The 55,443-nt window shown below is 63.9% G+C and carries 54 protein-coding genes and 1 pseudogene (1 of these 55 only partly in view); 26 read left to right on the top strand and 29 right to left on the bottom strand.

Features of this window, described 5'->3' with window-relative positions; genetic code table 11:
* From mtaB to CR492_RS06785, 3 genes are all read left to right on the top strand, one after another.
* A protein-coding gene (mtaB, locus tag CR492_RS06795) for a tRNA (N(6)-L-threonylcarbamoyladenosine(37)-C(2))-methylthiotransferase MtaB (protein ID WP_102842992.1) crosses the window boundary here: on the top strand, nucleotides 1–348 show its end. The gene continues 936 nt to the left of window position 1, outside the view; only the last 348 of its 1,284 coding nucleotides appear in the window; the start codon falls outside the window, past its left edge; it ends in the stop codon at nucleotides 346–348.
* A 105-nt stretch (nucleotides 349–453) separates the two neighbouring features.
* Nucleotides 454–597: a histidine kinase gene (locus CR492_RS06790; protein WP_102842991.1), complete on the top strand. Its 144-nt coding sequence runs from the start codon at nucleotides 454–456 to the stop codon at nucleotides 595–597.
* An 89-nt stretch (nucleotides 598–686) separates the two neighbouring features.
* Entirely contained in the window at nucleotides 687–1,631 is a 945-nt protein-coding gene (locus CR492_RS06785; RefSeq protein ID WP_102842990.1) for a site-specific tyrosine recombinase XerD, read from the top strand.
* Nucleotides 1,632–1,634: 3 nt separating this feature from the next.
* Here CR492_RS06785 and CR492_RS06780 read toward each other — a convergent pair whose 3' ends face one another.
* Nucleotides 1,635–3,035: a PLP-dependent aminotransferase family protein gene (locus CR492_RS06780; RefSeq protein WP_102842989.1), complete on the bottom strand. Its 1,401-nt coding sequence runs from the start codon at nucleotides 3,033–3,035 to the stop codon at nucleotides 1,635–1,637.
* A 103-nt stretch (nucleotides 3,036–3,138) separates the two neighbouring features.
* Between CR492_RS06780 and CR492_RS06775 the strand changes: the two genes are divergently transcribed.
* The gene (locus CR492_RS06775) at nucleotides 3,139–4,002 is read left to right on the top strand and encodes a DMT family transporter (RefSeq protein WP_102842988.1); all 864 of its coding nucleotides are present in this window, start codon (nucleotides 3,139–3,141) and stop codon (nucleotides 4,000–4,002) included.
* Nucleotides 4,003–4,006: 4 nt separating this feature from the next.
* Here the strand turns inward: CR492_RS06775 and CR492_RS06770 are convergent, their stop codons facing one another.
* The 6 genes from CR492_RS06770 to CR492_RS06745 form a co-directional block, all read right to left on the bottom strand.
* Nucleotides 4,007–4,846: a formate/nitrite transporter family protein gene (locus CR492_RS06770; RefSeq protein ID WP_102843076.1), complete on the bottom strand. Its 840-nt coding sequence runs from the start codon at nucleotides 4,844–4,846 to the stop codon at nucleotides 4,007–4,009.
* A gap of 224 nt (nucleotides 4,847–5,070) precedes the next feature.
* Nucleotides 5,071–5,499 (bottom strand): DUF3597 domain-containing protein, encoded by a 429-nt coding sequence (locus CR492_RS06765; protein WP_102842987.1) that lies wholly within the window; start codon nucleotides 5,497–5,499, stop codon nucleotides 5,071–5,073.
* A gap of 207 nt (nucleotides 5,500–5,706) precedes the next feature.
* Nucleotides 5,707–6,486 carry a glutamine amidotransferase gene (locus tag CR492_RS06760; protein WP_102842986.1) on the bottom strand — a complete coding sequence of 260 codons (780 nt, stop codon included), beginning with the start codon at nucleotides 6,484–6,486 and terminating at the stop codon, nucleotides 5,707–5,709.
* A gap of 25 nt (nucleotides 6,487–6,511) precedes the next feature.
* Nucleotides 6,512–7,312, bottom strand: coding sequence for an SDR family NAD(P)-dependent oxidoreductase (locus tag CR492_RS06755; RefSeq protein WP_102842985.1), 801 nt, complete (start codon nucleotides 7,310–7,312; stop codon nucleotides 6,512–6,514).
* Nucleotides 7,313–7,384: 72 nt separating this feature from the next.
* On the bottom strand, nucleotides 7,385–7,903 hold the full coding sequence (locus CR492_RS06750) for a TerB family tellurite resistance protein (protein ID WP_102842984.1): 519 nt from the start codon (nucleotides 7,901–7,903) through the stop codon (nucleotides 7,385–7,387).
* A gap of 40 nt (nucleotides 7,904–7,943) precedes the next feature.
* On the bottom strand, nucleotides 7,944–8,315 hold the full coding sequence (locus tag CR492_RS06745) for a hypothetical protein (protein WP_146030191.1): 372 nt from the start codon (nucleotides 8,313–8,315) through the stop codon (nucleotides 7,944–7,946).
* 214 nt (nucleotides 8,316–8,529) lie between these two features.
* On the opposite strand from CR492_RS06745, the gene pheT reads away from it, so the two are divergent.
* Complete coding sequence (pheT, locus tag CR492_RS06740) at nucleotides 8,530–10,962, top strand: phenylalanine--tRNA ligase subunit beta (RefSeq protein ID WP_102842982.1); 2,433 nt, start codon at nucleotides 8,530–8,532, stop codon at nucleotides 10,960–10,962.
* A gap of 4 nt (nucleotides 10,963–10,966) precedes the next feature.
* Nucleotides 10,967–11,395 carry a hypothetical protein gene (locus CR492_RS06735; protein ID WP_102842981.1) on the top strand — a complete coding sequence of 143 codons (429 nt, stop codon included), beginning with the start codon at nucleotides 10,967–10,969 and terminating at the stop codon, nucleotides 11,393–11,395.
* 91 nt (nucleotides 11,396–11,486) lie between these two features.
* On the opposite strand, the gene rplT is transcribed toward CR492_RS06735, so the two are convergent.
* From rplT to CR492_RS06705, 6 genes are all read right to left on the bottom strand, one after another.
* Nucleotides 11,487–11,846, bottom strand: a complete 360-nt coding sequence (rplT, locus tag CR492_RS06730) for a 50S ribosomal protein L20 (RefSeq protein WP_102842980.1) — start codon at nucleotides 11,844–11,846, stop codon at nucleotides 11,487–11,489.
* A 61-nt stretch (nucleotides 11,847–11,907) separates the two neighbouring features.
* Entirely contained in the window at nucleotides 11,908–12,108 is a 201-nt protein-coding gene (gene rpmI, locus CR492_RS06725; protein WP_012590850.1) for a 50S ribosomal protein L35, read from the bottom strand.
* A gap of 405 nt (nucleotides 12,109–12,513) precedes the next feature.
* Complete coding sequence (locus tag CR492_RS06720; protein WP_102842979.1) at nucleotides 12,514–12,840, bottom strand: SWIB/MDM2 domain-containing protein; 327 nt, start codon at nucleotides 12,838–12,840, stop codon at nucleotides 12,514–12,516.
* A 360-nt stretch (nucleotides 12,841–13,200) separates the two neighbouring features.
* A complete protein-coding gene (locus tag CR492_RS06715) occupies nucleotides 13,201–14,583 on the bottom strand; it encodes a glutamate--cysteine ligase (RefSeq protein WP_102843075.1) in 1,383 nt (460 codons plus the stop codon).
* 226 nt (nucleotides 14,584–14,809) lie between these two features.
* Entirely contained in the window at nucleotides 14,810–15,679 is an 870-nt protein-coding gene (locus CR492_RS06710) for a DUF937 domain-containing protein (protein ID WP_102842978.1), read from the bottom strand.
* Between the two features lie 36 nt (nucleotides 15,680–15,715).
* The gene (locus tag CR492_RS06705) at nucleotides 15,716–17,071 is read right to left on the bottom strand and encodes an MATE family efflux transporter (RefSeq protein ID WP_102842977.1); all 1,356 of its coding nucleotides are present in this window, start codon (nucleotides 17,069–17,071) and stop codon (nucleotides 15,716–15,718) included.
* Between the two features lie 300 nt (nucleotides 17,072–17,371).
* Between CR492_RS06705 and CR492_RS06695 the strand changes: the two genes are divergently transcribed.
* Complete coding sequence (locus tag CR492_RS06695; protein ID WP_102842975.1) at nucleotides 17,372–18,334, top strand: cation diffusion facilitator family transporter; 963 nt, start codon at nucleotides 17,372–17,374, stop codon at nucleotides 18,332–18,334.
* Nucleotides 18,335–18,433: 99 nt separating this feature from the next.
* Here the strand turns inward: CR492_RS06695 and CR492_RS06690 are convergent, their stop codons facing one another.
* The 3 genes from CR492_RS06690 to CR492_RS06680 all read right to left on the bottom strand — a co-directional run bounded on the left by CR492_RS06690 (nucleotide 18,434) and on the right by CR492_RS06680 (nucleotide 21,135).
* Nucleotides 18,434–18,712: a hypothetical protein gene (locus tag CR492_RS06690; protein WP_102842974.1), complete on the bottom strand. Its 279-nt coding sequence runs from the start codon at nucleotides 18,710–18,712 to the stop codon at nucleotides 18,434–18,436.
* Nucleotides 18,713–18,983: 271 nt separating this feature from the next.
* Nucleotides 18,984–19,973, bottom strand: a complete 990-nt coding sequence (locus CR492_RS06685) for an LLM class flavin-dependent oxidoreductase (protein ID WP_102842973.1) — start codon at nucleotides 19,971–19,973, stop codon at nucleotides 18,984–18,986.
* A gap of 124 nt (nucleotides 19,974–20,097) precedes the next feature.
* On the bottom strand, nucleotides 20,098–21,135 hold the full coding sequence (locus tag CR492_RS06680; protein ID WP_102842972.1) for a zinc-dependent alcohol dehydrogenase family protein: 1,038 nt from the start codon (nucleotides 21,133–21,135) through the stop codon (nucleotides 20,098–20,100).
* A 318-nt stretch (nucleotides 21,136–21,453) separates the two neighbouring features.
* Between CR492_RS06680 and CR492_RS06675 the strand changes: the two genes are divergently transcribed.
* The 5 genes from CR492_RS06675 (at nucleotide 21,454) to CR492_RS06655 (ending at nucleotide 27,333) form a co-directional block, all read left to right on the top strand.
* Nucleotides 21,454–23,346 (top strand): PAS domain-containing sensor histidine kinase, encoded by a 1,893-nt coding sequence (locus CR492_RS06675; protein ID WP_102842971.1) that lies wholly within the window; start codon nucleotides 21,454–21,456, stop codon nucleotides 23,344–23,346.
* On the top strand, nucleotides 23,339–23,956 hold the full coding sequence (fixJ, locus tag CR492_RS06670) for a response regulator FixJ (RefSeq protein ID WP_102842970.1): 618 nt from the start codon (nucleotides 23,339–23,341) through the stop codon (nucleotides 23,954–23,956). Before CR492_RS06675 ends, fixJ begins: the two co-directional genes overlap by 8 nt.
* A gap of 246 nt (nucleotides 23,957–24,202) precedes the next feature.
* Nucleotides 24,203–24,577, top strand: coding sequence for a response regulator transcription factor (locus tag CR492_RS06665; protein ID WP_180982456.1), 375 nt, complete (start codon nucleotides 24,203–24,205; stop codon nucleotides 24,575–24,577).
* A gap of 210 nt (nucleotides 24,578–24,787) precedes the next feature.
* Complete coding sequence (locus CR492_RS06660; protein WP_245411995.1) at nucleotides 24,788–25,417, top strand: helix-turn-helix domain-containing protein; 630 nt, start codon at nucleotides 24,788–24,790, stop codon at nucleotides 25,415–25,417.
* Between the two features lie 164 nt (nucleotides 25,418–25,581).
* The gene (locus CR492_RS06655) at nucleotides 25,582–27,333 is read left to right on the top strand and encodes an alpha/beta fold hydrolase (RefSeq protein ID WP_102842967.1); all 1,752 of its coding nucleotides are present in this window, start codon (nucleotides 25,582–25,584) and stop codon (nucleotides 27,331–27,333) included.
* A gap of 33 nt (nucleotides 27,334–27,366) precedes the next feature.
* Here the strand turns inward: CR492_RS06655 and adhP are convergent, their stop codons facing one another.
* From adhP to ppc, 3 genes are all read right to left on the bottom strand, one after another.
* A complete protein-coding gene (gene adhP, locus CR492_RS06650) occupies nucleotides 27,367–28,407 on the bottom strand; it encodes an alcohol dehydrogenase AdhP (protein ID WP_102842966.1) in 1,041 nt (346 codons plus the stop codon).
* A 79-nt stretch (nucleotides 28,408–28,486) separates the two neighbouring features.
* Complete coding sequence (gene ilvA / locus CR492_RS06645; RefSeq protein WP_102842965.1) at nucleotides 28,487–30,004, bottom strand: threonine ammonia-lyase, biosynthetic; 1,518 nt, start codon at nucleotides 30,002–30,004, stop codon at nucleotides 28,487–28,489.
* A gap of 61 nt (nucleotides 30,005–30,065) precedes the next feature.
* The gene (gene ppc, locus CR492_RS06640) at nucleotides 30,066–32,837 is read right to left on the bottom strand and encodes a phosphoenolpyruvate carboxylase (RefSeq protein ID WP_102842964.1); all 2,772 of its coding nucleotides are present in this window, start codon (nucleotides 32,835–32,837) and stop codon (nucleotides 30,066–30,068) included.
* 296 nt (nucleotides 32,838–33,133) lie between these two features.
* Here ppc and CR492_RS06635 point away from each other — a divergent pair, with 296 nt between their 5' ends.
* Nucleotides 33,134–35,071, top strand: a complete 1,938-nt coding sequence (locus tag CR492_RS06635) for an elongation factor G (protein WP_102842963.1) — start codon at nucleotides 33,134–33,136, stop codon at nucleotides 35,069–35,071.
* Nucleotides 35,072–35,184: 113 nt separating this feature from the next.
* Entirely contained in the window at nucleotides 35,185–35,574 is a 390-nt protein-coding gene (locus tag CR492_RS06630) for a tautomerase family protein (RefSeq protein WP_102842962.1), read from the top strand.
* A 150-nt stretch (nucleotides 35,575–35,724) separates the two neighbouring features.
* Here the strand turns inward: CR492_RS06630 and CR492_RS06625 are convergent, their stop codons facing one another.
* Nucleotides 35,725–35,964, bottom strand: coding sequence for a DUF2188 domain-containing protein (locus CR492_RS06625; protein WP_102843074.1), 240 nt, complete (start codon nucleotides 35,962–35,964; stop codon nucleotides 35,725–35,727).
* A gap of 248 nt (nucleotides 35,965–36,212) precedes the next feature.
* Here CR492_RS06625 and CR492_RS06620 point away from each other — a divergent pair, with 248 nt between their 5' ends.
* The 3 genes from CR492_RS06620 to CR492_RS06610 all read left to right on the top strand — a co-directional run bounded on the left by CR492_RS06620 (nucleotide 36,213) and on the right by CR492_RS06610 (nucleotide 39,767).
* Complete coding sequence (locus CR492_RS06620; RefSeq protein ID WP_102842961.1) at nucleotides 36,213–37,388, top strand: HlyD family secretion protein; 1,176 nt, start codon at nucleotides 36,213–36,215, stop codon at nucleotides 37,386–37,388.
* A complete protein-coding gene (locus tag CR492_RS06615) occupies nucleotides 37,385–38,953 on the top strand; it encodes an MFS transporter (RefSeq protein ID WP_102842960.1) in 1,569 nt (522 codons plus the stop codon). Before CR492_RS06620 ends, CR492_RS06615 begins: the two co-directional genes overlap by 4 nt.
* Nucleotides 38,954–39,047: 94 nt before the next feature.
* Complete coding sequence (locus CR492_RS06610) at nucleotides 39,048–39,767, top strand: 2OG-Fe dioxygenase family protein (protein WP_102843073.1); 720 nt, start codon at nucleotides 39,048–39,050, stop codon at nucleotides 39,765–39,767.
* Here the strand turns inward: CR492_RS06610 and CR492_RS06605 are convergent.
* A complete protein-coding gene (locus tag CR492_RS06605; protein WP_102842959.1) occupies nucleotides 39,751–40,164 on the bottom strand; it encodes a 2Fe-2S iron-sulfur cluster-binding protein in 414 nt (137 codons plus the stop codon). The two genes, CR492_RS06610 and CR492_RS06605, sit on opposite strands and share 17 nt — an antisense overlap.
* A 368-nt stretch (nucleotides 40,165–40,532) precedes the next feature.
* Here CR492_RS06605 and efeU point away from each other — a divergent pair, with 368 nt between their 5' ends.
* The 4 genes from efeU (at nucleotide 40,533) to efeO (CR492_RS06585) (ending at nucleotide 44,810) form a co-directional block, all read left to right on the top strand.
* Nucleotides 40,533–41,381, top strand: a complete 849-nt coding sequence (gene efeU / locus CR492_RS06600) for an iron uptake transporter permease EfeU (protein ID WP_102842958.1) — start codon at nucleotides 40,533–40,535, stop codon at nucleotides 41,379–41,381.
* Between the two features lie 45 nt (nucleotides 41,382–41,426).
* The gene (gene efeO, locus CR492_RS06595) at nucleotides 41,427–42,545 is read left to right on the top strand and encodes an iron uptake system protein EfeO (RefSeq protein ID WP_245411994.1); all 1,119 of its coding nucleotides are present in this window, start codon (nucleotides 41,427–41,429) and stop codon (nucleotides 42,543–42,545) included.
* Nucleotides 42,546–42,549: 4 nt separating this feature from the next.
* Entirely contained in the window at nucleotides 42,550–43,854 is a 1,305-nt protein-coding gene (gene efeB, locus CR492_RS06590) for an iron uptake transporter deferrochelatase/peroxidase subunit (RefSeq protein ID WP_102842956.1), read from the top strand.
* A 110-nt stretch (nucleotides 43,855–43,964) separates the two neighbouring features.
* Nucleotides 43,965–44,810: an iron uptake system protein EfeO gene (gene efeO / locus CR492_RS06585; protein ID WP_102842955.1), complete on the top strand. Its 846-nt coding sequence runs from the start codon at nucleotides 43,965–43,967 to the stop codon at nucleotides 44,808–44,810.
* A gap of 69 nt (nucleotides 44,811–44,879) precedes the next feature.
* On the opposite strand, the gene CR492_RS06580 is transcribed toward efeO (CR492_RS06585), so the two are convergent.
* Nucleotides 44,880–45,563, bottom strand: a complete 684-nt coding sequence (locus CR492_RS06580; protein WP_146030190.1) for a DUF1236 domain-containing protein — start codon at nucleotides 45,561–45,563, stop codon at nucleotides 44,880–44,882.
* 301 nt (nucleotides 45,564–45,864) lie between these two features.
* Between CR492_RS06580 and CR492_RS06575 the strand changes: the two genes are divergently transcribed.
* Nucleotides 45,865–46,278: a DUF1236 domain-containing protein gene (locus tag CR492_RS06575; protein WP_102842953.1), complete on the top strand. Its 414-nt coding sequence runs from the start codon at nucleotides 45,865–45,867 to the stop codon at nucleotides 46,276–46,278.
* A 61-nt stretch (nucleotides 46,279–46,339) separates the two neighbouring features.
* Here the strand turns inward: CR492_RS06575 and CR492_RS06570 are convergent, their stop codons facing one another.
* Entirely contained in the window at nucleotides 46,340–47,077 is a 738-nt protein-coding gene (locus CR492_RS06570; protein WP_102842952.1) for a type 1 glutamine amidotransferase, read from the bottom strand.
* A 259-nt stretch (nucleotides 47,078–47,336) separates the two neighbouring features.
* On the opposite strand from CR492_RS06570, the gene CR492_RS06565 reads away from it, so the two are divergent.
* The gene (locus CR492_RS06565; RefSeq protein WP_180982455.1) at nucleotides 47,337–48,299 is read left to right on the top strand and encodes a DUF5996 family protein; all 963 of its coding nucleotides are present in this window, start codon (nucleotides 47,337–47,339) and stop codon (nucleotides 48,297–48,299) included.
* A 73-nt stretch (nucleotides 48,300–48,372) separates the two neighbouring features.
* A complete protein-coding gene (locus CR492_RS06560) occupies nucleotides 48,373–49,743 on the top strand; it encodes an L-serine ammonia-lyase (RefSeq protein WP_102842951.1) in 1,371 nt (456 codons plus the stop codon).
* Between the two features lie 31 nt (nucleotides 49,744–49,774).
* On the opposite strand, the gene CR492_RS06555 is transcribed toward CR492_RS06560, so the two are convergent.
* On the bottom strand, nucleotides 49,775–50,830 hold the full coding sequence (locus CR492_RS06555; protein WP_146030189.1) for a hypothetical protein: 1,056 nt from the start codon (nucleotides 50,828–50,830) through the stop codon (nucleotides 49,775–49,777).
* A 186-nt stretch (nucleotides 50,831–51,016) separates the two neighbouring features.
* Nucleotides 51,017–52,009, bottom strand: coding sequence for an MBL fold metallo-hydrolase (locus CR492_RS06550; protein ID WP_102842949.1), 993 nt, complete (start codon nucleotides 52,007–52,009; stop codon nucleotides 51,017–51,019).
* A 94-nt stretch (nucleotides 52,010–52,103) separates the two neighbouring features.
* Here CR492_RS06550 and CR492_RS06545 point away from each other — a divergent pair, with 94 nt between their 5' ends.
* Nucleotides 52,104–52,730, top strand: coding sequence for a nitroreductase family protein (locus CR492_RS06545; protein ID WP_102842948.1), 627 nt, complete (start codon nucleotides 52,104–52,106; stop codon nucleotides 52,728–52,730).
* A 21-nt stretch (nucleotides 52,731–52,751) separates the two neighbouring features.
* Here CR492_RS06545 and CR492_RS06540 read toward each other — a convergent pair whose 3' ends face one another.
* On the bottom strand, nucleotides 52,752–53,288 hold the full coding sequence (locus CR492_RS06540) for a formaldehyde-activating enzyme (protein ID WP_102842947.1): 537 nt from the start codon (nucleotides 53,286–53,288) through the stop codon (nucleotides 52,752–52,754).
* A gap of 592 nt (nucleotides 53,289–53,880) precedes the next feature.
* Here CR492_RS06540 and CR492_RS06535 point away from each other — a divergent pair.
* A complete protein-coding gene (locus CR492_RS06535; RefSeq protein WP_012590813.1) occupies nucleotides 53,881–54,090 on the top strand; it encodes a cold-shock protein in 210 nt (69 codons plus the stop codon).
* A gap of 101 nt (nucleotides 54,091–54,191) precedes the next feature.
* On the opposite strand, the gene CR492_RS06530 is transcribed toward CR492_RS06535, so the two are convergent.
* From CR492_RS06530 to CR492_RS06520, 3 genes and pseudogenes are all read right to left on the bottom strand, one after another.
* Nucleotides 54,192–54,587: a cytidine deaminase gene (locus tag CR492_RS06530; protein ID WP_245411993.1), complete on the bottom strand. Its 396-nt coding sequence runs from the start codon at nucleotides 54,585–54,587 to the stop codon at nucleotides 54,192–54,194.
* A gap of 121 nt (nucleotides 54,588–54,708) precedes the next feature.
* A complete protein-coding gene (locus CR492_RS06525) occupies nucleotides 54,709–54,993 on the bottom strand; it encodes a KGG domain-containing protein (protein WP_102842946.1) in 285 nt (94 codons plus the stop codon).
* A gap of 322 nt (nucleotides 54,994–55,315) precedes the next feature.
* Nucleotides 55,316–55,443 (bottom strand): annotated as a pseudogene (locus CR492_RS06520) (IS5 family transposase); the annotation flags it as partial.

The raw sequence follows: 55,443 nt of genomic DNA, 5'->3' as shown, positions 1-55,443 counted from the left end.
TATCTGCATGTCTTTCCGTTTTCGCCCCGGCCCGGGACGCCGGCGGCGAAGATGCCCGCTGTCGCCCCGGCGCTCGTCAAGCAGCGCGCCGGCCGCCTGCGTCTGGCCGGCGAGACGGCGCTGGCGCGCCATCATGCGACAAAAATCGGAGCAACCGTGCGCGTGCTGACAGAGCGCGGCGGTTTTGGCCGCGCCGCGGATTTTACGCTGGTGAAGACGGAAGGCGCGGCGCCGGCGCAGATGCTCGATATCCGCATCGCGCGCGATGACGGCAAATCGGTGTCGGGCGCCGTTTTGCCCGGCGGGCGGCCGGCGCGCGCCGAGGGCGCCTTCGCCGCGCTCGTTTGATAATTGCGCGTCTTCTTGCTGCTTAAGCCCATATTTCACGCATGATTTTCATCCGAAACGTCTACAAGCTTTCGGCTTCATGCTTTGGCGTCGCCGGGGGTCGCATTGCCTAGTCTGTTTCGCTTTCTCATCGTGCTCGCGCTCATCGCAGGCGTCATTTTTGGCGGCATGCTGGCGCTGGTCGCTTTCATTCACCCGGAGCCGCGCGAGATCAGCCAGACCATTGCGCCGCAGCGCCTCAACAAATGACGCGGAGCTTTTGCTGCGCAATTATCTTTTCCTGAACCGATCCGGGGGCAAGCTCGCGCTGCTGAAGCGGCCATGAGGAGAGAGCGGGCATGCAGACTGGAAGCGTTTCCTCGCCCCTGATCGCGGCTTTCCTCGACATGGTCGCAGCCGAGCGGGGCGGCGCCAGGAACACGCTCGAAGCCTATGCGCGCGACCTTGCCGATTATGCCGGCCGGCTCAAAGCGGCCAAAAAATCGCCGATCGAAGCGACCGGCGACGATATCGGCGCCTATATCGCCTCTCTCGAAAAACGCGGCCTGAAGCCGGCCTCAAGCGCGCGGAAGCTCTCGGCGATCCGCCAGCTGCACCGCTTCCTTGTGGCCGAGGGCCATCGCCCCGACGATCCGGCGGCGATCATCGAAGGCCCGCGGCGCGGCCGCGGCCTGCCAAAAACGCTGTCGATCGCCGAAGTCGACCAGCTGCTGTCGGTCTCGAAAGAGGGCCTTGACGCTGCCGCACGCTCCCCCGGCGAGCAGTTGCGGGCGTTGCGCACGGCCTGCCTCATCGAACTTCTCTATGCGACCGGGTTGCGCGTCTCCGAGCTTGTCTCGCTGCCGAAATCGATCGCGCGCGGGAAGGATCCCCTGATCCCGATCCGCGGCAAGGGCGGACGCGACAGGTTGGCGCCGATCTCGACGAAGGCGCGTCAGGCGATCGTGGCCTATCGCGCCCTGTTGGACAGGCTCATGCCCGGGGCGGCCTCCGGCCCGTGGCTGTTTCCGGCCGACAGCGAGAGCGGTCATCTGACGCGCCAGGCTTTTGCCCGCGATCTCAAGACGGCGGCGGCGGCGGCGGGTCTCGCTGCGGCCCGCGTCAGCCCGCATGTGCTGCGCCACGCCTTCGCGAGCCATCTTTTGCAAAATGGCGCGGACCTTCGCGTCGTGCAGGAGCTGCTGGGACACGCCGATATTTCGACGACGCAGATCTATACCCATGTGCTCGACGAGCGGATGAAAGCCATGGTCCGCGACCTGCACCCGCTCGGCGATCCGTAAAACCTACCTCCCCATCGCCGCGGCGAGCGCCGCGTAAATGCGCGGGTCCGCCGATTGCGCCACATTGAAGCGCATAAAGTTGCCGGCCGATTGCGAGACGCTGAAGACATTGCCCGGCGCGAGCACGATGTTTTCGGCGAGCGCCCGCTGCGCGACGCCAGCCGCCTCAAGTCCGTCCGGCAGGCGGCACCAAAGAAACATGCCGGCCCGCGGCAGAATCCATGGCGTAACGCCAAGGGCGGCGAGGCGCGCGCTCGTCTCGCCCATCGCGCGGGAGAGGCGCTCGCGCAGGCTGTCGATATGCTTGCGATAGGTTCCGTCCTTGAGAACGCCAAGAACAAGCTCCGCCGAAAGGGCGCCGCCGGCGAAAGCGGTCGAGATTTTGAGATCGATCAGCCCCTCGATCCAGTCACGCCGCGCAGCAATGAAGCCGCAGCGTCCCGCCGCGGAGAGCGTTTTTGAGAAACTGCCGATATGAACGACGCGATTGAGGCCGTCGAAAGCGGCGAGGCGCGGCGCCGGCTCATGCTCGAAATCAGCGAAAATGTCGTCTTCCAGGATCGTCAGTCCCGACTGCTCCGCGAGCTTCAGCAGACGGTGCGCGGTTACGGGCGACAGCGTCGCGCCGGTTGGATTATGCAGCGCCGAATTGGTGAGGTAGAGGCGCGGCCGGTGCTCTGCCAGCGCTGCGGCGAACAGCGCGACGTCCGGACCTGTCGGCGTGAATGGGACGCTGACCACCTTCGCCCGGTGCGCCCGCAGCAGCGCGCGGAAGTTGAAATAGCAGGGGTCGTCGACCAGCACGGCGTCGCCCGGTTCGATCAGGAAGCGGCAGAGAAGATCAATCGCCTGCGTGCCCGATTCCGTCAGCATGATCTGGTCGGGCGCCGCCTCGACGCCATGCTCTGACATGCGACGGGACAGGAGCTGACGCAGCGGCAAGAGCCCCAGGGGAGGGGCATAATCGGCCAAAGCCGAATCATCCGCCCGGGCCAGCGCCCTCAGACCGCGGCGCATCGCGCCCTCAGGCATCCACGAGGGGGGAAGCCAGCCGCAGCCGGGCTTCAAGAACGAATCGTCCGTCTCGAGCGATTGCCGCGAAACCCATAAAGGGTCGATGGCGCGGTCGAGCCGCGGACTCAACTCCGAGAGCGACAAGGGCGCCGTCCGGCCGCCGACATAAAAGCCGGAGCCGCGCCGGGACTGGATCAGCCCTTCGGCGGCGAGCCGGTCATAGGCTTCGACCACGGTCGATTTGGACACGCCCGTCGTTTCGGCAAAGCGGCGGATCGAGGGCAGCTTCGCCCCGGGCGCGAGCATGCGTCCGGCGATCTTTTGCCGAACGGACTCCATCACCCGCGTCACCAGCCTTCGGTCACCCGCGAAATCGGCCTGATCGTCCATGTGTACTGCCGCCATCTCCATTACAGTTTGGCAAAAGTGTAATGGTCTGTCCCTGTAAAATCCAGAGGGCCCCGCGTAAATCTCGTCAGGTGGAGGCGAGACGATGGACAAGAGTTTACGCGGATGGGCCAATGGGTTCATCGGCGTTCTGATTTTCAGCGGGTCGCTGCCCGCGACGCGCGCGGCTGTCGCCGATTTCGATCCTCTGTTTCTGACCGCCGCGCGCGCGTCGATCGCGGGCCTTCTGGCGACCGCCCTCTTGCTCGCATTGCGGCAGAAGCGCCCTGAGCGTCGCGACATGGCCTCTCTTGGCATCGTGGCGCTCGGCGTCGTTGTCGGCTTCCCGCTTTTGTCGGCGCTGGCGCTCAAGCAGGTCACCTCGGCGCATTCCGTCGTGTTCGTCGGCCTGCTGCCTTTGGCGACGGCGATCTTCGCGGTGGCGCGCGGCGGCGAGCGCCCGCGGTGGGCGTTTTGGCTGTTTTCCTGTGCCGGCAGCGCTCTCATCGCCGGCTTTGCGCTGACGCAGGGCGGGGACGTGTCGCCGATCGGCGATCTGTTGATGCTCGCGGCCGTGGTTGCTGGCGGGCTTGGCTACGCCGAAGGCGCGACGCTGTCGCGGCGGCTCGGCGGCTGGCAGGTGATCTGCTGGGCGCTGGCCTTGTCGCTGCCCGTCACGGCGGCGCTCACGCTTTACATCGCGCCGCCCTCATTTTCGGAGGCGGGGCCGTCCGCCTGGATCGGCCTCTTCTATGTGTCCTTGTTCAGCATGCTGATCGGCTTCGCCTTCTGGTATCGGGGGCTGGCGCAGGGAGGCATTGCCGCTGTCGCGCAATTGCAATTGCTGCAGCCCTTCTTCGCTATGGCGCTGGCCGCGGCGCTTCTGCATGAAAGCGTGAGCTGGCCGATGATCGTCGTCACCGGCGCCGTCGGCCTCTGCGTCGCCGGCGCCAGACATTTCGCAAGATAGCGGGCTATTCCGCCGGCGCGGACAGCGGCGCATCCTTGCCGAGCGCGCGCACGGAGGCTCCGCCCGGACGGAATGTCAGGTACCAGGGTAAAGCGATGAACAACAGCCCGCCGGCAAGATTGCCAAGCGTGACAGGGATCTGGTTCCACAGCCACCAGTCGCTGAAGCTGACCTTCGCGCCGAGCATCATGCCGGCCGGGATCACGAACATATTGACGACGGCGTGCTCGAAGCCCTGTCCGAAGAAAATAAAGATCGGCAGCCACGCGCCGAACAATTTGCCGGCGGTCGAGGTCGACATCATCGACATGGTGACGCCAAGGCAGACCATCCAGTTGCACAGCATGCCTTTGACGAAGCTCGACAGCAGGCCGGCGGCGCCGAAGGGCTCATAGCCGACGGTTTTCAGAGTCGCGATGTCGATGATTTTCTGCGCGACGCCGGCCGGCGGGACGTTCCAGGCATTGGTCAGCGCAATGACGAGCAAGAAGGCGTAGAGGACGCTACCGATCAGATTACCGATAAAGCCCCAGGTCCAGTTGCGGCCAGCCTCCGCCCAGCTGCAGCCTCCGCTGAGCGCCGAAACGCCAAGAATGGCGAAATTGCCGGTGCAGAGTTCGAGCCCGAGGGCGACGATCATCACAAAGCCGACCGGAAAAACGATCGCGCCCGCGAAGGGCACTCCGGTCTGCACGGCGCCGGTAATTGCGAGGCTGGTTGCGATGCCGAGCAGGGCGCCCGCCATCATGCCGCGAATGAGCATATCGGGAATCGAGAGCCGGGCGCGCTGCGCTCCCGAGTCGGCCATGGCCCGAGCCATGTCGGCTGGTTTGACGTAATCCATTGCAAGCCTCCGGTTTGGGAGGAATTTTTGCAAGAGACGCGCCATCAGCGCTCTGACGCCTGCGCTGCAGGGAATTTCACGGCCATTTTTGGCAAGAAGTCTCGGCGAGGCCGGGCCGCCGCTCTACAGCCTGACACAGTGCAACAATTTCAATCAGGACTTGCGTCAAATTCTGGCGGCGAAGGCGGCGCGTCTCGTCGATGCGCCGCCCGAGATCGGAAGGGTCAGTGGACGAGATCGGCCGGCAGCTTGCCGCCGTTTTCGGCAAGCTTGGCGAGCACCTGCTTGATGAGCCACACATTCATCGTCGCGGTGTCGTCGGTGCTGCCCGAATAATGCAGTTCCGAGGCGAGCTCCTTACGGGCGGTGAGGCTGCTGTCGAGGTCGAGGGTTTTCAGAAGATCGACGATCGAATGGCGCCAGTCGAGTTTTTGCCCCTGTTTGGCGACGAGCCCGTCAAGAATCGATGCGACGTCGACGTCCTTGAGAGCGGTCGGCGCGGGCGCTGCTCCGCCCGCCGCGGGCGCAGCGGCGGTGGTCGTCGCGCCTGGAGTCGGCGCCGCCGGAGCTCCGCCCGCCGGCGGGGTCGCGGGGGCCGCCTCGGCCTTGGAGTGGCCAAATAATTTGGAGATGATATTGCCGAAGATGCTCATGATTCATTTTCCTTGGACGGTGTCGAAGCGGGAAAAGGAGAGCGAGGAGAAATGACAATCCCGGTCGCGCGCAGTTAGTTGAACGCGCGAGAAGCGCTGTCGGCTGCGGCGGCCGGCCGATTTTGACGGCGAAGCGGCTCGCTTTCGGCGCCGGAGTTCCCGACAGATGAGTGGTAGTAAGGGAAAGGGCCGCCGTCCAGTTTTGTTTTATGACATGGCGGCGGCGTCGGGTCCGGCCTGTCCGGGGACGAAAATCTGCGGCGGGCGCGCCGTCTGCGCGCCCTCGATCCAGCTGCGCAGGAAGGCCGTCGACCAGCGCGAGATGGCCCTGTCGTGCCGAAGCCAGCCCTCAAGATGGCGATGCAGTGGTCGCGCGCCGGGGAAATTCAGCCGTTCGCGCGAGCGCGCCGACCAGCGGCAGATCATCGGCAGGGTGACTTCCGGATGGAACTGGAAGCCGAACGCCTCCGGCCCATAACGGAAAGCCTGCGCTTCGAAATCCTGACCGCTCGCCAGGAGGGTTGCCCCGCTCGGCAGATCGAATCCCTCGCGGTGCCACTGATAGACCCTGTCCGGGAAGGGGCGGTCGCAAAGCTCATGGCCATGTTCGGTCGGATCGATCGGATAATAGCCGACCTCGACCCGCCCTTGGGGATGCGGGCAGACGCGATGGCCAAGATGGCGCGCCAGCATCTGCGCGCCGAGACAAATGCCGAGAAACGGCTTGCCCTCCTTCAGAGGCACGCCGATCCAGTCGATCTCGCGGCAGATCCAGTCTTCGTCGTCATTGGCGCTCATCGGGCCGCCGAAGACGACGACCCCGGCATGGTCGGCGAGCGTCTTGGGCAGCGGGTCGTCAAAGCGGGGGCGCCGGATGTCGAGACGGTAGCCGAGGTCGCACAGGATGCGGCCTATCCGGCCTGGGCTCGAACAGTGCTGATGCAGGATGACAAGCACCCGTGGGTCTGATTTCTCTGCTACGGCCATCGCTCACATAAAGGGATCGACTGAATTAACGGCGTTGATGCTGCATTTGCGAAATCAACGACAGGATCATGTGCTTTGGCGCGAAGGGCAAGGCCCATGCGCCCAATTTGTTGAATCCGCCCGGTATAATTTCCCGCCGCCCCGCCATAAGGCCCTTATAGCCGGCTTCAGCCACCTCGATCGAACTCGTCGCCGGCATCTTGTCGAGCCTGATCTCTGGGCCGAATTTGGCGCGGGCCTGAAAGCCGGTCGGCGTTACGCCGGGGCAAAGCGCCGACACGACCACGCCCTCACTGAGCAATTCCTGCGCCAGACCCAGGGAAAACGACAGGACATAGGCCTTTGAAGCGTAATAGATCGCCATGCCGGGGCCGCCCGGAAAATAGGAAACGACGGAAGCGACGTTGAGAATTTTTCCGCGCGCGGCGCGGATATCGGGCAGAAAGCGAATGGTAAGCTGCGTCAACACGCGAATATTAAGGTCGATAACGCCCAATTGTTCGGCTTCGCCAAGTTCGCCGACATCGCCGCTGAGCCCATAGCCGGCATTGTTGACGAGAACTTCTACGCGCGCGCCGCTTTCCTTCAGGGCGGCCTCGATGGCGTCCGCGGCCTGCGGGCCGGAAAGGTCGAGCGCCAGCCGGAGCGGCCGCCGCCCAGTCGCGCCCTCGATCTCATCGGCGAGCGCTGCAAGCTTGTCGTCGCTACGCGCGACAAGCATGAGATCATGGCCGTTGCGCGCGAAAACCCGCGCAAGGTCGGCGCCGATGCCGCCGGAGGCGCCTGTGATCAGCGCCACGCGCCGGCCGTCCACAGATGCTTGCATCCATTCGCCCTTCGTCGGCGCGCTCTCAGCGCTGCCTGGGCAAAGGCTACATCGAAGTTGGTAAACGGGGAATTAACTATTCCGCGACTTGGCTGGGTCGCTATTGGCCGGATCGGAGTCGCCGGACTTCCCGGCAGCCGTCTCTGCGGCGACTTGCTGGCGCAAAAGCACGCGATCGCGCGAGGAGACCCCCAGTAATTCGGCGACGCGCCAGATGGTATTATCCTCGAATTCGTGAATTTCGCCGTCGGCGCAAGCGATCTCCCACATCATTTCGACGATGCGCCGGCGTCCGTCCTCATCGAGCGCGCGTTTGAGGACGCTGGTGAACTGATAGAAGTCGACGGCGTCGCGATCGCTTTCCTCGGCGCGGTGGATCAATTCCAGGGTCGCCGCCGCATCGAGGCCGAAACGCTGCGCCAGCGTGTCCCGCAGCCTTTGTCGCTCGGCGGCGTCGGTTTCGCCATCAGCCGCGGCGACATGCACCAGCAGCGCTGCGGCGGCGAGACGATAATCATCGTCGCCATAGGATCGGCCAGCCGCGCCGCCGCCGCCAAGCTCGGTGAGAAAGGCCTTCAGTGCATCGAGCAAGTTTTGCTCCGCTCATGCGCCGCCAGGCGCGCAAAATGAATCAGCGTAGCAGCAGGCAGCCGCGATAGCCTTCCGGCTGGTGATAGGCGCCGTAGGACGCCTCGACCCACGCGCGGCATTGCCGGCTCGTCGGAAAGCACACATGCTCGTCGCGCCAATCGACGATGGTTCGTCCCTGCGCGTCGATATAGGGCTTGCCGCCCGAAAAATGCCCATAATAGACCGAGGGCCAGGGCAGGGTTTCGGCCGTCGCCAGGGTCGGAACCCAGAAGGGCTGGCCGATCGAGCAAGCGACGCCGCCTTGCGGCTCTGCGAAATCCGCCGCCGCAGCCGGCGAGGCGAGGCCGGCCGAAGCTGCGAGGGCGCATAGGGCGAGCGCCGCGCGCAACCTGCCAGTAAATGCCCCGATCATGATGGACGCCTTTCCGTTGCGCGTCAGCCGTAGCCCGTAAAATTGCTCCGAGCTTTGCCCGGAACATGGCGCGATCGCAAGCTTTTCGCGAGTCAGCGCGGCAAGCCAGGCCGTGGCGACCGAAGAAAATTTCCCCTTGTTGCAGAAAGACACTAGATGAAGGCTTGAACGGAGCCCACCGCGCCGCGAGCCGGCGCCGCCATCTGGATCTGCAATGAAATTCACGCTTTCCTGGCTCAAGGATCATCTTGAGACCGACGCCTCCCTGACCGAGATCGTCGACGCCTTGACCCGCATCGGGCTTGAGGTCGAGCATGTCGAGGATCCCGCCGCCGCGCTGCATGATTTCAAGATCGCCCGAATCGTCGAAGCGAAGCCGCATCCGAACGCCGACCGGCTGCAGGTCTGCCTCGTCGAGACCGGTGGCGAGGGGCTCGTGCAGGTCGTCTGCGGCGCGCCGAACGCCAGAGCCGGCTTGAAGACGGTGTTCGCGCCTCCGGGCGCCGTCATTCCGGCAAAGCAGATCACCCTGAGCAAAGGCGTCATCCGTGGCGTCGAATCAAATGGCATGCTCTGCTCGGGCGCCGAGCTTGGCCTCAGCGGCGATCATGACGGCATTCTCGAATTGCCGGAGGCGGCGCCGGTCGGACTCCAGTTCGCGCCCTGGGCCGGCCTTGCCGATCCGGTGATCGAGTTCAACCTTCTGCCGAACCGGCCTGACGCGATGGGGGTCGAGGGCGTGGCGCGCGATCTCGCCGCCGCTGGTCTTGGCCGCTTCAAAGGGCGGAAAATCACGCCGGTTCCAGCAAGCCTTTCTGTGGCCTTCGCCGCGCGCATCGATCTCGCGGCCGGCGATTCCCATCTCGCCCCAGCCTTCGCCCTGCGCCTCATCCGCGGCGTCCGCAACGGCGAAAGCCCGGACTGGCTGCGCAAACGGCTGACGGCGATCGGGCTGCGGCCGATCAACGCCCTTGTCGACATCACCAATTATCTGAGTTTCGACCGCGCCCGGCCACTCCATGTGTTCGACGCAGCCAAGGTCAAGGGCGATCTCGTCGTGCGCCGCGCGCGCGCCGGCGAGAGCCTCAACGCGCTCGACGGGCGCGTCTATGCGCTTGACGAGGAGATGATCGTGATCGCCGACGATCGCGGACCGCAATCGCTGGCCGGAATCATGGGCGGCGCGGACACCGGCTGCGACGAAGCGACGACCGAGGTCCTGATCGAGGCGGCGCTCTGGCATCCGGCCAATATCGCCCGCACCGGCCGCCGGCTCGGGATCAATTCGGATGCGCGCTACCGCTTCGAGCGCAGCGTCGATCCGGCTTTCCTTCTGCCGGGGCTGGAGCTCGCCACGGCCCTGACGCTCGAATTCTGCGGCGGCGCGGCCTCGGACATTGCCCTTGCCGGCAAGATACCGGAGCGCGACCATCGCATCGTGTTTTTCCAGGGCGAGGTCACGCGGCTGACCGGGCTCGATCTGCCGCCGTCGGAAATCACCGGCATTCTGGAGCATCTTGGCTTCGAACTCGTCTATTCGCCGGGCAATAGCGATCGATTTGTCGTCAAGGTCCCGTCGTTTCGTCCCGACATCGAGGGGCCGGCCGACCTCGTCGAGGAGGTGATCCGCATTGCCGGCCTCGACCGGGTGGCCTCGCGCCCCTTCGCGCGGGAAAGCGCCGGCGCGCCCGCGCCGAAGCTGACGCCGCTGCAGCGGCGGGTGCGGACGGCAAAGCGCGCGCTCGCGGCGGCGGGGCTAGTCGAGGCCGTCACCTGGTCGTTCATTTCCCACGCGCGCGCCGAGGCGTTCGGCGGCGGCGCGGCCGAATTGTCGCTGGCCAATCCGATCGCCGCCGAACTCTCCGACATGCGCCCGAGCCTTTTGCCTGGTCTGATCGCGTCCGCGCAGCGCAACGCCGATCGCGGCCATGGCGACGTCGCCCTGTTCGAGGTTGGGCAGATCTTTTTCGGCGAGGAAGAAGGCGATCAGAAAATCGCAGCCGCGGCGCTGCGGCAAGGTTTGGCCAAGACTTCGGGAGCCGGCCGCAACTGGCTGACCGGCGCGCAGCCGGCCGATGTTTTCGACGTCAAGGCGGACGCGCTGGCGCTGCTCACCGCCCTCGGCGTCCCCACGAGCGGGTTGCAAATTGTCCCCGGCGGGCCGGATTGGCTACATCCGGGTCGCTCCGCGACGCTGCAATTCGGGCCGAAGACGAAAATAGGCTATTTCGGCGAAATTCATCCGCGCGCTCTCGCCGCGATGGGCGCCGACGGGCCTTTGGTCTGCTTTGAAGTCGTTTTGAATGACATACCGGTGACAAAATCTAAGCCGACAAAGACCAAGCCGAGGCTTGAACTCTTCGAGCTTATGCCTTTGCAGCGCGATTTCGCCTTCGTCGTCGACCGGTCCGTCCTTGCGGGCGAACTCGTCAAGGCCGCGCTTGCGGCGGACAAGGCGCTGATCGTCAAGGCCGAGGTTTTCGACGTCTATGAGGGACCGGGGGTCGCCGAGGGCAAGAAATCCGTCGCGATCTCGGTGACCCTGCAACCGCGCGACAGAACGCTGACCGAGTCGGACATCGACGCCGTCGCGGCAAAGATCGTCGCCGAGGCGTCGCAGCGGGCAGGCGCGAGCTTGAGAGGATGAGAAGGTGAAGCGTCTAGCGACGATAGCATTTGCGGCCCTGATCGGGGCTTTCGGCCTCGCCGGGTCAACCGCCGCACGGGCGGAATCGATCGCCGATTGCGAGAAGATTCAAGCCGCCGACGCCTATAATCAATGCCTCGCCCGGTTCGGGCCGACCCCGCGCAGCCATATTTCGTCGGCGAAGGACTTTGGCGGCGACGGCGATCCCTCCGCGACAGCGGATGTGAAGGACCCAGACACTGCCGAGTCCGTCGCCCCGCGGCAATCGCGGCACGCCTCGCGCGGGCGCTCTCACGCTCACTCCGCCTCGCGGCATTCCGGTCATCGCCACTACGGCCATTACCGGCACGGCCACGGCAGTGCGCAGGCGGCCAACAGAGGCGGGCAGAAACGGCTGGCGTTCAACGTCGTCTCCGGCCGCCACGCGCGCTGAAGCGGCGGCGGCGCTTCATGGATTGAATCACGAAAAAGGGGCCTTGCGGGGCCCCTTTTGCTAACAATCCCTGTCCGCTCCGCCCTTTGGGTCAGGCGGGCAGCGCCGACTTGGCCTTCTCGACGATCGCCTTGAACGCCTCGGGCTGGGTGATGGCGAGGTCGGACAAAACCTTGCGGTCGACCTCGACCCCGGCCTTGGCGAGCCCGTCGATGAAGCGCGAATAGGTGAGGCCCAATTCACGCACGGCGGCGTTGAGGCGCTGGATCCAGAGCGCGCGAAACACGCGCTTCTTGGCGCGGCGGTCGCGCGTCGCATATTGCATGGAGCGATCGACGGCCGCCTTGGCGGCGCGGATCGTATTCTTGCGGCGGCCGTAAAAGCCTTTTGCCGCTTCGAGGGTTTTCTTGTGCTTGGCGTGTGAAGTTACACCGCGTTTGACTCGCGCCATGGATGATCTCCGGGCTGGCTAATTCTAGGGTTCAAAAGGACCTGTATGAGGACGGCCGGGTTCAGCCGTTCGGCAGAAAATATTTGATGATATTGTCGCCGTCGCTTTTGAACATCACGGATGTGCCGCGCAGATTACGGATCTGCTTGTTGGTCCGCTTGATCATGCCATGCCGTTTGCCGGCCTGCGCATAAAGCACTTTGCCGGTGCCGGTGATCTTGAAGCGCTTCTTTGCGCCTGACTTCGTCTTCAGTTTGGGCATTTTGCTCGTCTCCGCGGGCATTGCAGCCCTTATTTGATTGATGGAGTGGGCGAGGCCCACTCTCGTTCGTTTCCGAACGAGCGAACGAACCGCCACGGCAGCCCTGGTAGCCGGTCGGTTCGAAAGGCCGCTTTATAAAGAAAGCCGCGGCGAAAGCAATGGGCGCCCCGCCAAATCTGCGGCGGCGGGAAGCCGGTCATACGACCGCCGCCCGCCTCCGCCACAGTTATCGTAAGAGGAGCGATACGCCAGGAGCAGGCCAAATCCTGCGCCGGACCCGCTGCGGCGCGAAATCGCCGGCCTGTTCATCAGCAAGCGAGACAACATGCCCCACTCGCCGGTATTCAGCGTTCGGCGATGAGGGTCTGAAAAGACGCGAGAGCGCGTCAGGCCGGCGGAGCGGGCTTACTTGAGATGCTGCGCGAGATATTTGTTCATCTCGAACATCGTCACCTTGTCGCGGCCGAACACAGCCTTGAGCTTGTCGTCGGCGAGGATCTCGCGCTTGTTCGCTTCATTCTGAAGCTTGTGCTTCTTGATATATTCCCAGACCTTGCTGACCACTTCGGTGCGCGGCAGCGGCGCCGATCCCACCACCTCGGCCAGTTCCTTCGAGGGCTGCAGCGGCTTGGCGAAAGCGCTGCCCGAAGCGGCCTTGGGGGCGCTCTTTGCGGCGCTCTTGGCCGGGGCGGCGCTTTTTGCCGGAGCGGCTTTCTTGCTTGAACTCGTCATTCCGTCGACCTTCCATCAATAGCAGCGGGGGCGCTTCTTTTCACGAGCGTTCCTGCGCAGCAAGCTGAATCAGTTTTTCTCTCGCATTCTCGACTGACGGAACCCCAACCATTGTCCTCCGTCAAGCGAGGAACCGAAGTTTTGTGACGCCGGCGCCGCGCAGAGGCGCCGTCTCTTTGCGCGTGTTGGCGGAGCGCCAGCTGCTAGCGGCTTTTATCTAAAGCGGTTTCGCTTCATTTTGGGTCTTGTCCAATGTGCGCCGCGACCGGCGCCGAAGCAGGCTCCGTATCCCGCGAGGGCGAAACTCGTTGGGGAAAAGCACGGCTCCCTCGCACCGACCGAGGTGATTCGCAAAAGGGGTCAGTAGACGCATTGTTCGAAAGCCGGATCGACGCTGCCGGCCCAACGCGTCTTGAACGCCTCGATCAGGCGCTCCGCCTCGGTCCGCTCTTCAACGATATGCTCGAGCGGGTCGAGAAAACACGCTTCCGTGCGCCCCTTGGCGTCGAGATGATTGCGCCGTTCGAGGCCGGCCCGCGCCAGCGCCAGCGTCTCGCGGGCGATATCGCGCAGCGGGCGGCCCTTGATGCTGGCCTCGAGGCCTAGGCGGGGCGTGTCGGCGCGCAGCCGCTCGCGATCCTCCTGCGTCCAGGATTTGATCATTTCGCAAGCCTGATCGAGCGAGGCCTGATCGTAAAGCAGCCCGGAAAAAAGCGCCGGAAGAGCGGTCAGCATCGGCCGCGGGCCGGCGTCGGCGCCGCGCATTTCGAGGTAGCGCTTCAGCCGCACCTCGGGAAAGATCGTCGACACATGGTTCGCCCAGTCCGACAAGGTCGCGCGCTCGCCGGGGCAGGCGGCCAGCCGTCCGGCGAGAAGATCGCGAAAACTTGAACCCGCGACGTCGATATAGGTCTCGCCGCGCTTCACGAAATACATCGGGACGTCGAGCGCATAATCGGCATAGCGCTCAAAGCCCATGCCCGGCTCGAAGGCGAAGGGCAGCATGCCCGTGCGCGCCGCGTCGGTGTCGCGCCAGATCTCGGACCTTGCCGAGAGAAAGCCATTCAGCTTGCCGTCGGTGAAGGGGGAATTGGCGAACAGCGCAGTCGCGACCGGCTGCAGCGCCAGCGAAACCCGCAGCTTCTTCACCATGTCGGCCTCGCTCGAAAAATCGAGATTGGCCTGAACCGTCGCCGTGCGGAACATCATGTCGAGGCCGCGGCCGCCGACCTTCGGCATATAGCGGCGCATGATCGCATAGCGCTGCTTTGGCATCAGGGGAATTTCGTCGAGCCGCCATTTCGGATTCATGCCGAGAGCCAGAAACCGCATGCCGAGAGGGGCCGCGACGCTTTTCAAAGCCGAAAAATGGCGGTCGAGTTCGGCGTCGGTTTCATGGATCGTGGCGAGCGGGGCGCCGGACAGTTCGAACTGTCCGCCGGGCTCGAGGGAGATCGCCCCGCCGCCGCGCTCGTCGAGGAGACCAATGATGTTTTCGCCGTCGCAGATTTCGCTCCAGCCCTGCTTGTCGCGCATCCCGAGCAGCAGCGCGCGAACGCCGCCGAGGCCCTCTTCCGGCTTGCCCTGATAGGGCGCCGCCGAATGGCAAAGCTCGTAGAACGGAATTTTTTCATGCTCGGTGCCGATGGCGAAGCGCTCCGCCGGCTTGGAGCCCGCCTCAAACCATTCGACGAGTTCGCGTTGCGACGTGACAAGCGTTGAATCGGAGACGTCGCGCGCCATAAATGCATAAATCCGGTTAAGCGAAGGGCAATTCATGGCCCCGGGCTGCGAGCCCTAAGCGCGCATTGGCGAAGCTTCATAAGCGGGCGCGCCCCGCAGCGCAACGGCGCGCGCCGCGCCCAGCCGCGGCGAGACATCCGGCGCCTCCGGCTCAAGGCCGATTGCGCGAGCGCGGCGCGCGAAGAAACCGCTCAAGCCGCGGCCGGCGATCAATTCGCGTGAAAGCTCAGGACGGCTTCTTGTTGGTGAAAATCGAGCTGATCTCGTCCTGGAGGTTGCTCGCCTGGGTGGTCGGCGCTGCTGGCGTTCCGGGCTGCAGCATTTTGGTGAGGGCTTCGAGCGCCGCCTGGATCGTCGCCGGATCGAAGCCGCCCGGCGCGGCGTTTGGCGGCGCGCCCGCGGGGGCGGATCCGGTCTGGGACGGCGCTGCGGCTTGCTGCCCGAAGAACCCGCTAAGGATCGTGCCGAACATGCCGGCCAGGCCGCCCATTCCGGCGGCGGCGCCGGCGTTCGCAGCGCTTTGGTCCGCTTGTGGATTGGCGTGAATGCCGCCCGCACCCGCGCCTTGCGGCGTGGTCTGGCTCTGGGCGCCGCCAAGCAGACTGCCGAGGATGGAGCCGAGGCCGCCCTGGCTCGCGGCGTTGGCGAGCTGCCCGAACAATCCGCCAAGGCCCTGATTAGCGAGGCTCTTGCTCAAGCCGCCCATCACCATCGAGGCGATCACCGGCAGCATCTGCTGGATCAGCGCCGGCGGCAGACCGGCGAAGGCGGCCGCATTTTGCGCGACTTCTGTGCGCTGCTGCGGCGAGCCAAACAATTGCGTCAGCACCTCGGAGCCCTTTTGCATCGTCTCGCCCGAGAGAGCCGCGCTGGGGTTCGCGAAGGCGGCCATGTGCTGCGTGTCGCCGAGCGCGCCGAGGATCGAGGAAAAGGCGGCAGGCTGTGCCGACTGCTTCAGAAAGGCGGCCGACATATCCGGCATCAACGCCTTGACGGCGGCGTCGGCCTGCTCCGGCGAAATATTGAACTGTTTCGCCAGATTGTCCACGGCCTGGCCGCCCTGGGCGTTCTGCAGGATCTCATAGAGATTGAACATGGGAGTTCCTATCTGCCGGAGCGAAACAAAGAGCCGCTAAACGCCGCTTTCTCGTCTCCCGAGCCTGGCGGTTACGAAATATGCCATGACGACGGCTAATACGCCAAACAGGGCGGCGCCGGCAATGAGCCCGAGATAGCCGCCCTTCGGCCCGAACTGAGCCGCCCCAAGGGTCACGAAGGGGACCGTGCCGACGGTCGCGCGTCCCCAGTTGAACACCGTCGACAGGATTGGAAAGCCGAGATTGTTGAAAGAGGCGTTGGCGACGAAAATGCCGCCGAGGAAAAACCATAGGCCGCCGCAGTAAAAGCAGAAAAAACGCAGGAGGTCGGCGGTCTCGCCCTTCGCCGCGAACAGCTTGATGAGCAGAGGGGCTGCCTGCGTCAGGGCCGCCGCCACGACGAGCACGTAAAGCGCGGCGAAGCCGAAGCTGCCGTTCAAGATCTGCCGCAGCCGGTCGTAAAGCTGCGCCCCGAGGTTTTGGCCAAGGATCGGACCGACCGAGCCCGATAGAGCAAAAAGAACCCCGAAGGCGACCGGCGAGACCCGGTCCATGATCGCGACCGCCGCGATGACCGGCGCGCCGAATTTGGAAAAAACGCTCATCGCATAGGCGTTGGCGACGGGAGCTGCGATATTGGTAAGGATCGCGGGAACGGCGATGGCCATCAAAATCCCGGCGTCGGCGAGCGCCGCCCTCATGCGGGGTCGGGCGACGAGATCATGACGCCCGACTGCGCCGCTGAGGCCGACGAGGACAAAGGCGATGCGCGAGAGCACGGTGACGATCGCCGCGCCCTCGACGCCAAGGCCGAGGCCGAAGATGAAAATCGGATCGAGGATGGCCGTAACCACGGCGCCCGATAAAGTGACATACATTGCGCGCCGCGCGTCCCCGACCGCGCGCAGGATGGCGGCGAGCGCCATGCCAAGGCCAAGGCCGACTGTCGCCGGCAGAGTCAGCATCAGATAGGCGGAGCCGACATCGAGGGCCGGCCCGCTCGCGCCGAGGAAGGCGAGGATATCGCGCCGGAACGCCATGCCGACGAGCCCGACGAGCGCCGAGACGGCGGCGACATGAACGAGCCCCGATGCGGCGAGGCAGCGGGCCCGCGCGCGCTGGCCGGCGCCGATCGCGCGCGACACGAGGGCGCCGATCGCGATCGCAAGGCCGATATTGACCGAGACGGAAAAGAACAGCACCTGCGTCGCGAAGCCGACCGCAGCGGTGAGATTTGGATCCTGAAGGCGCGACACATAAAGCAGCGACAGGAAATCGACGACAAAGATCGACATCAGGCCGACCGAGCCCGCGCCGGTCATGACAAGCACATGGCGCAGCGTCGAGCCTTCGGTGAAGATCGCGCTTCCGGCGGCGGCTTTCGAGCTCAAACCTGCGTCATTCCCTTATGCGCTGCGTGCGATCCCGTCTGACGCGCGCCGCGCGCGCTTGCGCCGGGACGACCCCCGCGCCACTCTATCGCCGCTCCTGCCGTCCGTCGCAAGGCGCAAGGCGCAAGGCGTTTGGGAAGGGGCGGGCGTAACGATTGGGGACGTTCAGCGCCCGTCACGCGCGCGCAGCGAAGCGCGCTGTATCATCGCCGTGATTTTCATGTGATTTTAACGCGCCGCGGCGATCAAGATTGTGCGCAATTTTTCCGCAGGCCGCCGTAGTAACCGGAACCCGCGATAATGACCAATTCAGACGCTCACGGCGATCCGCATCATGACCATTCCCATGGTCACGCAGATGGGCATTCCCACGCGCACGTCCACGCGCCGACGAACTTCGGGCCGCGATTCATCATCGGCATCGGCCTCAACATCGTAATCGTCGTGCTCGAACTGGTTTACGGGCTGATCTCCCACTCGGTGGCGCTGATCGCCGACGCCGGTCATAATTTGTCCGACGTGCTCGGCCTTTGCGTCGCCTATGTCGCGATCATGCTCGCCGCGCGTCCGCCGTCCGGCCGCTTCACCTATGGGTTGAAAGGATCGTCGATCCTCGCGGCGCTGTTCAACGCGATGTTCCTGCTCGTCGCCACGGGCGCCTTGAGCTATGAGGCGATCCGCCGTTTCTTCGATCCCGAGCCCGTCGCCGCGGGAACGATGATGGCTGTGGCGGCGATCGGCATGGTCATCAACGCCGCGACGGCGGCGCTGTTCGTCTCCGGCCAGGGCGACGACCTCAATATCCGGGGCGCTTTTCTGCATATGGCGGCGGATGCGGCAGTATCGGCCGGCGTCGTGCTCGCCGGCCTTCTGATCCTCGTCACCGGACAGCTCTGGCTCGACCCGTTGATGAGCCTTGTGATCAACGCCGTGATCATTCTCGGCACCTGGGGGCTGCTGCGTGAAAGCGTCGTGATGTCGCTCGCCGCCGCCCCGAAGGGCGTTGCGGTCGGCGATGTGCGCGGCTTTCTGGCCGGGCTCCCCGGCGTCGCCTCCGTGCATGATCTCCATATCTGGTCGATGAGCACCAGCGAAATCGCCCTGACCGGCCACCTCGTGACGCCGGGCGGCCATCCCGGCGACGCCTTCCTGATGGATACGGCGCATCATCTCAATGAACGCTTCCGGATCTGCCATGTCACCTTGCAGATCGAGACGGATGAGACGACGGCCTGCGCGCTCGCTCCCGAGGAGGTGGTCTGAGTCAGGCCGCGCCCGGCCGGCGAGCGGCGGATAAGCCGCCCGCAGCTGTTCCCGAAGCGGAGCGCGACCTTTTGACCGCTGACTCCAGCTCCTTGTTCGTCAGTCCGAAAAATTGCCGGGTCCTTCCGGGCGGAAAGGACTGACGCCCGCGTCTTCACGTCCGCGTGTGCCGGCATGGTCATATTGCATGGCGTCGACGCCGGGCGACGACTGCGCCGCTCCTTCGCCCGCATAGATGCCGTAATAATCCCGAGGGGCGGGCGCGCCATGCTCGCTTGCGGCCGACGCCGCGCCCGCCGAAGCCATCAGCGCCGCTGCGACCATGGCGGCGCGCCGCGCCCTGCCGTTTCGGATGATGCCGATCATTGAAATGCCCATGATGTTGCTCCTTCGATTTTGGCGCCTTGCACGGATTGGCGTGAGGCGAACCTTGGTCGATAGGTAGGGCGTAGCTGCGTGATTTGCAGGTCCTGAAAAGTCAATAGATGTTGATGGAATAAATTGAAAAAGCGAGTGTTGCCGCTGTAACAAAGCAGTGTTGCATCATTTCTGTTCAGTCTGCGCAGAACGCGGGCGTTGTTTCCAAATATATGACAATTATCATCCTGAGAGCTGATGCAGACGCAACAGAGCAGACGGAGGCTTTGCTTTAGATCGTTTCAGCGGTCCTGAACAAAGGACCGATCACATCGCTGAAAATTTCAAGGTCGGCGCTCCGTTTGGACGCCAGCGGGCTCAATGGCTTCAGGACGACGCTGTGCGGCGCGAGCTCCGTTTCGATCGCGCGCAGCCCGTCGCCGACCTCCTCGGTGGTGCCGATCAGCGAATCGTCGATCACGCGCTCGACGTCGAACCACTCCGTCCATTCCGGCTGCATGCGCGCCGTCGTGGATTTCATGCGTTCGATGAACGGCGCCAGCAACTCCGCCGCTTCCTTCCTTGCCTGCGCCCGCGTCCGGGCGAGATGGAAGAAGCGCATCAGCACGAGTTTCGGATCGCCCTGAGGCGCGGCGTCGCGATAGGCGGCGACATTGCGCGCGACGATTTTCAGCGGGAAGGGCGGGCCAGCCATGAAGCCATAGCCGAGCGCGGCGGCGCGCCGCACCATATCGGGCGTCGATGTGGCGATGAAAGTCGGGACCGGGCGTTGCAGCGGCTTCGGCGTCAGGCGGAGGCGATCCGTCTTGAAATAAGCGCCGTCAAAACTCACTTCGTCTTCAGCGAGCAGCCTCTGGATCAGCGCCAGCGCCTCGATCGTTTTGTCGCGGCTGTCGGCGAGATCGACGCCAAAATGCTTGTTCTGCATCGGGAACGGGCCGCCCTTGGCGACGCCGAAATTGAACCGTCCTTCCGACAAGATGTCGAGCGTTGCAACTTCCTCCGCGATCAGCGCCGGATTGTGAAAGGGCAACAGCGTCGCCGCCGATCCGAGCCTGATGCGCGAGGTGCGCGCGGCGAGAAAAGCAAGGACCATCAGGCAGGAAGGAATCGGCGATTCGGCGTTGAAATGATGCTCGACCACCCATGCTTCGTCGAAGCCAAGGCCTTCGGCCAGCCGGACGAGGCTTATTTGTTCGGCGTAGGCCTGCGCGAAGTCGCCATGAGGATTGTCGAAAGTGCTGAACAGACCAAACCGCATGGCGTCCTCCGTTCTCTTACCCCGTTCGCCGGGCCGAGAGAAAATAAGCGATATATAATATAATATCGCTAGCGTCACCCCGCGTTTTTCGCCGGCGCAGCAGCGCCGGCGCGGCGCTGGCGGCTCAAGCCGAAATGATGACCTTCAGCGCTTTTGTATCGGCCGCCCGCGAAAATGTGTCATAGGCGTCGATGATCTGATCAAGCGTGAACCGGTGCGTGATGAGTTGCAGGGGATCGAGCTTTTTCGACTGCACGGTCTTCAGCAGCATCGGCGTCGTCACGGTGTCGACAAGCCGCGTCGTGATCGTGATATTGTGCGCCCAGAGCCGTTCGAGGTGGAGATCAACCTTGACGCCATGCACGCCGACATTGGCGATCACGCCGCCCGGCGCGACGATATCCTCGCACAGCAGGAAGGTTGCCGGAATGCCGACGGCCTCGATCGCCGTATCGACGCCGATCCCGCCCGTCAGCGCCTTGACCGCCTCGGCCGCCTTGCCGTCCGCGCTGTTGATTGTATGCGTTGCTCCGAAGCGGCGCGCCACATCGAGGCGGTTGTCGTCGAGATCGACCATGATGATTTCGGCGGGCGCGTAGAATTGCGCGGTGAGCAGGGCGGCGAGGCCGATCGGGCCCGCGCCGACGATCGCGACGGTGGATCCAGGCTCTACCTTTCCGTTCAGCACGCCGCATTCGAAGCCGGTCGGCAGAATGTCGCTCAGCATCACGAGCGCTTCCTCGTCGGCGCCGGCCGGAACGCGGTAGAGGCTGGTGTCAGCGTGCGGCGTGCGCACATATTCGGCCTGCGTCCCGTCGATTTCATTGCCGAGGATCCAGCCCCCCGTCGTGCAGTGGGAGTAGAGCCCGCGGCGGCAATAGTCGCATTTGCCGCAGGACGAGATGCAGGAGATCAGCACGCGGTCGCCGGGCCGAAAGGCGGTGACGCCGGCGCCGACGCTGTCGATGATTCCGACGCCCTCATGGCCGAGAATCCGCCCCGGCGCGCAGGTCGCCACGTCTCCCTTCAGAATATGCAGGTCGGTGCCGCAGATCGTGGTCTTGACGAGTTTGACGATGGCGTCGCCGGGCGCCTCGATCTGTGGTTTCGGGCGAGTCTCGAGCGCCTTTTGGCCGGGTCCGTGATAAACGAGCGCTTTCATGATGTCTCCTCAGGGCGATGCGCCCGCGCCGCAGGCAAGCATATCGGCGGCGAACCCGCCATGACCTTCTTCACGGCGTTCGGCGTTGGAGCTTGTCCGGTTCTGGACGGGACATGCTCCAACTTATTGATGTAGAGCGATTTCCTGTCGATCAGATGTTTCGATGTGATCGGAGAGCCCTCCAAGCGTTTCGCGTGAAAGCCAATCTGAGGCGCAAGGCTCGATTTGCCGCCCGGCGGAGGCTATGCTCGCGACTTCAGGCGCGAGGGATGTGCGGAAATAGGATCATGTCCGCGCGGCTGCGGGATATTTTCAAAAATGCGTCTCGACGATGATGCTTTGCCCGAACATGCGCCCTTCCTCAGAGACGAGGCGGCGCGGGGCCTCAAGGCGGCAGGAGCCGGCGCATGGCGCTGGCGCCCCGCGACGGGCGCCGTCAGACTGTCGGCGCTGGCGGCGACGCTGCTCGGCGCCGAGGCGGCGACTCTCGACTATGCCGGCTTCCTCGATCTCGTCGCCGCCGAGGACCGCGCGGGCGCCGACGCCGCGCTGCGCGCCAGTGCGCAAGCCCTGGCTCCTTATGATTTCGACTTTGCTCCGGCGCGTGCCTCGGCGGAAACGCGCATCCGGGCGCGCGGGCGCTTCATGGGCGCGGGCGAGGCCGCCGAGGCGGTCGGCATTCTGATCGCCGGGCGGTGGCGAAAGTCGAGTGAGGAGGCTGAGAGCAGGCTCGCCGCCATCGTCGCCTTTTCCGATGACGCGATCATCGGCGCGACGCCAGAGGGCGTCATCACCGACTGGAACAGGGGCGCGGAGACCGTGTTCGGCTACAAGGCGGAAGAGATCATCGGCGACACCATCGCCGTTCTCGCGCCGCAGAACCAACGCGACGAAATGATGAAAATCCTCGAGCGCATCAGGCGCGGCGAGCGGATCGAGCATTTCGAGACGCGGCGGCGGCGCAAGGATGGCGTGATCATCGACGTCTCGGTTTCCGTCTCGCCCGTCTGGGACGAGGCGGGCCATCTCGTCGGCGTCGCCAAGGTCGCCCGCGACGTCACGACCGCCAAACGCGCCGAGATCGAACTCCGCGAGCGCGAGGCGCATCTGCGTTCGGTGCTCGACACCGTTCCCGAAGGCACCATCGTCATCGACAGCATGGGCGTCATGCAATCCTTCAGCGCCAACGCCGAGCGGCTGTTCGGCTATAGCGCAAAGGAGGCGGTCGGCCGCAACGTCAGCCTGCTGATGCCCTCGCCCTATCGCGGGCAGCATGATTCCTACCTTGAACGCTATGGGCGCACCGGCGAGCGGCGCATCATCGGTCTTGGCCGCGTCGTCGTCGGGCTGCGCAAGGACGGCTCGACCTTTCCGATGGAGCTTGCCGTCGGCGAGATGCAGTCGGGCGAGCGCCGCTTCTTTACAGGCTTTGTGCGCGACCTCACCGAACGGCAGGAAACCCAGCAGCGGCTGCAGGATTTGCAATCGGCGCTGGTGCATATCTCACGATTTACCGCGATGGGCGAGATGGCCTCGACCCTCGCCCATGAGTTGAATCAACCGCTGACCGCCATCGCGAGCTATCTCAACGGCTGCCGCAGGCTGCTTGACGCCGACAAGGGCGGCGACAAGACGGCGATGGTGCGCGACGGCGTCGAACGCGCCGCCGCCCAGGCTCTGCGCGCGGGCCAGATCATCAAGCGTCTGCGCCAGTTCGTCGCCCGCGGCGAGAGCGAACGGCAGGTCGAAGGCCTGCCCAAATTGATCGAGGAGGCGAGCGCGCTGGCCCTTGTCGGCATCAAGGAAACCGGCGTGCGCGTCGGCTTCGCCTTTGATCCCCGCGTCGCTTTCGTGCTGGTCGACAAGATCCAGATCGAGCAGGTCATCCTCAATCTGATGCGCAATGCGATCGAAGCCATGCTCGACTCGGCGCGCCGCGAATTGACAATCGCCACGGCTGAGCTTGCCGGCGACATGGTCGAGGTCAGCGTCGCCGACACGGGGCCGGGAATTTCGCCCGATATCGCCGCGCAGCTGTTTCAGCCCTTCGTGACGACCAAGCCCGACGGTTTGGGAATTGGCCTGTCGATCTCGCGCACCATCATCGAGGCGCATGGCGGCCGCTTGTGGGTCGAGCCTAATCCCGGCGGCGGAACCGTGTTCCGACTCACCCTCAAGGCCTTAAGCCGTGAGGAGATGACCGATGGCTGACGCCGTGATCCATTTGATCGACGATGACGAGGCGGTGCGCCGGGCGCTCGCCTTTCTGCTCATGGCCTCGGGCTACGCCGTGAGGGTCTATGAGTCGGCTACGGTCTTTGTCGAGGGGCTCGGCGACGCGCAGCCAGGCTGCGTCGTCACCGACGTCAGAATGCCGGAGGTCGACGGCATCAAATTGTTGCATCTTATGAAGGCCAGCCGCAGCGGGCTGCCGGTCATCGTCATGACCGGCCACGCCGACGTTCCCTTGGCCGTAGAGGCGATGAAGGCGGGCGCCGTCGACTTCCTTGAAAAGCCGTTCGACGACGAGAGCCTGCTCGCGGCGATCCGCCTCGCGCTTGACCGGCAGACGCATGACGCGCAGATCGAGGTGGAATTCGCGGCGATCCGCGCTCGGCTCGAAAATCTCTCCCCGCGCGAACGCGAGGTGTTGGACGGCCTTGTCGCGGGGCAGCCCAACAAGACCATCGCCTATGATCTCAAAATCAGCCCGCGCACGGTCGAAGTGCACCGCGCCAATGTCATGACCAAGATGGGCGCGGCGAGCCTGTCGGAACTGGTGCGCATGGCCTTTGTGGTGCGCTCGGGATCGCATTATTGAGCGCTTCAGATCGCGATGATTCGCGCTCAATCGGTCCGAAGCCATGAAAAAAAAGGATCGATCCTGAATGCTTGCAGCGTGACGTCGCGCCCGAAAAGGCGGCAACTTTTTGGCCTCACGCTGCGGCGTCGAGTCGCGGCGGCCATTGGTCCGTTGCGCTGAATCAAGGCGCTGCTCGGCCTTGCTGATTATTTTCTTCCTATGATTACGCAATGCGGCGTCGCGGCCGACGCTGGAGCTCCTTTTATGGCTAATGCGGAGCGTCTCGTTCTGATCGCCGACGACGATCAGGGCGTGCGCGACGCGCTGCAGTTCGCCTTGAGACTCGAAGGGATCGACGTGCACGCCCACAGCGGTCCGGCGGAGCTTCTGGCCGACGCGGATCTGCCGCGCGCAGCCTGCGTCATTCTCGACGGCGGCATGAAGCAAATGAATGGATTCGAATTGTTGCGGCGGCTACGGGCGCGCAACAAGCAATTGCCCGCGATCGTGCTGACCAATCATGCGACCGCCGGATTTCGCCAGCAGGCGGGCGCCGCCGGGGTTCATCTCGTTCTGGAAAAGCCGTTGCTCGACACGGCGCTGATCGACACGCTTCTGATCATTCTCGGCGACTGTTGAGAGCCTGAAAGGCCAGTCCGCGAAGGCGGCCTGTGGCGCGGATACGTATAATCCCGTAGAACAATTGCGAATAGGCCGCGGCGCCGCCCGGAGCTACACGAAGAGACGCGATCTCTTCAGAGGTGGAGCTTTCCTATGTCGGCGACGTTCTCGGTTTTATCGGAACCTGCATTTTCGATGCGGCGCGCCGTCCCGGCGAAGGCGTCATGGATGTCCGCCTCAGCGGCTGAAAAGATCCCTGCCGGCGTCGCGTCGGGCGGCCAGTTGCTGCATGTCGCGCCGGACGCCGAACTTTACTCGGACGGCGCCGAAAGCGTTTCCTTCTACAAGGTTGTCAGCGGACTGGTGCGCACCTGCAAATTCAGGAGCGACGGCCGCCGCCAGATCGACGCCTTCTATCTGCCGGGCGACGCCTTTGGGTTCGAGGACGGCGGCCGCCACCGCCTGTCCGCCGAGGCGGTGTGCGAGGCCTATGTCGTCGCGTATCGCTGGCGCGGCTCCGAGGCGATGTCTCCGGCCGACGCCGCGCTGGCGCCGCAGCTGCTGTCGTTGGCCCTGCAGGGCATGCGACGCGCGCAGGATCACGCACTGTTGCTCGGACGCCGCAGCGCATCCCAGAAAGTCGCGGCCTTCCTCACCGACATGATCGATCGCTCCGTCAATGACGATGTTGTCGAGCTCGCCATGTCGCGTCAGGACATCGCCGATTATCTCGGACTGACCATCGAGACGGTGTCGCGCACGCTGTCCCAGCTCGAACGCGACGAGATGATCGCCCTGCCGAGCGCGCGCCGCGTGCGCGTTCAGGACCGGCTTGGTTTGCGCCATCTGAGTTCTTGATTTAACCGGCGCGCCGCTCCGGCGCTGGCGGCGCTTCAGTTTTCGGCGGGCTATGTCTCAGTCTCCCCGGGGCGTGGCCCGCCGGTCGGTCCAACGCAAATCGCGTCGGGCTCAATCTTGGGTTATCCTGCGCATCGCGATCCCGACGAGCGAAGCGGACCCATATGAACAAGCAGCTTTTTCCTCAGCCGGTCAGTCCCGCGCCGGCCACGCCGCCGGCGACAGATGGCGCCCAGATCAATACGCTCGACAGCGTGCTGCACGCGGCCGAGGGAAATTTTTCCGGCGGCCTCTCGGTGTGCGCGCATTGGCTCGCTTGTCTTGACTGGGGCGCGCATCTCGCCAATGCGCCGTTTCGCCGGCTTGAACTGGCCCAGGCGGCAGCGCGGCAATGGCGCCGTTTCGAAGGGGCGGTCAGTGGCGAAAGGCCGATCGAAGCGCCGGCGGGAGATCACCGCTTCAACGACCCGGCCTGGCGCGAGCCGCCCTTCAACGCCATCTCGCAAGGCTTCCTGCTCGCCGAGGAATGGTGGGCGCTGGCGACAAAGGGCGCGCGCGGCGTCAACGTCGACAATCAACGCATCGTCTCTTTCGCCGCGCGCCAGTTGCTCGACGTCTGGTCGCCGTCGAATTTTTTCTGGCTTAACCCCGAGGCTCTCCGCGCGACGATGAAGTCCGGCGGCGCCAATCTCGTCCAGGGCGCCAAAAATCTCCTGATCGATTTCCAGGAGTCGGTGACGGGGCGCCCCTCCGGAGCAGACGGGTTTCGCGTCGGACACGATATCGCCGCAACGCCGGGCAAGGTCGTCTTCCGCAACGAGCTGATCGAGCTCATCCAATATGAGCCGACGACCGCAAGCGTCCATCCTGAGCCGGTGCTGATCGTTCCGGCCTGGATCATGAAATATTACATCCTCGACCTGTCGCCGGAGAATTCGCTGATCCGCTTTCTCGTGGCGCAGGGCTATACCGTGTTCGCCCTGTCCTGGCGTAATCCAGGGTCTGAGTTTCGCAATTTTGCGCTCGACGATTACCGCCTCAAGGGCGTGATGAGCGCGCTTGACGCCGTCAGCGACATCTGCGGCGAGGCGAAAATCCACGCCTGCGGCTATTGCCTCGGCGGCACGATTTTGACCATCGCAGCGGCGGCGATGGCGCGCGACGGCGATGAGCGCCTCGGCAGCCTTACACTGTTTTGCGCGCAGACCGATTTCACCGAAGCCGGCGAACTGAAGCTGTTCATCACAGAGGATCAACTCGCCTTTCTCGATGATGTGATGCGCGCGCAAGGCTATCTCGACAGCCGCCAGATGGCGGGCGCGTTTCGTCTGCTTCGCTCCAATGATCTTATCTGGTCGCGCATGACGCGATCCTATCTCCTGGGCGAGCGCGAACATCCGAACGACCTTCTCGCCTGGAACGCGGACGGCACGCGCATGCCCGCGCGCATGCACAGCGAATATCTGCGCCGCCTCTTTCTCGACAATGATCTCGCCGAGGGCCGGTTTTTTGTCGCGGGCAAGCCGGTCGCGATCAGCGATATCCGCGCGCCGCTGTTTGTGGTCAGCACCGAAACCGACCACATCGCGCCCTGGCGGTCCGTCTACAAGATCGAGCTTTTGAATGACGCCGACCTGACGTTTGTTTTGACGTCGGGCGGCCACAATGCCGGCGTGGTGAGCGAGCCCGGTCACAAGCATCGGCATTATTCGATCGGCCGTCGCAAGGTCGGCGCGCTTTACGTCGGGCCGGACGACTGGCTTGCAAAGGCGGAGCGGCGCGAGGGCTCGTGGTGGCCGGCGTGGTGGGAGTGGCTCGACGCGCGCTCCGGGCCGAGTGTTCCGCCTCCTGCGATGGGCTCCGTGCATTATCCGGCGATCGCGGACGCGCCCGGCTCTTACGTGCTCGAGGAGTGAGCGCCGGGCTGCTTCTTTAGCAGACTGGCCGAATCATCCCGATGTTGCCGAAAAATCGAGGACCATCCGTCCCTCGATCTCGCCGGCCTTCAGCCTTGCGAAAATGTCGTTGATATCTTCGAGCGGCGCCCGGGTGATCTCGGCCTTGACCTTGCCCTCGGCTGCAAAGGCGATCGCCTCATCGAGGTCGTGGCGCGTGCCGACGATCGAACCGCGGATCGTGATGCGCTTCAGCACCACCTCGAAGATCGGCGTCGGGAAGTCGCCCGGCGGCAGGCCGACAAGGCTGACCGTGCCATTGCGGCGCACGAGACGAATGGCTTGACCGAAGGCCGGCGGCGAGACGGCCGTCACCAGCACGCCATGGGCGCCGCCGCCCGTCGCGGCGAGAACTTGCGCCACCGCGTCCGGCGCGCGCGCATCGACCGCGATGTCGGCGCCGGCCGCCCTGGCGAGTTCCAGTTTTTCCGGCGCGATGTCGAGCGCGACGACATGTAGGCCCATCGCCTTGGCATATTGGATGCCGACATGGCCAAGCCCGCCGACGCCCGAAATGGCGAGCCATTCGCCGGGCCTCGCCTCGGTTTCCTTGATCCCCTTGTAGGTGGTGACGCCGGCGCAGAGGATCGGCGCGATCGCGGCGAAGTCGATATTGGCCGGCAGCTTTGCTGCGAAGGGGGCAGCCGCGATCACATATTCGGCGAAGCCGCCGTTTACGCTATAGCCCGTGTTGTGCTGATGCTCGCACAGCGTTTCCCATCCTGTTTCGCAATATTCGCAGTGCAGGCAGGAGTCATGCAGCCAGGCGACGCCGACAGCGTCGCCCTCTTTCAGTCCGGTGACGCCAGGCCCGAGAGCTGCGACGACGCCCGCGACTTCATGGCCGGGAATGAACGGCGGGGTCGGCTTCACCGGCCAATCGCCGTCGGCGGCGTGCAGATCTGTGTGGCAGACGCCGCAGGCCATGACCTTGACAAGAACCTCGCCGAACCCTGGCGTCGGCACGGGCGCGTCCTCGATCACGAGCGGCTTGCCGAACTCGCGCACGACCGCCGCCTTCATCATCCTGACCATATCTGGCTCCTTAGTTTGCGCTGAAGGATAGGGGCGCGCGCGGCGGCGGCCTTGAGGCTAATCAACGCAGCGCGCCGGCTCAGCGCTCCTTCAGGAACATGTGATAGGCGGGATTGGCAGTCTCGTCCTCGTAAGGGTATCCGAGCGCCGCCAGCCTTTCATTGAGCCGCGCCCGCTCGCCCTGAGGCGCCAGCACGCCGACCAGCACGCGGCCGTAATCGGCGCCGTGATTGCGGTAGTGAAACAGAGTAATGTTGAAATCGACGCCGAGGCAATCGAGAAATTCGCGCAGCGCGCCGGGGCGCTCGGGGAATTCGCAGCGCAAGATGATTTCGTCGCCAAGCCCGCTGGCGCGCCCGCCCACCATGTAGCGCACATGCAGCTTGGCGGTTTCGTCGGCGCTGATGTCGAGCACGCCATAGCCGAGGCTTTCGAGCTCGGTGATGAGCTGCGCCTTTTCTTTTTTGGCGTCGTGCAGCCTGAGGCCGACGAAAACATGCGCCTCGCCGGCCCCAGCGTAGCGATAGTTGAACTCGGTGATCGTATGCTTGCCGAGCCGGGCGATGAAGCTGCGATAGCTGCCGCGCTCCTCGGGGATCGTGACACCGAGCAGGATCTCGCGCGCCTCGCCGATTTCGGCCCGTTCGGCGACATGGCGAAGCCGGTCGAAATTCATATTGGCGCCGCTGTTGATGGCGATGAGCGCGCCGCTGCGTTGCGGATTCTTCGCCGCATAGGCCTTGAGCCCGGCGAGCGACAGCGCCCCCGCGGGTTCGGCGACGACGCGGGTGTCTTCGAAAATATCCTTGATGGAGGCGCAGATCTCGTCCGTGCCGGCGAGAAGAATATCGTCCAGCAGTTCGCGGCAGACGCGAAAAGTCTCGACGCCGACCTGGCGCACGGCGACGCCGTCGGCGAAGAGTCCAACTTTTTCGAGCACGACCCGCTCGCCGGCCTCGATCGAGGCTTTCATCGAGGCGGCCTCGATCGGCTCGACGCCGATCACCTTTGTCTCGGGCCGCAGGAATTTCACATAAGACGCGATTCCGGCGGCAAGCCCGCCGCCGCCGATCGGCACGAAGATCGCCTCGATCGGGTCGGCGTGCTGCTGCATGATTTCCATGCCGACGGTGCCCTGGCCGGCGATCACGTCGGGATCGTCGAAAGGGTGCAGGAAAGTGAGGCCGCGCTCGGCCTCGAGCGCTCGGGCGTAGGCATAGGCCTCGTCAAACGCGTCGCCCTTCAGCGCCACCTCGCCGCCAAAGAAGCGCACCGCGTCGATCTTGATCTGCGGCGTCGTCACAGGCATGACGATCAGCGCCTTGACGCCGAGCCGCCTTGCCGACAGCGCGACGCCTTGCGCGTGATTGCCGGCCGAGGCGCAGATCAGTCCGGCCGCGCGCGCCTTGGCGTCGAGCCGCGCGATCTTGTTATAGGCGCCTCGGATCTTGAAGGAAAAGACCGGCTGCAGATCCTCGCGCTTCAGCAGTGCGTCACAGCCGAGGCGCCGGCTCAGCCGGTTCAGCCGGTCGAGCGGCGTTACAGAAGCGACGTCGTAAACGCGGGCGTCCAGAATGCGGCGAACATAATCGGTCAAAAGGGGTTCCGTCGGCTCGGGCGGCAGCGTCCAAAGCGACGCGCCCGCGCGAGCTTACGGCTCAGCCCGTATTGCGCAAGCCCGCCGCGACGCCGTTGATGGTGATGAGGATCGCCCGCAGCGTCTTGTCGTCGTGTTCGCCGGCGCGCCAGCGGCGCAGCAGCTCGACTTGCAGATGATTTAGCGGCGAAATATAGGGGAATCGGTGCCTTATGGCGCCGGCAAGCGCCGGATTGTCGGAGAGCCGCGTCGAAACGCCGGTGATCTCGTTCAACGCCTTTGTGGTGCTCGCCCACTCGGCCTTGATCGAGGCGAACACGGATTGCGCGAGCTCCTGATCGGGCACAAGCTCGGCATAGCGCCCGGCCAATCCCATGTCGGCCTTGGCGAGCACCATGTCCATATTCGACAAGAGCGCGCGGAAGAACGGCCACTCGGCGCCCATCCGCCGCAGCAGCGCCATCCGCTCGGCGGGCGCCTCGGCGATGAACTGCTCGACCGCCGAGCCAAAGCCGAACCATCCCGGCAGGTTGATGCGGGCCTGGCCCCAGGAAAAGCTCCACGGGATCGCGCGCAGATCCTCGATGCGGCGCGTCGATTTGCGCGAGGCCGGACGCGAGCCAATGTTGAGTTCGGCGATTTCGGCGATCGGGGTTGCGGTGAAGAAGTAATCGACGAAACGCGGATTGTCATAAATGACGGCGCGAAACGCTTTCATACTGGCCTGCGACAGCTCCGCCGCAGCGTCGAGGAATTCTTGCGGCGCCTCCCCGGCGGAAGACAGCAGCGTCGCCTCCATCGTCGCCGCGACCAGCGCTTCGAGATTGAGGAGGCCAATCTCAGGATTGGCGTATTTCGAAGAGATGACCTCGCCCTGTTCGGTGAGCCTGATCTGGCCCGCGACGGTGCCCGCCGGCTGGGCGAGAATCGCCTGATAGCTCGGGCCGCCGCCGCGACCGACCGTGCCGCCGCGGCCGTGGAACAGGCGCAGCGCAATGCCTTCGTGTTCCCTGAACAGCGCGGCGAGCGCGGTCGAGGAGCGGTACAGCTCCCAGTTGCTGGTGAAGAAGCCGCCGTCCTTGTTGCTGTCGGAATAGCCGAGCATGATTTCCTGCTCGGCGCCCGAGGCGCGCGTCAGCTCGGCTATTCCCGGCAGGGCGTAGAAGCCGCGCATGATCGTCGCGGCGTTGCGCAGATCCTCGATCGTCTCGAACAGCGGCACGACCATCAGCTCAGCCGCGGTTCCCGCCTCGCCGAGCACGCCATGGACCATGCCGCACTCTTTCTGGAGCGTTAGCACTTCAAGCAGGTCGCTCACCGTTTCGGTGTGGCTGATGATGTAATGGACGACGGCAGGCTCTCCGAAGGTCCGGCGCGCGTCGCGCGCGGCCTCGAAGATTTCCAGCTCTTCCTCCGTGCGCGGGCTGTAGGTCACGCCCGGCACGCGCAGCGGGCGCGGATCGCGCAGAAGGTCGATCAAAAGCTTTTGCCGCGCCGCTTCGTCGAGGGCCGAATAGTCCGGAACGACGCGGGCGACCGACATCAGTTCCTTCAGCGTTTCCTCGTGCCGGTCCGAGCTTTGGCGAAGATCGACCGAGGCGAGATGGAAGCCGAACACATCGACCGCGCGGCGCAGCGGTCCGAGCCGGCCGGGGATCAGCGCTGCGCCGTGGTTGGCGCGCAGGGAATCCTCGATAATGCCGAAATCCGCCTGCAGTTCGCCGGCGTTGGCGTAGGGCTCGCCGGGGGCGACGGCGTGGCGCAGCGCCTCGCCGCCGGTCAGCAGCGTCAGAGTCGCCGAAAGCCTGGAATACATGCCGATCAGCGCGCGCCGGTAGGGCTCGTCTTCGCGGAAGGGGTTTTCGTCGCCGGATTTGTCAGAGAGCTCCTGCAGGGCGGCCGTGCAGCCAAACAGCCGGCCGGAAATCGAAAGCTCGGCGCCGAGTTCATGGATCTCGCGCAGATAATAGCGGAGCGCGGTGTCGCATTGGCGGCGCAGCGCGAGTTCCAGCGTGCCGGCGTTGACGTTCGGATTGCCGTCGCGGTCGCCGCCGATCCAGGAGCCCATGCGAAAGAAGTTGGCGACGGGCAGACTCCCGAGATGCTCCTCGATCTTGGCGTAGAGCTGGGGAATCTGCTTCAAGAAGGTCATCTGGTAGAAGGCGAGCGAATTTTCGATTTCGTCGCGCACCGAAAGCCGCGCGTAGCGCAGGAGGCGCGTCTGCCACAGCTGCGCGATGCGCGCCCGCAGCATCATCTCATTCTGCTTGCGCTGGCGCTCGCCGCTGAGGGTTTCGCGGGCAAGCAGCAGTTGCGCGATCGCCCGCTCGGCGTCGAGCAGGCTGCGGCGCTGCACCTCTGTTGGATGGGCGGTCAGCACCGGGGAAACGCGGGCCTGCGCAATCGCCTCCGCCACGGCCTCCGGCGTGATGGCTGCGGCGGCGAGCAGCTCGAAGGTTTTGCCGAGCGTGCCGCCCTCGTGCTCGTCCGGGCGCTCGGCGGCCTGGGCGGCGCGTCGGCGGATATTGTGGCGGTCCTCGGCAATATTGGCGAGATGGGCGAAATAGCTGAAGGCGCGGATCACGGCCATCGCCTGTTGCGGCGTCAAGGCGCGCAGCAGCTCGTTCAGCTTGAGCTCGGCGTCGGGGTCGGCGTGGCGCCCGAAATCGACGCTGAGGCGGCGCGCCTGCTCGACGAGGTCAAAAGTCTCCTCGCCTTCCTGCTCGCGGATGGTGTCGCCGAGGATCTGGCCAAGCAGGCGAATATCGTCGATGAGCGGGCGCTCGATCGTGGAGGCGCCATTCGCCGGATTGGGGTCGAGAACTTTCGTCATTAATGCCTCTTCTGGGGAGGAACAGCCACCCGACCGGGCGGCGGCGTGCGCGTCGTTTGAGCGGATCGGACGCGAACCAGGCAGTTCCTCTCAAGGTTGAAGGGATGTCCCTTTTCTTCATGGCGCACAAGAAGCGCCGCCTGTTTTCTGAGCAAATCGCGCGCCAGCGCGGCGCATGAAGGGGTGGCCGATTGACAAACGACGCGTTCGTTCGAGAATGACGATAAAACAAGAGAGCTTAAGTCCGCCTCAGGACGCCTGATTGGCCGCCCGCGCCGGACCGAGGAGGCGTCGCCATGAATGGACAGAAGGCCGCAGGACCGCGCTCGATCGCCCTCATTGGCCCGCAGGGCGCGGGCAAATCCACCCTCTTTGACGCCTTGATGGGCGCCGCCGGCGCGCCGCACAAGCGGCAGGGCGAGCCGCGCGGAAACGGAAGAAGCGCGGCGGCCGCCGAGGCGCGGCTCGGCCATTGCGCCTTTCTCGGCGAGCGCTGGTCGATCCTCGATTGCGCCGGATCTGTCGAATTTGCTTTTGAAACCGAGGCGGCGCTGACGGCGGTCGATCTTGCCGTCGTCGTCGTGGAGCCGACCGCCGAGCGCGTCGCCAATTTGCCGCTGCTTTTAAAATCGCTCGAACAGCACGGGCTGCCGCATTTTATTTTCATCAACAAGATCGATGCGCTGGCGGGCTCTTTCTCCGATCTGATTGCGGCGCTGCAGAGCCATTCGGCGCGTCCGCTGGCGCCGCGGCAATTGCCGATCCGCGCCGGCGACGCTGTCGTCGGCTATGTCGACGTCGTCACCGAACGCGCCTACCGCTATGGCGACAAGCAGGAGGTCCAGCCGATCGAGCTGCCCGCCGCCATGATCGAGGCGGAAAGAGAAGCCCATGAAGGGCTCGCCGAGGCGCTTGCCGATCAGGACGACGCGCTGATGGAGAAGATTCTCGAGGACATGACGCCGACCGCCGACGAGCTTTATGCTCACTTGTCGAAGGATCAGGCGCGGGATTCGATCGTCGAGGTGCTGATCGGCTCGGCGAGCCGCGGCCATGGCGTGTTCCGGCTCTGGAAAGCGTTGCGTCACGACGTGCCGCTTGCGCTTGAAACCGCAAGGCGCCGCGGCGTCGAGGGCGGCGATCAACCGGCGGTGCAGATTTTCAAGACCGTGCAGGCCGGCAAGCTTTGCTATGGCCGAATCTGGCGCGGCGCCCTGCGCGACGGCGCGACGCTCGGCGGCGTCAGGGTCGGCGGCATCTATCGCTTCGCTGGAACCGATTCCGTGCGCGCGCCGGAGGCCGACGCGGGCGAACTCGTCGCGCTTGGGCGCCTCGACGGCGTCTCGACGGGGGCTTTTCTCGGGGCCTCGGACAATGAGCCCTTTCCCGAACCGCCGCCGCCCGTATATGAACTCGCGATCGCGCCAAAAGACCGCAAGGACGATGTGAAACTCTCGGCGGCGCTGGGAAAGCTCACGCAGGACGATCCTTCGCTCAGCGTCGAACACAGGATCGAGACCGGCGAGACGATCCTCAAAGGGCAGGGCGAAATCCACCTGAACGTCGCGATCGAACGCTTGAGTTCAATCTATAATGTCGAGGTCGCCGTGAGCGCGCCGAAGATCGCCTATAAGGAAACCATCCGGCGCGCCGTGTCGCAGCACGCAAGGCTGAAGCGGCAGACCGGTGGCCACGGCCAGTTCGCCGACGTCAAGCTGGAGATCGAGCCGCGTCCGCGCGGCGCCGGATTTCTCTTCGTCGATAAAATCGTCGGCGGCGCAATCCCGCGAAACTATATTCCGGCTGTGCGGGAGGCCGCCGAGGAGGCGATGCAGAAAGGCCCGCTCGGCTATCCCGTCGTCGATGTCGCCGTCACGCTCGTCGACGGCACTTTCCATGCGGTCGACAGCTCCGATATGGCGTTTCGCACCGCGACGCGCATGGGCGTGGTCGAGGGGCTGGCCAAGGCCGAGCCTTTCCTGCTGGAGCCGGTCGATCATGTGATCGTCAGCGTGCCGAACGCCTTTACGGCGGCGGCGCAGCGCCTGCTCAGCGGGCGGCGCGGCCAGATCATGGGCTATATGGAAAAACCCGGCTGGCCCGGCTGGGACGACGTCGAGGCCTTGGCTCCAGCCGCCGAACTGCACGACCTCATCATGCAGCTTCGCTCCGACACCATGGGCCTTGGCGCCTATCGCCGCCGCTTCGATCATCTGTCGGAGGCGAGGCGCTAGAACAAAAACCGCTCTGACTGGATCGGACATTGGCTCTAAGCCATTGTTTCAACGCATCCGCTTGGTCCCAAAGCCCTTCAGCCGCTCCAATGAGCCCGTAAAGAAAGTTCGCCATGCCGCTGATACGCATCGATCTCGTCGAGGGCCGCACCGACAACGAGCTGAAAACGCTGCTTGATGCGGCGCATGACGCCATGTTCGACGCCTTCCATGTTCCGGCCGGCGACCGCTATCAGATCGTACAGGAGCATCCGGCCTCGCGCATGATTATCGAGGATACTGGCCTCGGATTCGCGCGCACCGCGAAGGTTGTGGTCGTTCAGGTGACGACAAGGCCGCGGCCGCGCGATCAGAAAGTCGATTTTTACGCGCGGCTTGCTCGCTATCTGCAGGAGCGCTGCGGCGTCGATCCGGCCGATCTCATGGTTTCCTGCGTCGAAAACACGGATGAGGACTGGTCGTTCGGCTTCGGCCGGGCGCAGTTCTTAACAGGCGAGCTATAGAATCAATCCGCCGCCAGAGGCTGCGCGACGCCCGGCGGCGTTGATATGACCTTCGTCATTTTTTGCTTTGGCCTGAACGACGGGACTTCGTCTTTTGCGCCGCAGCGCGAAATGACGGCGGCCCTTTGGGCCTTGCGCCGTCCCCCCCCCTTAATCGATGACCTTGGTCGACGGCCGATCGTCGCCCGCGGCGCGCTCGACTTTCCATTTTCCTTTTTCGGTCTCGTATTCGATCTCCGCGGTCTCGCCGGGCGTGCGCTGCTCGGCGGCGGCGCGCTTGGCGGCGGCGAGCGCCGCAGCGTGGCTGGCGAAGGTTTCGGAATAGACGCCGTCGAATGTATAGGCCCAGCCGCCGTCATGCTCGACAACCTGGTAGGACACTGTGCTCATGAGGCGCTCCTTCATTATGTCGCGGCGTTGCAAGAAGCAGATTTGTTTAGCGCCGATGGCCGGTCCCGCCGTCAGGGCCGAACCCGCTCGGTCGTTTTGAGCCCCCAATAGCTAACATGGCTGACGACTCAACTCAAATCCGCGCCGGATCAGAGCGCGTCTTTGACAGCCGATCCTGGGGGTCTAAGATTTTGGCCGGAAGGCTCTGGCTCTGCTTCGAAGGCGGAATGAAAAGGACGAGCTTCAGCATGAATGAAACGATGCGCGATGCCGGCTCGCCCCCGCCGGGCGGCGCCGCTCCCGCCGCGCCGAGTTCCGCCGCCGGAGATGCGCGACGCGGACGCTGGTCCTTTCTCCCGTCGCTGCTGCGGCTGATCGCGGTCGCCGCCATCGGCTATCTCGCCTGGTATGTGGCCGGACATTGGGATCGCTGGACCGGCGCAGCACGCTTCGAGACAACAGACGACGCCAACATCGCCGGCGATCTGATCCCGCTCGCCGCCAAGATCTCCGGCTACATCAAGACTGTCGCGGTAAAAGACTACCAGCGGGTGCGCCAGGGCGATTTGATCGTCGAGATCGATCCGTCCGACTATGCAGCGGCGCTGGATCAGGCCAAGGCGACGCTGGAGGCGGCGCAAGCGAACCTCGACAATCTCGCCAACCAAAAAGACGTTCAGCGCGCGCTGATCCGGCAGGCGGAGGCGACGATCGCCGCGACGCAGGCGGATTTGCAGCGCTACCAGCTCGAGCTCAAACGGCAACAAGATCTTCTTCAGACGCGCATAGCGGGAACGCCGCAACTCGCCGAACAGGCCGAAGCCAACGCGAAGCGCACGCAGGCGCAGCTGTTGTTGAACCAGGCTCAACTCGACCAGCAAAAAGCCGTCCTCGCGGGGCTCGACGTGACGGCGAAGCAGCTTGCCGCGCAAAGAGATGCGGCGGCCGCAGCCGTTGAACTTGCGCGTAACAATCTCAACTACACGCGCATCGTCTCGCCTGCCGACGGAATCGTCGGCCAGCGTCAGGTCCGGGCGGGCCAGTTCGTCAACGCAGGCGCGCAGGTGATCGCGGTTGTCCCTTTGCCGAACATATGGGTGATCGCGAACTACAAGGAAACGCAAATGACCAACATGCGGGCGGGGCAGCCGGCGCGCATCTCCGTCGACGCCTTTCCCGATTTGAAACTGACGGGCCGGGTCGAGAGCTGGTCGCCCGGCACCGGCAGCACCTTCGCGCTGCTGCCGCCCGATAACGCGACCGGCAATTTCACCAAGGTGGTGCAGCGCGTTCCGGTCAAGATCGTGCTCGATCCCGACCCCGCGCTCGGCGCGCTGGTGCGCCCCGGCATGTCGGTCATCGCGACGGTCGACACGGGCGCTGCGATCGATCCCGTCGCGCCAAACCTGGCTCCAAAAAAATGAGCGTCGTCGAGGTTTCGCCCGCCGCCGCGCCGCAGACTGAGGCGGGCTCGCTGCGGCCTTTTATCGGCATCCTCGGCGTCCTTCTCGGTTCGATGATGAGCACGCTCGGAAGCCGGATCACGACGTTCGGCCTCGCGGATCTGCGCGGCGGCCTGCATGCCGGCTTCGACGAGGGCGCCTGGATCACGACCAGCTTTGGCGTCGGCCAGATGGCGAGCGGCGTCGCGAGCGCCTATCTCGCCTCGATTTTCGGCGTAAGGCGCTTTCTGCTTTATGGCGTGACGCTGTTCTTCACGACTTCGCTGCTGGCGCCTTTTTCGCCCAATCTGACGGCCTATTTCGTCACGCAATTTCTCGGCGGCCTCGGCTCGGGGACGTTCATTCCGCTGACCATCAGCTTCATCGTCCGCAGTCTGCCGCAGCGGCTGATCATTTATGGCGTCGCCGTCTATGCGATGAATTCCGAGCTATCGCAGAATATCGGCGCTTCGCTTGAGGGCTGGTACGCGGAGAATTGGTCCTGGGCCTTTATCCATTGGCAATATTGCATCGCCTTGCCGCTGATGTTCGTCTGCGTTTTTTATGGCGTGCCGCGCGATCCGCCGACGTCGCTGCGTCTGCGCGACCTCGACTGGCCGGGCCTCGTCTATGGCGCCTCCGGCTTCGCCTTGCTCTACGCCGGCCTCGATCAGGGCAATCGGCTCGACTGGACGAACAATGGCCTCGTCAACGGGCTTCTCATCTCCGGCGCGCTGTTCAGCTGCCTTTTTATCGTCCGCGAATATGTCGCCGAGCGGCCCTTCATCAATCTGCGTGTCATCGCGCGTGAAAGTCTCGCTCCGCTGATCCTGCTGCTTGCCGGCTATCGCTTCATCATCCTGTCGACCGCCTATATCATCCCGAGCTATCTGCAGACGGTTCAGAATTTCCGCGAGCTGCAGGTCGGCTCCGTGCTGCTGTGGATCGCGCTGCCGCAATTCGTCATCGTGGCGCCGCTCGCCGCGCTTCTAACGCGGGTCGACCCGCGTCTCGTGCTTGGCCTCGGAACCGGCTTTATCGGCGTCGCGTGCCTCATGGCGACGGGTCTCACCAGCCAATGGGCGACGCAGGATTTCCTGCCCTCGCAGGTTTTGCAGGCGATGGGCCAATCCTTCGCGCTGACCGCGCTGCTTGTTCTGATCGTCCGATCGATCAAGCCAGCCGATGCGCTGACGATCGGCAGTCTGATGCAGATCACGCGGTTGCTTGGCGGTGAAATCGGCACCGCCTTCATGCAGACGTTTGTCCGGATCAGGGAGCAAGTCCATTCCAATCTCGTCGGTCTGCATGTCGAAAGTTTCTCCGCGCAGACTGCCGCGCGGCTCGACGCCTACCGCAGCATTCTTGCGGGCAGCTCCTCCGAGGCCGAGGCGGCCGCGCGCGCGGCCAAATTGCTCGGCCAGCATGTCGCGCAGCAGGCGGCGGTGCTGTCCTACATCGATGGCTTCCTCGCCGCCGCCTTCGGCAGCTTCCTCTGCCTGCTTGTCGTCGCCATGGTCAGATATCGCCCGCCATCGCTCTGCTGAGACCGATCCTGCCGCCTTGCGATGGCGCCTCGTTTTTGCGCCCGATCCCGCCTATATCGGCGGACAGAGCAAGGACGCCAGCCAAGGACGAGAGATGGATAGATTGCTGCAGCCGATTGCCGAGCAGCTTAAGCTCCAGGGCTTTGCCTTCGCCAAGGCCGATGCAATGGAGACCGTGCTGCGCAGCGCGGGGCTTTCCGACTGGAACGGCTTTGCCGAGAGCTGGAACGACCTCGGCGTCGACGGCTTCATGGCCGACGGCGGACGCTATCGGCGCAGGCGCTTCGCCGCCTTTTCGATTTCCGGCGAAGGCGCGCTTCGCAAGCCGCATCAGCCGCATTACCAGAGCCGCGACTATAACGCCCTGAACGGCGGGCTCGAACGCTGGTTCAGCCCGGTCGCCGACGACATTGGCGCGCATCCGGCGATGCGGGCGATTTTGCGCATGAGTTTCGATCTGTTCGATCGGCTGACTCCCGCCGATCAGCGGCCCGAAGCCTGGCATGTCGAGGTCCACCAGTTCCGCATCGAGGCGCGCGCGGGCGAGGCAGGGCTACCGACGCCCGAAGGGCTGCACCGCGACGGCGTCGACTGGGTGCTGGTGCTGTTGGTCGATCGCCAGAATGTCTCGAGCGGCGAGACGACGATCCACGATCTTGCAAAAACCGAGATCGGCGCCTTCACGCTGACGCGGCCGCTCGACGCCGCTTTCGTCGATGATTTTCGCGTTTACCACGGCGTGACGCCGGTGACGCCGCTCGATCCCGCGCATCCCGCCTGCCGCGACGTGCTGGTGGTCACTTTCCGGCGTTAAGCTCTTCGGCGTCGGCGCCTTTCTGCGCCGGCGCAGGCGGCCGTTCCGGCATCCGGACGACGAGCCCCTCGACCTCGGCGGATAGCGCGATCTGGCACGACAGGCGGTCGTCCTCGTGCGGATCGTCGATATAGCGCAGCACGCTGCGTTCGCCGCGCCCCGACGGAGTCACCCGATCGCGCCAGAGTTTTTCGATGCGGATCCGGCAGCCGCCGCAACAGGCGCGCCCGTTACAGAGCGGCGTCACAGCGGCCTTCGCGCGCAACAGGGCGTCGAGCAGGCGTTCCCCCTCAAAACCCTCGATGCGGCGTGACGGGCCGCTCTCGCAGAGAATGACCGCGACCGGCGTTGCTGGCGGCGCCTCCGGCTCTGCGGGGGCGATGGCGGGCTCTTCCATATTCGGCCTGTCTCAATTCAATTATGGCGCGGCGATGGTCGCGCTCGTGCAGATTCCGGTCCATCGCGTCGCGCCAAGACATCACATTAATCGGAGCGAGCCGCCATGTCGTGGCGCACGCATTGGGGCTGAGCAGCAAATACTTGGGGCCGCGCCGCAAGCACAACGCCAAATCCGCCCAAGCACAGCCGCCAAGTTTTGAATTATTCTATTTATTGAATAACAACAAATGCTTGAGCCTTTTCGGAGAAAGGCTTAGGCATTGCGTTCGAAAGATAGCAGACGGGCGTGCGGCTATGACGGCGTCATCGCCCGGCTGGCGCAATCCCGCCTGTCATCGCTCTGGAGCCATATGTGAGCCCTCGCCGATGTTAGTTCCGTTTCTGATTATGCTGCGCGAAGGCGTCGAGGCGGCGCTGATCGTCGGCATTGTCGCGAGCTATCTGAAACAGACCGGCCGCGGCGATGCGATGCCCCTCGTCTGGCTCGGCATTCTGCTCGCGCTGGCCCTGTCGCTTTTCGTCGGCGCCGGACTTCAACTCGCAAGCGCGGAATTTCCGCAGAAGGCGCAAGAGGCTTTCGAGGCTCTGGTCGGGCTGATCGCTGCGGCTGTTTTGACTTCGATGGTGTTCTGGATGCGCAAGGCGTCGCGCTCGATCAAGGGCGAATTGCAGCACTCGGTCGACGCCGCGTTCAAGGGCGGTCGCCACAGTCTTGCGCTGATCGGCATGGTGTTCTTTGCGGTGGCGCGCGAGGGGCTGGAATCCGTGTTCTTCCTGCTCGCAATCTTTCAGCAGAGCCAGAGCGCCGAGGCGCCGCTCGGGGCGCTGCTTGGCGTCATCTGCGCGATCGCGATCGGCTACGGCGTCTATGTCGGCGGCGTTCGGCTCAATCTGCGCAAATTTTTCCGCTGGACGGGTGTCTTCATTCTCTTCGTCGCGGCCGGCATCCTCGCTGGGGCCCTGCGTTCGCTGCATGAGGCGGGCCTTTGGAACAGCCTGCAGACCGTCGCTTTCGATGTGAGCCATATTCTACCCGCCGACGGGCCGCTCGGCGTGCTGTTTTCCGGACTTCTCGGTTATCGCGACGCGCCGACTGTTGGCGAGCTTGTCGTCTATGTTGCTTTTCTCTCCGTCACGCTTGTCCTGTTCCTTATGCCGGCCGCGCCGCCAGAACCGGCGCCTGCGTCACGGGCCAATCTGCGACAGAAAGTCTGATCCATGGACGCGACGCCCTCTAAACAACCCCCGGCGGGATGGGGCATGAAGCTGCTCGTCGGCGCCGCTGCGCTGCTCGTCCTTGTGGCAGGAGCAGCCTTCTATCTGGCGTCGAAAAAAGCGCGCGCGCCGGAAAGCGCCGGGATCATCAGCATCACAGTTAACGCCGATTCCTGTGACCCAAACGAGCTCTCCGTGCCGGCTGGGCGCACCGTGTTCGAAATCGTCAACGCCTCGAAGCGTGTCGTCGAATGGGAGATCCTCGATGGCGTGATGGTGCTTGAGGAGCGCGAGAACATCGCGCCGGGGATTTCGGCGCGGCTCACCGCAAAGCTCAACCCGGGCGTCTACGAGATCACCTGCGGCATGCTCAACAATCCGCGCGGCAAGCTGACCGTCACGCCGTCGGCGCAATCGGCGGCCGAGGCGGCGCGGCCGCCAACGACGGCCTTCATCGGCCCGCTTGCAGAATATCAGGTCTATCTCGCGCTCGAGACCGAAGACCTGATCGAGGCGACGCAAAACCTCAGTGAGGCGATCAAGGCCGGCGATCTCGATCGCGCAAGATCGCTCTACGAGCCGGCGCGCGAGCCCTATCTGCACATCGCCCCGGCCGCGCAGCGGTTCGGCGATCTCGACGCGGCGATCAACGCCCTGCCGGATTATTTCGAAAAGCGTGAGCAAGACCCCGCCTTCTCCGGCTTCCATCGCCTCGAATATGGACTTTTCGGCCAAAATAGCCTCGCTGGCCTTGCTGCGGTCGCCGAAAAACTGGCGAACGACGTCGCGACGGTGAAGGAGCGCATCCGCGCTTTGAAAATCGCTCCCGAGGATATCGCCGCAGGCGCCTCGAAATGGCTCGCCAAGAGCGCCGACGCTGCGGCGTCGGGCGTCAGCGAGCGCTACGCCCACACCGATCAGGCCGATTTCGAGGCCGACGTCGCCGGCGCCGCCAAGAGCTTTGGCGTCCTGCGTCCCCTGATCGCCAAGGCCTCGCCGGACCTTCTCGCCCGCGTCGACGCGGGTTTCAAAGCCGCCAACGCTTCGATCGCGGCTTTGACGACAGGCGCTGACGCCGGCGCCGCGCGCGCCGCTGTGGCTGCCGACCTCCGTCAACTCTCGATCGAACTCGCAAAGCTAAACGCCGCCATCGGACTGGACTAGAACAATGTCGACTCGCAAGGCCCCTCCGCTCTCCCTTTCCCCGGATCGCCGCAGCCTTCTGCTCGCGGGCGGCGCTCTTGCCGGCGCGCTTTCAGCGGGCGCGCCGCAAAGGGCGCTCGCACAAAGCGATAGCAGCAATGTCACCAACGCGCCGATCAGCGAAAAACAGCAGCAGCGCAACCCTTTCTACGGCGCGCACCAGGCGGGAATCGTCACGCCGCGCCCCGAATTCGGCATGATCGCCACGTTCGATGTGATCGCCTCGAGCCCGCCCGACCTCGTGCGCCTGTTCAGGACGCTGACGACCCGCTTCGCCCTTTTGACGCAAGGATGGACCCCGCCGGAGGCTGACCCTCGCCTGCCGCCGCCGGACTCGGGGCTGCTCGGCCCGGTGGTCGAGCCGGACAATCTGACGGCGACCCTGTCGGTCGGCTCCTCGATGTTCGATGAGCGTTTTGGCCTCGAGAAAGTGAAGCCCGCGGTCCTGACGCGAATGACCAGTTTCAAGAATGATTCGCTGGATCCGGCGCTGTGCCACGGCGATCTGTCGCTGCAGTTTTCTTCAAATTCCGCTGACGCCAATATCCACGCGCTGCGCGACATCTTGAAGAGCCTGCCCGATCTTCTTGTGCTGCGCTGGAAGCAGGAGGGCTATGTTCCGGCGCTACCGGCAAAGCCCGGCCAGCCGCCGGAAAGCGCGCGCAATTTTCTCGGCTTCCGCGACGGATCAGCCAATCCGCACGCCGGCGATCCGGCGGTTATGAATGAGATCGTCTGGGTCCAGCCGGGCTCGAAAGAGCCGGCCTGGGCAGTCGGGGGAACCTATCAGGCTGTGCGCATCATCCGCAATTTCGTCGAACGCTGGGACCGCACGCCGCTTGGCGAGCAGGAGCGGATTATCGGCCGGAAGAAGCCATCCGGCGCGCCTTTCGACGGCAAAACCGAAGCGGATGTTCCAGATTTCGCCGCCGATCCCAAAGGCAAGATCACGCCGATGGACGCCCACATCAGGCTTGCCAATCCGCGCACGCCGGAAACCCGCGCCAATCTCATTTTGCGCCGCCCGTTCAACTATTCGAATGGCGTGTCCAAATCCGGCCAGCTCGAAATGGGCCTCCTCTTCATCGCCTATCAGGCCGATCTGGAGAAGGGATTTATCGCCGTCCAGCATCGGCTCGATGGCGAACCGCTCGAGGAATACATCAATCCGATTGGCGGCGGATTTTTCTACACGCTTCCAGGCGCCCGGGACGACCAGGATTTCCTCGGCCGCTCCATGCTGGAGGCGGCGGGCATCGCTCTGTCCTGAAGCCTTCAAACCACCCAGAGGCGTCCGCAGCGACGCCACCTCATTTCCCGGCAAAAAGATCCATGACGCGTCGCACGCGGCGATGAGATCAACCATACAGGAGCAAACAAATGAAATTGCCTCAGCGCCCAACTCGTCTTGCCGGGCTTCTTGCCGCAGGCGTCGCGCTCTCGATCGTAGGCGGCGCGCAATTCGCCCGCGCCGAGGTCGCGCCGCTCGATCTCGTCGCGCCTGTGACCGACTACAAGATTTACGTTTCGGCCGCGACAAAGAAGCTGGTCGCGGACACCAAGGCTTTTACCGACGCGGTGAAGGCCGGCGACCTCAAAAAGGCGCAGGCGCTGTTCGGGCCGACGCGCATGCATTATGAGCAGATCGAACCGATCGCCGAACTGTTCGACGATCTCGACAAGGCGATCGATTCGCGCGCCGATGATCACGACAAGAAAGAGGACGATGACGGCTTCACTGGCTTTCACCGCCTCGAATATGGGCTGTTCGAAAAAAAGAGCACGGACGGACTCTCGCCAACCGCCGACAAGCTGCAGACCGATGTCGAAGAACTCGCGAAGCGGATCAAGGATCTGACCTTCCCGCCAGAGAAGGTCGTCGGCGGCGCGGCGGCGTTGATGGAGGAAGTGGCCAAGACCAAGATCTCCGGCGAGGAAGATCGCTACAGCCATACCGACCTTTATGACTTCCAGGCCAATTTCGACGGCTCGAAGAAGATTTTCGACCTGTTCAAGCCTCTGATCGAAAAGAACGACAAGACCTTCGTCAAAAAGGTGGACGGCAATTTCACGACCGTTGCGAAGACGCTCGGCAAATACAAGACGGCGAACGGCTATGAATCCTATGAGAAGCTGACCGACGCCGACCGCAAGGTGCTCGCCGCCTCGGTTAACACGCTCGCCGAAGATCTGTCGACCTTGCGCGGAAAACTCGGACTCAATTAGCGCGCCGCCGGGGGAACTCACCCTTGCCGGACGCAGCCCGTCCGGCAAGGAATTGGATTTTTGGCCGAGCTAACCCTCGATTACGGCCACCACTGCGAATGTGTCTGGTTCGATGATGAGGATCTCATTGCCGACTCGAATGACGCGATAGCTGCTCCAGGCCGGAACGATATTGATGATCGTGGGAGGGACCGGCTCCCAATACTCTGTAATTGTGCGCGGAGCTGTCGCGCCAATCCGCAGGTTGACGTTGAGATTTGGCGCCTCCCTGATGTGGGCGCGCGCGAGTTCGGTATGGACTCTTGTCCGTTGTCCGGCGTCGATCTCGGAGGTTGCGGAGCGGTGGGTGTCGCCTGCTCCCCCAGCTCTGTTGCGATCGCCGGCGCTTTGCGCGCCGGCCTGCGGCTGACTGCCCGGTATTTCGCCGCCGGTTTGTTGCGCTGACGTCTTAGCCTCGCCGCTTTTTCCCACGCCGCTAACGGGGCGCTCGGCGCTCTGCGAGCCCGCCCCGCCTCCAGCCGGCGCCTCTGCTTTTGCAGCCGGGGCCGCCTTCCCGGGCGATGCCGCCAAACCCGCGCCGCCTGAGCCCTTCGCACCCGCGCCGCCTGCGGCTCCAGGTCCCGCTGGGCTGGCGTCCGCTGCGCCCGGTCCCGCGGCTCCCTGCTGGGCGCCCGCCGTTTGTGCGAGGCCCAGCGTCAAACCTGCAAAAAGTGCGGCCGTCGCCAGACGGCCAAATGCAATTCTCCGTGTCATGACGTTTTCCTTGGCTGATGATCCTGCGCGTTGAACTGGAGCTTAAGAAAGTAGTTCCGTCATAGACCCAGACAATTTCAGCCACGCAATGGTAGAACGAAAGGTTGGCAATTAGCTATTACACGTTGAAAGCGCCCGGCGGCTGGGTGTATTCGACGTCTGCCGCATGACATGCTTCGAATGAGCCGCTGGGAGCTGGCAGGGAACTTATCAACGCCGGCTGACGTTTGGGGGCCTGCAACGAAGAGTGAATTTTTTCAGCGTTGTTTTTTGATAAACCCAATCCCGAAAGGATCCGGCAATGTCCTCCAAATTCTTTTTATCGGTGCTGATGGCTTCGACTCTGATGAGCGGCGCGGCCGTGGCGCAGGGGCTCGTGCCCGGCGCGGAGCGCGGGGCGCAAGAAGGGGGCGCGGCGGCAGGCCCGGTCGGCGCAATCGTCGGGGGAGCCGTGGGAGCGGCAGCCGGCACGGTCGGCGGAATTTTGGGCGTCGAGCAGCGCCCCCGCTTTCGCAGCTACGTTCAGCGCGAGCATGTGACGTCCTACCGCTACGAAGAGCCCCTTCGCGTCGGCGCCGTGCTCCCGAACGCCGGAGTGACCTACTATGACGTCCCGCCGGAGTATCAAGCGCCAGGGTATCGCTACACCGTCGTCAATGGCGTGCCGGTCCTGGTGGACCCGAACACCGGACGCATCGTCGAAGTGATCGAGTAAACTCCGGTTGAAGGCGGCGGGCGTGAGGCTTTCCCTCTCGCCCCCTCGCTGCGAAGTCCAGTTAGACCGCCTCGCGCTTGGCTTCGCGCGCGAGGATCCTCATCAGATTGTCGTTGACGAGCCGCGCGGATTGGCTGAATGCCTCAAGCTTGGGCGTGATGTCGCGCCCGAGCTGGGCGGCCTTTTCAGCGCCAAGGGCTTTCTCCAGACTTTCCCGATATTCCGGAATCTGCTCCCATTCGTCGACCGCGGAGGCCTCGATCTCCATGTGGAACTGCACGCCATAGGCATGCCGCCCGTAACGGATCGCCTGCGCCGGACAGGCCGAGTTGCCGGCGAGGATCTTTGCGCCGGGCGGCAGGCGTGACACCTCGGCGCCATGCCACTGGAACGTTTCAAAGCCCGCCGCAAAGCCTTGAAACAGGGGATCATCCTGTCCCGACGGCGTCAGATCGACGGCGGACAGGCCGACTTCGGGGCGCGCCATAAGACCGACCTTGCCGCCAAGCGAGGCGGCAAGGAGCTGATGGCCGAGGCAGACGCCGAAATAGGGCCGCTCCAGCCGTTCGACCCAATGCCGGATCGCCGCCTTCTCGCGCGCGAGCCATGGATGCGCCTTCTCCTGCCAGACGTCCATCGGCCCGCCCATGACGACAAGGAGATCGTAGCCGTCAAGGGTCGGGATCGGTTCCCCCTCATCGAGTTCGACGGCGCGCCATTCATGGCCCGCCTCGGACCAAAAGCTGCGGAAGATGCCGGGATGCTCGACCGAAAGATGCTGAAAGACCAGAATACGCATCTAAACTCCCTGACAGAGGGCCAAAGATCTTTGCCTTGACGCTTGGCGGTCAGCCCTGGTTGTTGACGGAACTCGTTGAAGCAAGATGCGAGCCCTCGCAGCCCTATTGAAAAGAATATTTTTATAGTGGAAAGAAACAGCGCGGCGCGTCAAGGGCGTCAATCCAAAGCCTGACGCGCTGCGGGGGGACAGCCCCAAGCTCGCGCAGAGCGCCGGCGCTCCCCATATGAGACGCCCTGTTAGCTGAACGAGGAAGGCCATGCCCTTGACTCCGCCTGCTGCGGCCCTGCCTTCGGGTGCCTGGCCGGACCTCCCGTTTGAGGCCTGGCGCGACACGGCCGCGACGCTGCATCTCATGACGCAGATCGTCGGCAAGGTTCGGCTGCGACATACGCCCGCGCTCAATCATGCCTGGACTGGGACGCTTTACCTCGCCGCGCGCGGCCTGACGACGGGGCCTATGTTCGATCGCGGGCGCGTGTTTGAAATCCGCTTCGACTTCATCGACCATCTGCTCATCGTCGAGGCAAGTGATGGCGCCCGATGGAGCGCGCCGCTGCGTGCGCAGCCGATCGCCGATTTTTTTGCGGCGTTCATCGCCGGTCTCGAAAGTCTCGGTTTGCCGTCGAAAATCAGCGGGACGCCGAATGAACTGCCGGAGCCCATCCGCTTCAGCGAGGACCGCGTTCACGCCGCCTATGACGCCGACTATGCGCATCGCTTCTGGACAGCGCTGCTGGCGATCGATCGCGTTTTGCAGAATTTTCGCGCCGCCTTCATCGGCAAGAGCAGCCCCGTGCATTTTTTCTGGGGCAGTTTTGATCTTGCCGCGACGCGATTTTCCGGCCGGCGGGCGCCGCCGCATCCGGGCGGCGTTCCGCACCTGCCGCTCGCCGTCGTCCGCGACGCCTATTCACATGAGGTGAGCAGCGCCGGCTTCTGGCCGGGCGGGGGAGGGATCGACTATCCGGCTTTCTATTCCTACGCCTATCCGGCCCCCGAGGGTTTTTCGTCCGCCCCGGTCCAACCCGATGGCGCGTTTTTCAGTGAGGCGTTGCAAGAGTTCATTCTGCCCTATGACAGCGTGCGCACGGCGCCCTCGCCGGAGGCCGCGCTGATGCGTTTCTTGCAAAGCACCTATCTTGCGGCGGCGGAGCGCGGCAAATGGGATCGAACCTCGCTCGAACGCGGCTACGATCCTGTGGATCAACCCTTGGTTTGAGGCGGCAAGGATTTTGAATGACTGAACACGCCGCCGCCGTTCCGCCCGCCCCGCTCGTTCGCGGGGCGCCCGTTTGATCAGTCTGTTCGAGATTTTCAAGCTCGGCATCGGACCCTCCTCGTCGCACACCGTCGGCCCGATGAAGGCGGCGGCGGCCTTTACCGATGGGCTGCGCCTTGCCGGCCTCCTCGCCGCGACGAAGCGCTTGCGCGTTGATTTTTTCGGGTCGCTCGCCTGGACGGGGCGCGGCCATGCCAGCGACAAGGCGGTGATGCTGGGTCTTGCCGGCGAGCGTCCCGACACGGTCGATCCGGATCATGCCGATCAGATCATCGCGGATATTGGACAAAGCCGTTCGCTTTCCTTGGGCGGCCTCAAGGCGATTGGTTTTGACCCCGCCCGCGACATTGTTTTTGACCGTATGAGCGAGACGCCGCGTCATCCGAACACGTTGCGCTTGCGCGCCTTCGACGACGATGAACGCCTCCTTTCGGACGAGCGTTGGTGCTCGATCGGCGGCGGTTTTATCACGCGGGAGGACGAACTGGACCACGTCGCCGGCGTGGCAGTCGATCTTCCCTATCCCTTTGCGGACGCGGCCGAGCTTCTCGATATGTGCGCGACGGCAGGGCTGTCGATCGCAGGGATCGTCGAGGCCAATGAACTCGCCGTGCGCTCCGCAGTGGAGGTCGACCGTCATATCAATCTTGTCATTGATACGATGATGAACGCCATTGATCGCGGGCTTCGCTTCGATGGCGAACTGCCGGGCGGCCTGCGCGTGCGCCGGCGCGCCAAAATGCTGCTCGCGAAATTCGAAGCGGCCCGGATTCATAATCAACGGGCGCCGCACGAGATCATGGATCGCATCAGCCTGTTTGCGATCGCCGTCAACGAAGAAAATGCCGCGGGCGGCCGCATCGTCACTGCGCCGACGAATGGCGCGGCTGGCGTTGTGCCCGCGGTGTTGCGCTACTATCGCGACTATTGCCCCGGCGCCTCGGACGCTGGGATGCGCGCCTTTATCCTGACGGCGGCGGCGGTTGGCGCGCTGTTCAAGATGAACGCCTCGATCTCCGGCGCCGAGGTTGGCTGCCAGGGGGAGGTCGGCGTCGCCTGCTCGATGGCTGCGGCCGGTCTCGCCGCGGCGCTCGGCGGCTCGAATGAGCAGATTGAGAACGCCGCCGAGATCGGCATGGAGCATCATCTCGGCATGACCTGTGATCCGATCGGCGGGCTCGTGCAGATCCCCTGCATCGAACGCAACGCCTTCGGCGCGGTCAAGGCCGTGAACGCCGCCTCGCTCGCCCTCAACGGCGATGGCGTCCATCGCGTCTCGCTGGATCAGGTCATCGCGACCATGTATCAAACCGGCGCCGACATGCAGAGCAAATATAAAGAGACCTCGCAAGGCGGCCTCGCGGTCAATTTTACGGAGTGCTGACCGCTCGCGGGGCGGAGCGGCGCCGCTGCTTTCACGAGGCCGACGCCTCCTCATAGGGGTTGTCGATCAGGGGCTTTGCGCCGTCATTCGGAGGCGCCTGAAGATCGTCGCGCTTCCCGAACTTGGCGCGGTTGTCGAAACCGCTCGCGGTTTGCGCCGCGCGAAGCTTTTCGATCTCGCTTTCGCGGCCGTCGAGATAGCGGCTCCATTTATAGTTGTCGGCGAGGAATTTATCGGCCGAGGCGACATACTCGCCCTTATGATCGAGGATCGCGATCGGGCTGAGCTCGACGCCGAACATCAAAAGCGCCCAGAGAAAGGTGTTGAGATTGTGAACGCCGGGCTTGTAGTGGCCGCTATCGGTGCGAATTCCGAGGATGCGGCCGCTCCTGACCAGCATGGTGCCGGCCATGATGACGCGGGCGCCGCCATTATAGGATGAATGAAATTGATGCGCGTCCCGATCCTGCTTGCGCATATAAATTTCGCGATCGAGCGTCATCACGAAGCCGCAATAGCTTGGCGACTGGCCGCCCATCTCGCCGCGCTTCATCTCGATGTAGCCGTGATATGACGAGGCCAATTGCTTCTTCAGGCTACGCGAATTCTCCCACCATGGAACCTGATAGGCGAGACCGTCCTTGAACCACAGCCGGGCGCGGGCGCGTTCGTCGTCGCTGAACGCTTTGAGCGGAGAACTCTGGTCCGTGACATGGCCGCCAGCGCTCATGCCAAGGCCGAGGAACTCCTTCAGCGCATTGGAAAGCTCGACATCCGAATGAACGACAAAGGCGACTTTTAACTGCTTCACGACCGCGCCGAACAAATTCATCATCGCGGGATAGCGGCCCTTTTCGCAGTTGACGTTGCGCGCGTGAAAACTCTTCACCCAACAATCGATGGTGAGAAAGAGGTCGCAGAGAATGAGGCTCTGGCGGCCGGGATCCGTTTCCGATTTCTGGTAGTCTTCAAGCAACCGATCGACGCGCGTCAGGATGATGTCTTGCTTGCGGGTCGCGAACGCGACGCTGGAATCGCGCATCCACAGGGTGAGCGATGGAATGTCGGCATAAGTAACTTGAGCCATGACGCTGTTTCTCCGATCCTTGCGCCGCCGGCCGGAATTGCCGCGGCAGGTCCGTTGAAGCGCAATTTTCGGGGCCGCTCTGGTGGAAAATCCCACATCGCGGCGGTTGGAGAATATTTCCGACCCGCGGTTGGAGCGCATCCTCCAGGCGTAAAACTCCGCAGCTTTGCGAAAAAATTCCCCGGCTCAGCGCGTCTGCCAGACCTCGCCTGGCTGCAGCGGAACGAAATGCTTCGCCGCGACGCCGTGGGCATTGAGGGCGATGGCAAGCTCCCGCGGGGGCGCGTCATGGGCTTCGTCGCTGAGATGGAAGGCGCCCCAGTGCACGCCAAGCGCCTGGAGCGCGCCGCATTCGCGCATGATCGCGACCGCCTCGGCCGGATCGACATGTTGCGGCGACATGAACCAGCGCGGCGCATAGGCGCCGATCGGAATGATCGCGACCGCGGGCGCGCCGAATTGGCGGCGCACGCTGCGAAAAATCCTTCCGTCGCCAAAGCCTGTGTCGCCGACGTGGTAGATGAGGCCTGCCGGCGTCTCGATGGCGAAGCCGCACCAGAGCGACATGTTGCGATCGCTCAAGGTTCGCGCCGACCAGTGACGCGCCGGCGTCAGGCTTGCGGCGACGCTGTCCGACAGCGCGAAGCGATCGCCCCAGTCGCCGGTTGCGACTTCCATATCGGGATCGCCGCGGCGGATGATCGCGTCATTGCCGAGCGGCGCCAGGATGCGCGGGCGATGAATGCGCCACAGGCGGCGCAGAGTCGGCATGTCGAGATGATCGTAATGCGCATGGGTGATAAGCACGACGTCGATCGGCGGCAGATCGTCGAAGGCGACGCCGGGCGGGTTGACGCGCTTTGGTCCCGCGAAGGAGAACGGGCTGGCGCGGTCCGACCAATGCGGATCGACCAGAATGTTGCAGAGGCCCGCCTGGATTAGCATCGAGGCGTGGCCGATCAGGGTGATCCTGAGGTCGGCGACGCGTTCCGGCGGATGATCGACGTAGGGGCTCGGAACAGACTTCGGCCATTTCGCCTTGGCGCCCGAAAAGCGCCAGCGCAGAAGCGCGCCGAGCCCGCGGCTTCTGCGCTCATCGTCCGGATTGAAGAAACGATCGCCGTCGAAATGGTCGGACGGGGGGCCTGCGTAATAGCGGTTCCGCTTTGAGCCGGGCATCTTTATTTATTCCAGATACAGAGTAAAAACAATAGGTTGCCGCCAGGGTAAGTCAAGCGTAAGGCTGAAGCAAAGAGGGGCCCCGGAGCGCGACATGACCAAATCCGCCGATCCCACGCAAAACGGCGCCAGCGATGGCGAGGCGTTGTTATCTTTGATGGAGACTCGCCGCTCCGCCGCCGTCGCCGCCATCGGCGAACCCGGCCCTGATGACGGCCAACTCCGCCGCATCCTGACGATCGCCTGCCGCGCGCCCGACCATGGCGCGCTCGAGCCCTGGCGCTTTATTCTGATCGAGGGCGAGGCGCGCGCGGATGCGAGCCGCGAAGTTGCGCGCAGCTACGCCGTCGAATACGCCGCGACGGAGCCCGCAAAGCTTCAGAAATTTACGGCGCTGATGGCGCGGATTTTTATCGCCGCGCCGGTCACGATCATCGTCGTCAGCAGCCCTGATCCCGCCGCGAAAATCTCACTCTTCGAGCAGGAGCTGTCCGCGGGCGCCGTTTGCATGAATCTTCTGACGGCCGCCAACGCCCTCGGCTTTGACGCCAACTGGGTCACGGGCTTTGCCGCGACCAGCGTGGGGGCGCGCGCGCTTTTCGGGGTCCGCGCCCACGAAAAAGTGGCGGGCGTGATTTTCCTTGGCACGGCGAAAGAGCGTCCGGCCGAGCGCAAACGGCCGGACATCGACGCCATCGTCAGCCGCTGGACGCCAGCCTGAGTACGGGCGTTCGGCGAGAAATCAGTCGAGGACGCCTTCGAGCGCGTAATGGCTGATCGTCGCGCGGTTTTCGATGAGTTCATCGACGCTTGGCTGGAAATTCATCGCCCGCGCGATGGCGAGCTTCGTCGCCTCGTAATTGGTGCGGTAGAGGTCGCGTCTGTCGAGGTTCGGGTCGCTGGCGCAGCGCCGGTCGAGCCAGACCATGATGATCATGCAAAGATCATTCGCCTGATCCTTGGGCAGCACGCCGTCCTTCAGGCAATCGACGATGGCGTCGCCTGTCGCCGCCTGCACGACCCCGCCGAGCAATTCGACATAGGCGGTCGAGTTCACGGTGACCTTAGTCGTCATCATGGTCGGCGGACGAACCATTTGATTGAGGTCGCGGATGACGAACATGCGCGGGTGGCCGGCGCTTTGCCCCGCCATGGCGGCGAAGGCGTGGCCGACCGGGCCCTTGACGTCACCGATCATCACCTCGGGCATGGCGTCGGTAAATTGCCCGTCCGCCGCCATAACCGTCGCCTCGCCCGTGCGCAGCCAAATTTCGCTCATGGTCAATCCCGTTGATGAATGAGGCGGTCGAATAGCACCGTCTCGAACGGCGCGGAAGGGCGATCATCGGCGGCGTCGTCCCAGATCGAGGCAGCAGCCGGCGATGATCGCGAAATTCTCGCGCGTTGAGCAGAGATGAATGGCGCGATTCAAATGGCGGCGTGAAATACATGCCGAAGCGGCCGGAACCGCAATACTTGCGGAGATGAACGATCGGCGTCTTGCAAAGGCGTCATTTGTAGGAAATCTATATCACGGCCGAGTGCTCCAACAAGCATCTCCGGCGGCCGCCGACGTCGAGTTTCGGTTTCTACTTCTAAGAAAAGGCGGCGCTGCTCCGAAATACCGCGCTACAAGCCAAACCGCTCTGCGTTAAATTTATACACCAGATTCAAAATTTCGGCTGTTTGTCAAATTGACGCATAGCCCGCTTGTGTTCGCCGCGCAGTCGCCCTATGTTGGGGCATGTCGTGTTTTCCACCGACGACTTGGCTATCGCATTTTGCGTCTGCTGACGACCTCTCAAAAACGACGATGCGACATCGGCGTCATCGATTGACGCTCGCCTATTACGATTCTAGGGATGCCTTATATGACTACGGGAACTGTGAAGTGGTTCAATCCAGACAAGGGATACGGCTTTATCCAGCCTGATGACGGCGGGAAAGACGTGTTCGTCCACATCAGCGCTGTGGAGCAATCAGGGTTGCGTCACCTGCAGGAAGGCCAGAAGATCAACTACGAAGTGATCGCGGACAAGCGGACCGGCAAATCGTCGGCCGGCAATCTTCGCGCAGCCTGAACGACGCCATTTCTAAAGCCCTGGCCAACGCCGGGGCTTTTTCATTGAGCTCGTCTCAAGTATTGGTTGATCGTCGACAATAAATTCCGCCGAGACGCAAGTCACGGCGGCATGAGATCTGGACCGAAAGCGTGCGGAAGCAGCAAGTGTAGCGAAAAGCTCGTGCGAACGCCGCCGGGGCCGGCGACATGGATGCGCGGATCGCCGCCCCCCGCAAACTCGAAGATTCTTTGCCGGCACGCGCCACAGGGCGTCACCAAGGCATCGCCCTCGCCAACAATCAAAATTTCGGAAATCTGCCGCTCGCCGGCGAGCACCATCGCCGCGATCGCTCCTGCCTCTGCGCATGTGCCGACCGGAAACGACGCGCTCTCGACATTCACGCCGCTATAGATGGAGCCGGACGGGGTGCGGATGGAGGCGGCGACCTTGAAGCGCGAATAGGGCGCATAGGCGTTCTGGCGCGCTACGGAGGCGGCTTCAAATAAGGCGTCCAACGCCGCGGCAGCCGGAGAATCTGGCAGCGTTCCCTCCGGTGCAAATAATCGAAATGAGGTCCAGCCGCAAAAATGCGATAGCGCGTGAGTCGCTACCGCATCCTTGTTTCTTTTAAAAGCTTTATTCCGAGTCGGGCTTCTTCGGGCCGCCGTGGGAGGCGTGACCGCCCTTGCGGCCGGCTTCCGAAGCGAGCGTGTGATTGCGCGAGAAGCTGCGCTTGTTCGGGTTGACGCTCTGACCGCCCTTGCGGCCGGCCTCAGCAGCGAGGCCGGGGTTTTGCGAAAAGCTGCGCTTTTCATGCGGAACGCTTTCGCCGCCCTTGCGAGCGATCGCGCGCTGCTTTTCCGGGTCCATCGAGGCGAAGCCTCGCGTAGAGGTTTTTTTGGTGGTTTCGACTGCGCTCATCGCTTTGCTCTCTCTGAATAGACGTCTTGAAAATGTAATGTCTGGCGCCGCTAAAGGTTTCGGCAGTTTGTTCAAGATCACGTTATTTACCGAAAGATTTGATGCTGCGATGCAGTAAACGTTGTTTCAGAACGACATGGTCTATATTTGGGCGCCTGCACTCGCGCCAAAACATAGTCCGACCATCATTCTGATCCTAAGTTCCTAACGCGACGGCGCCGCTAAAGGTTTCCTGATCAAGAAAGTTTGTGGTTCGACAGAGAATAAGTCGACGCTACAAGACGTTTCGATCCGCCGATCGCGCCGTGGTTTTCGGCGCAGCCTAGGTCCTGTTGACAAATACCCTCATCCATAGTCGGACGGCGGCGATGAGGACGAAGCCGCGGTAGCTTTCGGCGGTCTTGTCGTAGCGGGTCGCCAAGCGGCGCCAGTTTTTCAGTTTGTTGAAGC

The organism is Methylocella silvestris (genome assembly GCF_002891535.1).
Lineage (GTDB): Bacteria > Pseudomonadota > Alphaproteobacteria > Rhizobiales > Beijerinckiaceae > Methylocapsa > Methylocapsa silvestris_A.
Note: the sequence above shows the minus strand (reverse complement) of the source record. Positions and strands in the feature narration are given on the sequence as shown.

Bases quoted from the DNA above. Each gene is read 5' to 3' on its own strand.
- CR492_RS06785 (WP_102842990.1), top strand. From the start codon at position 687: ATGCAGACTGGAAGCGTTTCCTCGCCCCTGATCGCGGCTTTCCTCGAC.
- CR492_RS06780 (WP_102842989.1), bottom strand. From the start codon at position 3,035: ATGGACGATCAGGCCGATTTCGCGGGTGACCGAAGGCTGGTGACGCGG.
- CR492_RS06775 (WP_102842988.1), top strand. From the start codon at position 3,139: ATGGACAAGAGTTTACGCGGATGGGCCAATGGGTTCATCGGCGTTCTG.
- CR492_RS06770 (WP_102843076.1), bottom strand. From the start codon at position 4,846: ATGGATTACGTCAAACCAGCCGACATGGCTCGGGCCATGGCCGACTCG.
- CR492_RS06765 (WP_102842987.1), bottom strand. From the start codon at position 5,499: ATGAGCATCTTCGGCAATATCATCTCCAAATTATTTGGCCACTCCAAG.
- CR492_RS06760 (WP_102842986.1), bottom strand. From the start codon at position 6,486: ATGGCCGTAGCAGAGAAATCAGACCCACGGGTGCTTGTCATCCTGCAT.
- CR492_RS06755 (WP_102842985.1), bottom strand. From the start codon at position 7,312: ATGCAAGCATCTGTGGACGGCCGGCGCGTGGCGCTGATCACAGGCGCC.
- CR492_RS06745 (WP_146030191.1), bottom strand. From the start codon at position 8,315: ATGATCGGGGCATTTACTGGCAGGTTGCGCGCGGCGCTCGCCCTATGC.
- pheT (WP_102842982.1), top strand. From the start codon at position 8,530: ATGAAATTCACGCTTTCCTGGCTCAAGGATCATCTTGAGACCGACGCC.
- rplT (WP_102842980.1), bottom strand. From the start codon at position 11,846: ATGGCGCGAGTCAAACGCGGTGTAACTTCACACGCCAAGCACAAGAAA.
- rpmI (WP_012590850.1), bottom strand. From the start codon at position 12,108: ATGCCCAAACTGAAGACGAAGTCAGGCGCAAAGAAGCGCTTCAAGATC.
- CR492_RS06720 (WP_102842979.1), bottom strand. From the start codon at position 12,840: ATGACGAGTTCAAGCAAGAAAGCCGCTCCGGCAAAAAGCGCCGCCCCG.
- CR492_RS06715 (WP_102843075.1), bottom strand. From the start codon at position 14,583: ATGGCGCGCGACGTCTCCGATTCAACGCTTGTCACGTCGCAACGCGAA.
- CR492_RS06710 (WP_102842978.1), bottom strand. From the start codon at position 15,679: ATGTTCAATCTCTATGAGATCCTGCAGAACGCCCAGGGCGGCCAGGCC.
- CR492_RS06695 (WP_102842975.1), top strand. From the start codon at position 17,372: ATGACCAATTCAGACGCTCACGGCGATCCGCATCATGACCATTCCCAT.
- CR492_RS06690 (WP_102842974.1), bottom strand. From the start codon at position 18,712: ATGGGCATTTCAATGATCGGCATCATCCGAAACGGCAGGGCGCGGCGC.
- CR492_RS06685 (WP_102842973.1), bottom strand. From the start codon at position 19,973: ATGCGGTTTGGTCTGTTCAGCACTTTCGACAATCCTCATGGCGACTTC.
- CR492_RS06680 (WP_102842972.1), bottom strand. From the start codon at position 21,135: ATGAAAGCGCTCGTTTATCACGGACCCGGCCAAAAGGCGCTCGAGACT.
- CR492_RS06675 (WP_102842971.1), top strand. From the start codon at position 21,454: ATGCGTCTCGACGATGATGCTTTGCCCGAACATGCGCCCTTCCTCAGA.
- fixJ (WP_102842970.1), top strand. From the start codon at position 23,339: ATGGCTGACGCCGTGATCCATTTGATCGACGATGACGAGGCGGTGCGC.
- CR492_RS06665 (WP_180982456.1), top strand. From the start codon at position 24,203: ATGGCTAATGCGGAGCGTCTCGTTCTGATCGCCGACGACGATCAGGGC.
- CR492_RS06660 (WP_245411995.1), top strand. From the start codon at position 24,788: ATGTCCGCCTCAGCGGCTGAAAAGATCCCTGCCGGCGTCGCGTCGGGC.
- CR492_RS06655 (WP_102842967.1), top strand. From the start codon at position 25,582: ATGAACAAGCAGCTTTTTCCTCAGCCGGTCAGTCCCGCGCCGGCCACG.
- adhP (WP_102842966.1), bottom strand. From the start codon at position 28,407: ATGGTCAGGATGATGAAGGCGGCGGTCGTGCGCGAGTTCGGCAAGCCG.
- ppc (WP_102842964.1), bottom strand. From the start codon at position 32,837: ATGACGAAAGTTCTCGACCCCAATCCGGCGAATGGCGCCTCCACGATC.
- CR492_RS06635 (WP_102842963.1), top strand. From the start codon at position 33,134: ATGAATGGACAGAAGGCCGCAGGACCGCGCTCGATCGCCCTCATTGGC.
- CR492_RS06630 (WP_102842962.1), top strand. From the start codon at position 35,185: ATGCCGCTGATACGCATCGATCTCGTCGAGGGCCGCACCGACAACGAG.
- CR492_RS06625 (WP_102843074.1), bottom strand. From the start codon at position 35,964: ATGAGCACAGTGTCCTACCAGGTTGTCGAGCATGACGGCGGCTGGGCC.
- CR492_RS06620 (WP_102842961.1), top strand. From the start codon at position 36,213: ATGAATGAAACGATGCGCGATGCCGGCTCGCCCCCGCCGGGCGGCGCC.
- CR492_RS06615 (WP_102842960.1), top strand. From the start codon at position 37,385: ATGAGCGTCGTCGAGGTTTCGCCCGCCGCCGCGCCGCAGACTGAGGCG.
- CR492_RS06610 (WP_102843073.1), top strand. From the start codon at position 39,048: ATGGATAGATTGCTGCAGCCGATTGCCGAGCAGCTTAAGCTCCAGGGC.
- CR492_RS06605 (WP_102842959.1), bottom strand. From the start codon at position 40,164: ATGGAAGAGCCCGCCATCGCCCCCGCAGAGCCGGAGGCGCCGCCAGCA.
- efeU (WP_102842958.1), top strand. From the start codon at position 40,533: ATGTTAGTTCCGTTTCTGATTATGCTGCGCGAAGGCGTCGAGGCGGCG.
- efeO (WP_245411994.1), top strand. From the start codon at position 41,427: ATGAAGCTGCTCGTCGGCGCCGCTGCGCTGCTCGTCCTTGTGGCAGGA.
- efeB (WP_102842956.1), top strand. From the start codon at position 42,550: ATGTCGACTCGCAAGGCCCCTCCGCTCTCCCTTTCCCCGGATCGCCGC.
- efeO (WP_102842955.1), top strand. From the start codon at position 43,965: ATGAAATTGCCTCAGCGCCCAACTCGTCTTGCCGGGCTTCTTGCCGCA.
- CR492_RS06580 (WP_146030190.1), bottom strand. From the start codon at position 45,563: ATGACACGGAGAATTGCATTTGGCCGTCTGGCGACGGCCGCACTTTTT.
- CR492_RS06575 (WP_102842953.1), top strand. From the start codon at position 45,865: ATGTCCTCCAAATTCTTTTTATCGGTGCTGATGGCTTCGACTCTGATG.
- CR492_RS06570 (WP_102842952.1), bottom strand. From the start codon at position 47,077: ATGCGTATTCTGGTCTTTCAGCATCTTTCGGTCGAGCATCCCGGCATC.
- CR492_RS06565 (WP_180982455.1), top strand. From the start codon at position 47,337: ATGCCCTTGACTCCGCCTGCTGCGGCCCTGCCTTCGGGTGCCTGGCCG.
- CR492_RS06555 (WP_146030189.1), bottom strand. From the start codon at position 50,830: ATGGCTCAAGTTACTTATGCCGACATTCCATCGCTCACCCTGTGGATG.
- CR492_RS06550 (WP_102842949.1), bottom strand. From the start codon at position 52,009: ATGCCCGGCTCAAAGCGGAACCGCTATTACGCAGGCCCCCCGTCCGAC.
- CR492_RS06545 (WP_102842948.1), top strand. From the start codon at position 52,104: ATGACCAAATCCGCCGATCCCACGCAAAACGGCGCCAGCGATGGCGAG.
- CR492_RS06540 (WP_102842947.1), bottom strand. From the start codon at position 53,288: ATGAGCGAAATTTGGCTGCGCACGGGCGAGGCGACGGTTATGGCGGCG.
- CR492_RS06535 (WP_012590813.1), top strand. From the start codon at position 53,881: ATGACTACGGGAACTGTGAAGTGGTTCAATCCAGACAAGGGATACGGC.
- CR492_RS06525 (WP_102842946.1), bottom strand. From the start codon at position 54,993: ATGAGCGCAGTCGAAACCACCAAAAAAACCTCTACGCGAGGCTTCGCC.